Annotated in this window: 45 protein-coding genes and 7 pseudogenes (1 of these 52 running past the window's edge); 8 read left to right on the top strand and 44 right to left on the bottom strand. The window is 55.1% G+C overall.

Translation table 11 applies throughout. The features are described 5' to 3' along the window. From AArcSt11_RS15220 to AArcSt11_RS15180, 9 genes are all read right to left on the bottom strand, one after another. On the bottom strand, window positions 1-623 hold the beginning of the coding sequence (locus AArcSt11_RS15220; protein WP_250598338.1) for a sacsin N-terminal ATP-binding-like domain-containing protein. 3,613 nt of this gene lie to the left of the window's left edge; the window shows 623 of its 4,236 coding nt (coding positions 1-623); its start codon is at window positions 621-623; its stop codon lies beyond the left edge, outside the window. Between the two features lie 196 nt (window positions 624-819). Further along, window positions 820-1,509, bottom strand: a complete 690-nt coding sequence (locus tag AArcSt11_RS15215) for an SOS response-associated peptidase (RefSeq protein ID WP_250598336.1) — start codon at window positions 1,507-1,509, stop codon at window positions 820-822. 26 nt (window positions 1,510-1,535) lie between these two features. After that, a complete protein-coding gene (locus AArcSt11_RS15210) occupies window positions 1,536-1,700 on the bottom strand; it encodes a hypothetical protein (protein ID WP_250598335.1) in 165 nt (54 codons plus the stop codon). 162 nt (window positions 1,701-1,862) lie between these two features. Continuing rightward, complete coding sequence (locus AArcSt11_RS15205; protein WP_250598334.1) at window positions 1,863-2,933, bottom strand: phenylacetate--CoA ligase family protein; 1,071 nt, start codon at window positions 2,931-2,933, stop codon at window positions 1,863-1,865. Window positions 2,934-3,029: 96 nt separating this feature from the next. Next, window positions 3,030-3,650, bottom strand: a complete 621-nt coding sequence (gene leuD / locus AArcSt11_RS15200; protein WP_250598333.1) for a 3-isopropylmalate dehydratase small subunit — start codon at window positions 3,648-3,650, stop codon at window positions 3,030-3,032. Then, a complete protein-coding gene (gene leuC / locus AArcSt11_RS15195) occupies window positions 3,647-5,068 on the bottom strand; it encodes a 3-isopropylmalate dehydratase large subunit (protein WP_250598332.1) in 1,422 nt (473 codons plus the stop codon). Before leuC ends, leuD begins: the two co-directional genes overlap by 4 nt. 129 nt (window positions 5,069-5,197) lie before the next feature. Beyond that, complete coding sequence (locus AArcSt11_RS15190) at window positions 5,198-5,557, bottom strand: Rieske (2Fe-2S) protein (RefSeq protein ID WP_250598331.1); 360 nt, start codon at window positions 5,555-5,557, stop codon at window positions 5,198-5,200. Between the two features lies 1 nt (window position 5,558). Further along, on the bottom strand, window positions 5,559-6,692 hold the full coding sequence (locus AArcSt11_RS15185; protein WP_250598327.1) for an amidohydrolase family protein: 1,134 nt from the start codon (window positions 6,690-6,692) through the stop codon (window positions 5,559-5,561). A 158-nt stretch (window positions 6,693-6,850) separates the two neighbouring features. Then, entirely contained in the window at window positions 6,851-7,498 is a 648-nt protein-coding gene (locus AArcSt11_RS15180) for an L-threonylcarbamoyladenylate synthase (RefSeq protein ID WP_250598325.1), read from the bottom strand. A 27-nt stretch (window positions 7,499-7,525) separates the two neighbouring features. On the opposite strand from AArcSt11_RS15180, the gene AArcSt11_RS15175 reads away from it, so the two are divergent. Together AArcSt11_RS15175 and AArcSt11_RS15170 are read left to right on the top strand one after the other, a co-directional pair. Further along, entirely contained in the window at window positions 7,526-7,999 is a 474-nt protein-coding gene (locus AArcSt11_RS15175) for a ribonuclease H-like domain-containing protein (RefSeq protein WP_353617814.1), read from the top strand. A gap of 234 nt (window positions 8,000-8,233) precedes the next feature. Further along, a pseudogene (locus tag AArcSt11_RS15170) lies at window positions 8,234-8,512 on the top strand (hypothetical protein); the annotation flags it as partial. 658 nt (window positions 8,513-9,170) lie between these two features. Here the strand turns inward: AArcSt11_RS15170 and AArcSt11_RS15165 are convergent. Together AArcSt11_RS15165 and AArcSt11_RS15160 are read right to left on the bottom strand one after the other, a co-directional pair. Further along, window positions 9,171-10,460: an orc1/cdc6 family replication initiation protein gene (locus AArcSt11_RS15165; protein ID WP_353617813.1), complete on the bottom strand. Its 1,290-nt coding sequence runs from the start codon at window positions 10,458-10,460 to the stop codon at window positions 9,171-9,173. A 618-nt stretch (window positions 10,461-11,078) separates the two neighbouring features. Next, on the bottom strand, window positions 11,079-11,402 hold the full coding sequence (locus AArcSt11_RS15160) for a DUF6788 family protein (RefSeq protein ID WP_250598319.1): 324 nt from the start codon (window positions 11,400-11,402) through the stop codon (window positions 11,079-11,081). A gap of 138 nt (window positions 11,403-11,540) precedes the next feature. On the opposite strand from AArcSt11_RS15160, the gene AArcSt11_RS15155 reads away from it, so the two are divergent. Next, entirely contained in the window at window positions 11,541-12,467 is a 927-nt protein-coding gene (locus AArcSt11_RS15155) for a helix-turn-helix transcriptional regulator (protein WP_250598318.1), read from the top strand. 8 nt (window positions 12,468-12,475) lie between these two features. Here the strand turns inward: AArcSt11_RS15155 and AArcSt11_RS15150 are convergent, their stop codons facing one another. From AArcSt11_RS15150 to AArcSt11_RS15115, 8 genes are all read right to left on the bottom strand, one after another. Next, window positions 12,476-14,245 (bottom strand): hypothetical protein, encoded by a 1,770-nt coding sequence (locus tag AArcSt11_RS15150; protein WP_250598317.1) that lies wholly within the window; start codon window positions 14,243-14,245, stop codon window positions 12,476-12,478. A 783-nt stretch (window positions 14,246-15,028) separates the two neighbouring features. Continuing rightward, on the bottom strand, window positions 15,029-16,708 hold the full coding sequence (locus tag AArcSt11_RS15145; protein WP_250598316.1) for an ATP-binding protein: 1,680 nt from the start codon (window positions 16,706-16,708) through the stop codon (window positions 15,029-15,031). Continuing rightward, window positions 16,705-17,364 (bottom strand): DUF8166 family protein, encoded by a 660-nt coding sequence (locus tag AArcSt11_RS15140; protein WP_250598315.1) that lies wholly within the window; start codon window positions 17,362-17,364, stop codon window positions 16,705-16,707. Before AArcSt11_RS15140 ends, AArcSt11_RS15145 begins: the two co-directional genes overlap by 4 nt. Window positions 17,365-17,422: 58 nt before the next feature. Further along, window positions 17,423-18,670, bottom strand: a complete 1,248-nt coding sequence (locus AArcSt11_RS15135) for a DNA double-strand break repair nuclease NurA (RefSeq protein ID WP_250598314.1) — start codon at window positions 18,668-18,670, stop codon at window positions 17,423-17,425. A gap of 1 nt (window position 18,671) precedes the next feature. Then, window positions 18,672-21,446 carry an AAA family ATPase gene (locus AArcSt11_RS15130; RefSeq protein ID WP_250598312.1) on the bottom strand — a complete coding sequence of 925 codons (2,775 nt, stop codon included), beginning with the start codon at window positions 21,444-21,446 and terminating at the stop codon, window positions 18,672-18,674. Next, window positions 21,446-23,077 (bottom strand): metallophosphoesterase family protein, encoded by a 1,632-nt coding sequence (locus tag AArcSt11_RS15125; protein ID WP_250598310.1) that lies wholly within the window; start codon window positions 23,075-23,077, stop codon window positions 21,446-21,448. The genes AArcSt11_RS15130 and AArcSt11_RS15125 overlap by 1 nt, the downstream gene beginning before the upstream one ends. Window positions 23,078-23,300: 223 nt before the next feature. Then, complete coding sequence (locus AArcSt11_RS15120; RefSeq protein ID WP_250598309.1) at window positions 23,301-25,400, bottom strand: phospholipase D-like domain-containing protein; 2,100 nt, start codon at window positions 25,398-25,400, stop codon at window positions 23,301-23,303. Window positions 25,401-25,514: 114 nt separating this feature from the next. Further along, window positions 25,515-28,031, bottom strand: coding sequence for a Piwi domain-containing protein (locus AArcSt11_RS15115; protein WP_250598308.1), 2,517 nt, complete (start codon window positions 28,029-28,031; stop codon window positions 25,515-25,517). Window positions 28,032-28,363: 332 nt separating this feature from the next. On the opposite strand from AArcSt11_RS15115, the gene AArcSt11_RS15110 reads away from it, so the two are divergent. Beyond that, the gene (locus AArcSt11_RS15110) at window positions 28,364-30,049 is read left to right on the top strand and encodes a DUF8612 domain-containing protein (RefSeq protein ID WP_250598307.1); all 1,686 of its coding nucleotides are present in this window, start codon (window positions 28,364-28,366) and stop codon (window positions 30,047-30,049) included. 388 nt (window positions 30,050-30,437) lie between these two features. Here the strand turns inward: AArcSt11_RS15110 and AArcSt11_RS15105 are convergent, their stop codons facing one another. From AArcSt11_RS15105 to AArcSt11_RS15030, 16 genes and pseudogenes are all read right to left on the bottom strand, one after another. Next, entirely contained in the window at window positions 30,438-31,241 is an 804-nt protein-coding gene (locus AArcSt11_RS15105; RefSeq protein WP_250598306.1) for a nucleotidyl transferase AbiEii/AbiGii toxin family protein, read from the bottom strand. Window positions 31,242-31,246: 5 nt separating this feature from the next. Further along, window positions 31,247-32,077 carry a type IV toxin-antitoxin system AbiEi family antitoxin domain-containing protein gene (locus tag AArcSt11_RS15100; RefSeq protein WP_250598305.1) on the bottom strand — a complete coding sequence of 277 codons (831 nt, stop codon included), beginning with the start codon at window positions 32,075-32,077 and terminating at the stop codon, window positions 31,247-31,249. A gap of 125 nt (window positions 32,078-32,202) precedes the next feature. After that, window positions 32,203-33,135 carry an ImmA/IrrE family metallo-endopeptidase gene (locus AArcSt11_RS15095; RefSeq protein WP_250598303.1) on the bottom strand — a complete coding sequence of 311 codons (933 nt, stop codon included), beginning with the start codon at window positions 33,133-33,135 and terminating at the stop codon, window positions 32,203-32,205. A 303-nt stretch (window positions 33,136-33,438) separates the two neighbouring features. Next, window positions 33,439-33,660: pseudogene (locus tag AArcSt11_RS17145) on the bottom strand (DUF8013 domain-containing protein); the annotation flags it as partial. A gap of 208 nt (window positions 33,661-33,868) precedes the next feature. Further along, a complete protein-coding gene (locus tag AArcSt11_RS15090) occupies window positions 33,869-35,047 on the bottom strand; it encodes an AAA family ATPase (RefSeq protein WP_250598301.1) in 1,179 nt (392 codons plus the stop codon). 449 nt (window positions 35,048-35,496) lie between these two features. Next, on the bottom strand, window positions 35,497-37,368 hold the full coding sequence (locus tag AArcSt11_RS15085) for a hypothetical protein (protein WP_250598299.1): 1,872 nt from the start codon (window positions 37,366-37,368) through the stop codon (window positions 35,497-35,499). Continuing rightward, window positions 37,307-38,407, bottom strand: a complete 1,101-nt coding sequence (locus AArcSt11_RS15080) for a hypothetical protein (protein WP_250598298.1) — start codon at window positions 38,405-38,407, stop codon at window positions 37,307-37,309. Before AArcSt11_RS15080 ends, AArcSt11_RS15085 begins: the two co-directional genes overlap by 62 nt. A gap of 125 nt (window positions 38,408-38,532) precedes the next feature. Continuing rightward, a pseudogene (locus tag AArcSt11_RS17140) lies at window positions 38,533-39,173 on the bottom strand (DUF234 domain-containing protein); the annotation flags it as partial. Between the two features lie 111 nt (window positions 39,174-39,284). Then, complete coding sequence (locus AArcSt11_RS15065) at window positions 39,285-39,632, bottom strand: DUF8013 domain-containing protein (RefSeq protein ID WP_250598293.1); 348 nt, start codon at window positions 39,630-39,632, stop codon at window positions 39,285-39,287. A 127-nt stretch (window positions 39,633-39,759) separates the two neighbouring features. Beyond that, on the bottom strand, window positions 39,760-39,981 hold the full coding sequence (locus tag AArcSt11_RS15060) for a DUF8129 domain-containing protein (RefSeq protein ID WP_250598291.1): 222 nt from the start codon (window positions 39,979-39,981) through the stop codon (window positions 39,760-39,762). Between the two features lie 177 nt (window positions 39,982-40,158). Continuing rightward, the gene (locus AArcSt11_RS15055) at window positions 40,159-41,028 is read right to left on the bottom strand and encodes a hypothetical protein (RefSeq protein ID WP_250598289.1); all 870 of its coding nucleotides are present in this window, start codon (window positions 41,026-41,028) and stop codon (window positions 40,159-40,161) included. Further along, window positions 41,025-41,975, bottom strand: coding sequence for an ArsR family transcriptional regulator (locus tag AArcSt11_RS15050; protein WP_250598288.1), 951 nt, complete (start codon window positions 41,973-41,975; stop codon window positions 41,025-41,027). Before AArcSt11_RS15050 ends, AArcSt11_RS15055 begins: the two co-directional genes overlap by 4 nt. A gap of 61 nt (window positions 41,976-42,036) precedes the next feature. Further along, entirely contained in the window at window positions 42,037-42,177 is a 141-nt protein-coding gene (locus AArcSt11_RS15045) for a hypothetical protein (protein WP_250598287.1), read from the bottom strand. A 71-nt stretch (window positions 42,178-42,248) separates the two neighbouring features. Continuing rightward, window positions 42,249-43,643, bottom strand: coding sequence for a GIY-YIG nuclease family protein (locus AArcSt11_RS15040; RefSeq protein WP_250598285.1), 1,395 nt, complete (start codon window positions 43,641-43,643; stop codon window positions 42,249-42,251). 95 nt (window positions 43,644-43,738) lie between these two features. Then, window positions 43,739-44,134, bottom strand: a pseudogene (locus AArcSt11_RS15035) (DUF7567 family protein). A 76-nt stretch (window positions 44,135-44,210) separates the two neighbouring features. Then, window positions 44,211-44,483, bottom strand: a pseudogene (locus tag AArcSt11_RS15030) (DUF7568 family protein); the annotation flags it as partial. A 245-nt stretch (window positions 44,484-44,728) separates the two neighbouring features. On the opposite strand from AArcSt11_RS15030, the gene AArcSt11_RS15025 reads away from it, so the two are divergent. After that, on the top strand, window positions 44,729-47,245 hold the full coding sequence (locus AArcSt11_RS15025; protein WP_250598283.1) for a DEAD/DEAH box helicase: 2,517 nt from the start codon (window positions 44,729-44,731) through the stop codon (window positions 47,243-47,245). 247 nt (window positions 47,246-47,492) lie between these two features. Further along, the gene (locus AArcSt11_RS15020; protein ID WP_250598281.1) at window positions 47,493-48,335 is read left to right on the top strand and encodes a hypothetical protein; all 843 of its coding nucleotides are present in this window, start codon (window positions 47,493-47,495) and stop codon (window positions 48,333-48,335) included. 187 nt (window positions 48,336-48,522) lie between these two features. Here AArcSt11_RS15020 and AArcSt11_RS15015 read toward each other — a convergent pair whose 3' ends face one another. Together AArcSt11_RS15015 and AArcSt11_RS15010 are read right to left on the bottom strand one after the other, a co-directional pair. After that, the gene (locus tag AArcSt11_RS15015; RefSeq protein WP_250598360.1) at window positions 48,523-48,711 is read right to left on the bottom strand and encodes a DUF8012 family protein; all 189 of its coding nucleotides are present in this window, start codon (window positions 48,709-48,711) and stop codon (window positions 48,523-48,525) included. A 138-nt stretch (window positions 48,712-48,849) separates the two neighbouring features. Further along, window positions 48,850-49,731 carry a biosurfactant protein 1 gene (locus tag AArcSt11_RS15010; RefSeq protein WP_353617812.1) on the bottom strand — a complete coding sequence of 294 codons (882 nt, stop codon included), beginning with the start codon at window positions 49,729-49,731 and terminating at the stop codon, window positions 48,850-48,852. Between the two features lie 136 nt (window positions 49,732-49,867). Here AArcSt11_RS15010 and AArcSt11_RS15005 point away from each other — a divergent pair, with 136 nt between their 5' ends. Further along, window positions 49,868-50,419, top strand: a complete 552-nt coding sequence (locus AArcSt11_RS15005) for a DUF7342 family protein (protein WP_250598279.1) — start codon at window positions 49,868-49,870, stop codon at window positions 50,417-50,419. 7 nt (window positions 50,420-50,426) lie between these two features. On the opposite strand, the gene AArcSt11_RS15000 is transcribed toward AArcSt11_RS15005, so the two are convergent. The 3 genes and pseudogenes from AArcSt11_RS15000 to AArcSt11_RS17135 form a co-directional block, all read right to left on the bottom strand. Beyond that, on the bottom strand, window positions 50,427-50,879 hold the full coding sequence (locus tag AArcSt11_RS15000) for a toxin-antitoxin system TumE family protein (RefSeq protein WP_250598278.1): 453 nt from the start codon (window positions 50,877-50,879) through the stop codon (window positions 50,427-50,429). Beyond that, window positions 50,876-51,388 (bottom strand): winged helix-turn-helix domain-containing protein, encoded by a 513-nt coding sequence (locus AArcSt11_RS14995; protein WP_250598277.1) that lies wholly within the window; start codon window positions 51,386-51,388, stop codon window positions 50,876-50,878. Before AArcSt11_RS14995 ends, AArcSt11_RS15000 begins: the two co-directional genes overlap by 4 nt. Window positions 51,389-51,484: 96 nt before the next feature. Then, window positions 51,485-52,024 (bottom strand): annotated as a pseudogene (locus AArcSt11_RS17135) (TFIIB-type zinc ribbon-containing protein); the annotation flags it as partial. Window positions 52,025-52,279: 255 nt separating this feature from the next. On the opposite strand from AArcSt11_RS17135, the gene AArcSt11_RS14990 reads away from it, so the two are divergent. Further along, a complete protein-coding gene (locus AArcSt11_RS14990; protein ID WP_250598276.1) occupies window positions 52,280-53,965 on the top strand; it encodes a DUF262 domain-containing protein in 1,686 nt (561 codons plus the stop codon). Between the two features lie 14 nt (window positions 53,966-53,979). Here the strand turns inward: AArcSt11_RS14990 and AArcSt11_RS17130 are convergent. From AArcSt11_RS17130 to AArcSt11_RS14975, 4 genes and pseudogenes are all read right to left on the bottom strand, one after another. Then, window positions 53,980-54,201, bottom strand: a pseudogene (locus AArcSt11_RS17130) (transcription initiation factor IIB family protein); the annotation flags it as partial. A 55-nt stretch (window positions 54,202-54,256) separates the two neighbouring features. Then, complete coding sequence (locus AArcSt11_RS14985) at window positions 54,257-54,943, bottom strand: hypothetical protein (RefSeq protein ID WP_250598275.1); 687 nt, start codon at window positions 54,941-54,943, stop codon at window positions 54,257-54,259. Next, complete coding sequence (locus AArcSt11_RS14980; protein WP_250598359.1) at window positions 54,940-55,572, bottom strand: DUF429 domain-containing protein; 633 nt, start codon at window positions 55,570-55,572, stop codon at window positions 54,940-54,942. The genes AArcSt11_RS14985 and AArcSt11_RS14980 overlap by 4 nt, the downstream gene beginning before the upstream one ends. Window positions 55,573-56,064: 492 nt before the next feature. Beyond that, entirely contained in the window at window positions 56,065-56,961 is an 897-nt protein-coding gene (locus tag AArcSt11_RS14975; RefSeq protein ID WP_250598272.1) for an SOSS complex subunit B family protein, read from the bottom strand. Between the last annotated feature and the right edge of the window lie 710 nt (window positions 56,962-57,671).

Genomic DNA, 57,671 nt, shown 5'->3' with positions numbered 1-57,671 from the left:
TAGCCTCGAGCCTTGATCTGCTGGCCTTGTTTGTGGACTTCCTCGAAACGTGTATCTACAACGTCGCTCTCTGAGAGAAGTCGTGGCGTGCTCAGCGTTGCGATTGGATTTGAGGTTCCCCGCTGCTCGTATCGCTTAGCTTTCCTATCAATTTCGTCGTTTTCAGCACGGAGTTTGTTTAAAAACTCAGCTGCGAACTGTTCCGAGAATCCGATCGATACGTCTCCGCTGTGTATGAGCACGTCCGAACTCCAATTCAAAATAGACCGGAATCCAAGTCCCTTGTAGCCGATACATTCCTCCCGGAATTGTTTCGGGCTATTGTCGCTGAGCATTAACGAACTGATTCCCTCACGGGAGAAGGGCTCCCCACTATTAGCAACGAATAGGCCTTCCTCTGTCAGTTCTATTAGGACGTCAACCGAACCGGACGATTCCCAGCCGGCGTCGTCAGCGTTCTGAATGAGCTCCAGTAATCCACGACCAGAATATCCGTCAATATGCTTTGTCTCTCGATTATAGTCTGAAAAGAGTCGATCTTCGTCCCGATGGTACACGTCTTCCATCTTCTGGAGTTGGTCTTCCACCCAACTCCCCCACTCTTCAGGCGAAGTATTTGGCATACATTCAGTCAATCGGGCGAGGGGTTTATTCGTGTTGACCAAGTTCCCTATTGATCGGCTTTCGAGGGTGAGAGCACGGATGGTCGCAACGATATAGAAGAACAACTAGACCGAAGGATCATCTTGCAGGGTCGCTGAACTTATCAACCTCAGCGTTTACCCTGCTCTTTGGTGTGCTAATTGTTCTAATACGGCCTCATTCCGACCTGAACTCGCCGAGGCCCGATTGCTCGTGGTCCAGCGGCTCGATGACCTGGGGATCGTCGTTTCCGGGGTTGTTGACCCGCGTCGAAATCTCGTAGGCGGACAGGTGGTCCTTTGGGTACAGTTGGCACAGTTCCTTGCGAGTGTCCGGGCCTGCGGTGAGCCAGTCAGATTCCGCGTCCTTTGGGAGGACGACCGGCATCCGGTCGTGGATTGAGTTCATTAGGTCGTTCGGCTCCGTCGTGAGAATCGTGAGGCACGAGATCGTCTCGTCGTCGCCCTCCCAGACGTCCCAGAGTCCGGCCATCGCGAAGGCAGGTTCGTCTTCGCGGTAAATCCGATAGGGCTTCTTCGACCCGCCGTTCGGCGATTTCCATTCGTAGAACCCAGACGAGGGGACGAGGCAGGGACGTGATTCCCACGCCCGCTCGAAGACGCGTTTCTCGTCGACAGTCTCGGAGCGAGCGTTGATGATGCCCTCCTCGGGTTCGTCCGCCCAGAACGGAATCAGCCCCCAGTGGTAGGCGTCGATCTCGTCGGAAGCCTTGTTCGTGATGATGTGGAGGTCCTCGCCAGGCGCGATGTTGTATCGAGGTGTGTACCCGCCGTCCGCGACGACCTCGGCGTCGAAGCGAGCCTCGAGGTCGGCCTGGTCGATGAAAAGCGAGTTCCGGCCACACATACGGAGGACTACGGGGAAAAGCATCTTCAACGTGGTCGCACAGGAATCTCGTGGGTCAGGAAGATGGCAAGAGACCAATCACAGCCGACTGGCTTGATGACAAAGTCGACCTGTTCGTCGGAACCCCCTGCACCGGGTTCGAGGTCGAGAAAATCCTTCACCGAGCGCCTGCCAGACGCGTTCCGCACCATCGGCGTCGGGAGCGAGATATACCTCTAGAATTCGCTGCAACGAACGGAAGATCGGTGAGTTCGAACGTGGCGGCGGGTCGAAACACTCGAGGGCAGCGGGAGGACAGCCACTGCACCGCCGTAGTTCGCGTTGAGGAACACCACCCCAGTGAGGACGATGGTTTAGTCGTCGACGGCCCTCACCGTCGTCGGGGCTACCGGCTGGGTCGCTTCGAGCGCGCCAAGGATGTCTTCGCCGTGGTCTGCGCCCTCGTACACCACACTGTAGGAGCTGTCACCGTGGGTCTCTACCTCGAAGTCGCCAGACGGCCCCTCGAATCGGAGGAGCTCGTTTCTGAGTCCTGCCTTGTACACCGTCCGGTCGCTGACCCGCACCGACTCGTCCCGTGACCCCACAATGCTGTCCGGCAGACAGGGATTGCCGTCTCGCCTCGTCAGACGAGCGACATCGCCCGTTCGACACCGGAACAGCGGTGTGCCGGTCTTGTGAAGGTGCGTGATGACGACTTCCCCGTACGTCCCTGCCGGGAGTGTCTGGCCGATATTGTGGTCGACGATCTCCACGAGCACGTAGTCGTCACAGACCATAAGACCATCTTCGGCGGCCGACTCGACGGCGATGGGCTGGGCGTGGCGCGTCCCGAAGTAATCCACGGCCGTCTCAGCGCCCAACCGCTCTTTGACTTTGCTACGCCGGCCCGGTATGCCGGTGAACGGCTCCCCAGCCCCGAGGAAGATGTCGACACCGCTGCTGACGTCTTCTTCCATCGCGAGGACCGTGCTGGGTGGTCCACACAGCCCGTCGAGGTGGTCAGATAACAGTGTCTGGAGGGTCGACGCCGTCGCGTCACTCGCCGGAACGACTTCGGCGCCCAGTGCCCGCAACCCTTTCTCGAATACCTCCCCACCGCCGGTTGCCGTATACGGGAAGCAGTTCAACACGCGGTCACCCGGGCGGAATCCAGCCTGCTGAAAGTATTTGGCGTTGATGGCAGCCATGTATTGCTCGTCAGCCAACGTATCGTGGACCGGGAGTTCCGTCCCGTCTAGTGCAGTGTATGAGATCGTCGCGAGGTCGGATGGCACCGGAGCGGCCGCGACAGCACGGTTGACGTCGGTCGCGGTCGTCAGCGGGAGTTCACGGAACTCATCCCACGAGGACACCGCGTCTACGTCGGGTGCGAGCGAATCACCGTATGGCCCGTCCCGGAGACGGTGTATCTGTGCGTTCACGATATTCAGCCCATAACCATTATACATAATACCAAATTATCTGTAGTTGTAAAAATGCTTGTGGAATCGTGGGACCGACGGTATCGTGGTGGACGGCTACCGTTGTGGGACGTACGGTAGCTGGGCGACAGTCCGCTCTATCGCGTCACTATCCGACCGTAGTAGCGCGGTCATATCCCACGTGCCATCGACCAGCGCCTCATGCTGGACGTCGTCGACGGTGACCGTCGCAGTGTGCTCGCCGTAGCTGACAGTCCTGTCCGCCACATCGACCGTGATCTCCTCTCGCGGATGCCCCTTGACCCACTCCTGCAGGTGGTCGATCGTTTTAGCGTCCGCGGTGACCGTGGGGATGCCCAGTGCCAAGCAGTTCCCGGAGAATATTTCGGCGAACGACTCCCCGATTATCGCATCGATGCCCCAGCGCAACAGCGCTTGGGGAGCGTGCTCCCGGGAGGAGCCACAGCCGAAGTTCCCGTTGACTACCATCACGCTGGCGTCCCGGAACCGGTCCTCGTTCATAGGGTGGTCTTTCGGATTGTCATCGCGGTCAAACCGCTTGTCAAAGAACGAGAACTCACCGAGCCCCTCGAAGGTGACGACCTTCATGAAGCGGGACGGGAGTATCTGGTCGGTGTCGATGTCGTCACCCCGTATCGGGATGCCCGTCCCCGTGACTGACTCTACAGAGGGAATCGGCTCGACAGCGTCAGTCATACGGCAACCTCCTCTTTCAGCTCACGGACATCTATCACAGTACCGGTGACCGCCGCTGCGACGACCATCTGCGGGTTGGCCAGAATCGTACTGGCATCTTTCGACCCCTGTCGGCCGACGAAGTTCCGATTCGAGGAGGAGATAGAGACATCGTCGTCTTCGAGCTTGTCAGCATTCATCCCGGTACACATCGAACACCCCGGATTACGCCACTCGAATCCCGCATTGGTGAACAACTCATCGAAGCCCCGTTCCTCGGCGGCGGCCTTGACCCGGTGGCTACCAGGGACGACGAGCCCGCGGACGTCATCGTGGACCTGCCGCCCCTCGACGATGTCCGCCGCCCGCTGGAGGTCCCGGAGGCGAGCGTTGGTACAGGAGCCCAGGAAGGCCACGTCTATCTCGCGCCCCTCCATCGTCTCACCGGGCGTAACGCCCGTGTGCGCCTGGGCCTCTACAGCGGTCTCTCGCCTGCCCGCCGGAAGATCCTCTGGCGCTGGAATCGGTTCCGTGACACCGACACACTGGCTGGGCGTCGTTCCCCAAGTGACCATCGGTTCCAGTTCGCCGGCATCGACTTCAACCACGTCGTCGTACGTGGCGTCCGGGTCGCTTCGGATAGATTCCCAATACTCCCGTAGCTCGTCGAATCGGTCGGAATCGGTTTCGAATCGGTCCGTCGCCGCGAGCCACTCGAAAGTCGTCTCGTCTGGGTTGACGTAGCCGGCACGGGCGCCACCCTCGATGGACATATTACAGATACTCATCCGCCCTTCCATGTCGAGGTTTTCTATCGTTTCACCGGCGTACTCGTAAACGTACCCGACGCCGCCATCGGTTCCCAGTCGCCGGATAATCGATAGAATGACGTCCTTTGCTTCGACGCCGTCGTCGAGTTCGCCGCTGACCGCAATCTTTCTGACTCGTTGTTTCTCCATCGCGATCGTCTGGCTGGCGAATACGTCCCGCACCTGCGACGTACCGATACCGAACGCCAGCGCACCAAACGCACCGTGTGTCGACGTGTGGCTGTCGCCACACACGATGGTCATCCCGGGTTGGGTCAGCCCCTGTTCCGGTCCGACAACGTGGACGATACCCTGGTCACCGCTTTCCGGGTCAGAGAACTCGATGTTCGCTTGTTGGGTGTTGGTCTCCAACTCTGCCATCATCGATTCCGCAGCCTCGTCCTCAAAAGGTCGTGACTGTTCGTCGGTCGGGACGATATGGTCGACAGTTGCATGGGTCAGATCCGGCCGTTCGACCTCTAACTCCGCTTCGCGGAGCATCTCGAATGCCTGTGGACTCGTCGCTTCGTGAATCAGGTGGAGCCCCACGAAGAGCTGGTCCTGTCCGTTCGGTAGCGTCTTTACTTTGTGTCTCTCCCAAATCTTGTCGTACAGTGTTTGCGTACTCATTATAGGCCTCAGTCTGTTACTACGAGAACTCCTTCGTGAGAGTGTTCGTAACATAATACTATCTCGTCGTGGAACCCGCTACAGCAGGCTGTGTGTCGTGAGACACACGGCCCTTCTCGGTGTCGGGTCTCAGAGGGCTACGTATATCTCACCGTTTTCTTCCCACGTATCGAAGGTCGGTATCTGAAAACATGACGCGTCGGCGTTCTCGCCGGTGGTTACGTCGAACCGTCTCGTGTGCCATGGACACTCGATGACCTCCTCCGTGTCGTCGTAGCCGATCTCACCACACTCATCTATCGTCGCCTGCCCGGCCAGCGCCCCCTCGCCGAGCGGTCCGCCGACGTGTGGGCAGACGGTCGGAATAGTGTGGTACTCACCGTTCACGTTGAGGACGGCTACCGAGACACCATCAATTTCTATAATGATTCGCGAACCGTGCTCGTCGAGCCGGTCGGCGTCCTCTATCTGGTGGGTTCTGTCGGACATATCAGACTTCGAACTCGAATACATCGATCGCGTTCTGCCCCATGACGGCGTCTATCTGGTCCTGATCGAGTTTCGACTGGACACGGTCTTCGAGTTCGTTCGGAACATCAAAATCCGGGTGTGGGAGGTCAGTCGCGAACATGAGATTCTCCGCCCCGACCATCTCGATGATGTTGGCGAGGTGGTCCTGAGCACCGCTACCGGTCGGTTTGCGCGTCTGTCCGATAGGCTGGGTCGTGAAGTACCAGTTGTCCTCGATGTAGTCGCTGGGGAGCTGGTTCAGGTGTGGGAGTTCGTCGCCACGGTCCAGGTAGTGGTCGTCGAGGCGCCACATAAAGTAGGGGATGTACCCGATTCCGGCCTCCTGGAACACGATATCCAGGTCCGGAAACCGCTCAGGGACACCTCGGAAAATCATCGTGGTGAGGTTCCACATATGAGAGAACGGGTGGTTGACGGCGTGTTCCTCGACGTAGTAGTTCGCCGTCCGCGAGATAACTGGGAACCCGTCGGCGGTGTTGAGTCCCGAGTGGAACAGCACGGGAAGGTCGTTCTCCTCAGCAGCGCGATATATCGGGTCGTACTTCCGTGCCCCCGGCGGCGGGACAAGTCCAGTCGCCGACATCTGGACGCCGACGACGTCTTCCTTGTCTGCATGTTTCTCGATCTCAGTGGCGGCACGCTCCGGATCGTGAGGGGCCACAGTGACCGTGACCTTTAGACGGTCGTTGCCCACCGCGAACCGGTCGAAGATGTACCGATTGTACGCTTCCGCAAGCGCCACGGCGTACCTCGGACGGTTGACGGTCGGGAGAAGTATCGACAGCGTGGGGGTGATAATCCCACAGTCGATACCGAACTCGTCCATGTTTTCGAGCTTCTTCTCCACCGACATCTCGTTCGTGAGCACGTCGGAACCGGAGCGGCCTTCGTCGTTGAACGGCTGTGACGGCGTCGCTCGCTTCAGGTGCATAATGTCGTTGAGCGGGAGTTCTGCCGTCTCACAGATTCTCTTGACGTCACCGAACTCGCCCTCGTCAATGTACTTCGCTATCTCACTGAATGTCTCAGTGATGTGTGCATCCGCGTCTGCGACAACTGTGGTCTGTGTCGAATCGTTGGTCTTGCTGGCCACGAGGTTCCATACCTATTGGAACCTTTTAAAATTTTCCTTATTAGTGTAAATATAATCTATATATAGATGATTAGAATTGATACTGGGATGTGCGTCCCTGGAAAATCGGGGTGAAACGACGGTCTGAAACGAACTGGCGCCGTGAGAGTTACCGATTGTCAGAAGCAGTCGCGGACGTCGTTAAGCTGACTCACGCTGATATCACCCTGCCGGAGGACCGAGGGGTCCGACGTGTCGCTGAGATCGATGATCGTCGTAGACTGCGTCGTCTCGTGAGGTCCGCCGTCGATGATGTACTCGACGGCCTCGCCGACGTGTTCCTCAGCCATCCCTCGGTCGACAAGCTGCCCGTCGGCTTCCCCCGAGATGTTTGCGGAGGTCATGGCGATGGGTTCCGCATGTTCGACAAATGCCCGCCACGTCGGGTTCTCGTAACACGCCAGTGAAATCGTCTCCATCCCACCGACCAGTTCGTCCGGGAACACGTCCTGTCTGTTCACAACAATATTGAGCGGCCCAGGCCAGAACGCCTCAACGAACCCGTTCATCACGTCCGCGTCCGGGACAGAACCGTACTCTGTCCAGTCCGAAGGGTCGTGGAACATCAGCGTCAGCGGTTTCGACCGATCGCGTTGCTTCACTTTATAGACCCTATCGATGGCATCGATGTCATGAGGGTCAACGGCGAGACCCATATTGGCGTCCGATGGTGCTACCACGAGTCTGCCCTCTTGCAGACAGTCTGCCGCTCGTTCAATGTTTTCCGGTTTGGGTTCCAAAACTTCGTATGAGTCTCCTTCTGCCATAGTTTTTGTATTTTGTTGTCGGTATAAATAATATTTGTATTAGTCATAACGGACGACGAGTCAGCACTACTTCAGGAGGTGTCTGAGTACCTTAATCACCATAGCACCGAGCCAATCATCTACTACGGAGGGAACTACTTCGACGAACAGTGTCTCAGTCGAAGATTCGACGAACACGCCATCACTGAGGGGATCGACCATCTGGAGCGGGCACACGACCCCGGGATAACTGCACATCAGGAGCTCTTCGGGCCCTTCAATCGGCATAAATTGGACGTCGTAGCGAGCGCACTCGGCTTTGAATACCAAGACCCGACTGTCGATGGATTTGTGGTCGGGAGCAAGTACACGCGATATCACCTCGACGGCGAAGAACCAGACTGGGATCGACTCAAACAGTACAACAACGACGATGTAACCTCACTGAGAACAATCGTCGATCAGATCAGATCAGATCGTAGGCTCGGGGGATATGCGGGGGCCGTCAGCAGAATTACGTGAGCGCGATATCACCATGGGTTCAGAAGTTCTTAACCAACGATTGAGCTGTGACCCCCGAACTGTTGGTTAATCCGACGATGCTATCCGCCTTCCTCTCTGGAAACGTTCTCGAAAACGATCGAACGATAGCAGAAATCCGTTGCCTGAGTCCGGTTCTACATACCTTCTAGCCCTTCCCTGAAGCGCGGAAGCGCCACGCCGCGGCTTATCGGGAACGTAGACAACTAGTCGAGTGTGGGAGAACACTCAACGTCGAACCGATTGGCGGTGGACCAGCCAACTCGGGGCGCAGACCGCAATCGGTCCCTTGCTGACCAAGGCGATCCGGCTACGGACGAGATGCTGCTGCCACAGCTCGACGACGGCATCACGCTGCTCGACGTGAATGTAGGCCGCGGCGTCCCTATCCTGCAATCGCTCGTGCTCGACCACCTCCTGCACGATGGGCCAGCCTTCTGGGTCGACGCATACGGCCATGCGACGACGACACTCGCCCAGATCGCGTCCAGCCAATGATTGCTCAATCGAATCCAGGAGAGCAGACAATCCATAACTCCCTCCCCCCGTCATCGATGTGTAAAACCACGAGAGCAGGGTGGGGGATGGGTGGGTGAAACAGCGTGATAAACGGTATCGGTGGTTAAGATAGCCGATGACCTCTCAGCCGGTAGTATACAACACAATCTAAAAAGGAACTATTGTCTGACGAAGCTTTATGTAGAAAGCCTTTGAACAATAACCGTAATAGATCTAGTTACAGGTGAATAGAGAGATACTCTCGAGATGAGCGTGTAACTGTGTTGGCAGTACATCACTCGACGTATTATTTCTCACACGGTGGTTTCCCACTCAAGATACCCTTGAGCAGTCTGTTCTCGACAATTGAACCGCTAGCTTCCAGTTCAACTCCCGCCGCTTCTTTGCTGTTTACACATCGATGACGGGGGGAGGGGGTCGTCGATAGTTGCTTCCTGTTGTAGCACTGATAACTTCACTGTAGCATCGGAGCTGTTTACACTTCGATGACGGGGGGTGTGTGGGTACGAATGATTCGATCTCAGTTTCGTTTACACATCGATGACGGAGGGGTGTCCCCACGACATCATCTGAATTGTGTCCATAAACTATACCTAAGCCTCGGGTCTCGACCCCGAGGCGGTTCCCTCTCGAATTACTGCTCGTGGAAATCCCGCAGCTGGGTGTTGACCACTGTGTGAAGGAGTTCTTCCTTTTCGGCGATCGCCTCTAGTCGGGTATCGTCGACAATGCGCTTCATCATGCTCTCGGGATCACCGGTGAACGTGAATTCCATAAACATGCCACCGCCCCGGCCGCGGCTCTTTCGAGAAGTCGAGATCAGTCCGTACGTCGAGAGCTCTTTGACGTACTTGACGTAGGTCTCGCGGGTCATCTGGTCAGCATCGAGTTCGTCGGTAACCCACTGGTAGATTTTGAAGCCGACCGGACTCGGGACAGAGCTTCGTGGTTGGTTCGAGTAGGATGCAACGGCGGCAGTGGCGTACAGCGAGACTTTCTTTTGCATCGTCAGTCCCTCGACGAGTTTGAGAGAGCGGTCTTTGTCGATTTCCTCTTGTGATTCTCGGACGTGATCTTCGGTCACCTCGCCGTCACCACGTTCGTCGGCAAGGTCGCCAGCACCGCGGAAGAGGTCGATCGCCTTTCGAGCATCACCGTGGCTTTGTGCGGCAAACGCGGCGACAAGTGGGATCACTCCGTCCTCGAGGGCGTCCTCGCGAAACGCGTCCCGCCGGTTATCGAGGATTTCGCGGAGTTGTGTCGCATCGTAATCGGGGAAATAGACGTCACGGGGGTTGAACGAACTCTCGGCACGACCGTCGATATCCTGCATGAACTTCGGATCGTTTGTTAGTGCTGCGACTGAGACGCGGCCTTCGATCTCGTTCGTGTTGCTGGCACGCGATAGCTGATACAATAACTTCGAATGGGCGGGTTCGTCGTTGGCACGGCGGCCGACCAGGAGGTCGATTTCGTCGAGGATGAATATGACAGAGTCGTAATGATTATTGATGAGTTCGTACAGGCGGCGGTATTTCCGTTTCGTCGACACACCGGTCTCGGGGACACCGACTGGCGCACCGACATCGCTCGCGACGCTCTGGACGAGTTCATAGACGGCCTGATCGAGTGTGTTGATCGGCTGGCAGTTGATATCGACGACACCGAAGCGTTCACCCTTCGATTCACAGAGATCGATAATCTGTTGGGTCACTGCTCCGATGATGAGCGATTTGCCGGTGCCAGCGGGTCCGTATAGCAGCATATTCGGGGGACGGTTCCCCTGTAAGGTTGGTTTCAAGAACGAGACTACGGATTCGAGTTGATCGTCTCGACCGACGATCCGCTCCTCGTCGATGATCGTATCGGGTTCGACGAGGTCGCGATTGACGAAGACAGACTCCGTCCCCTCGTCATCGAGCATCTCTCTGATCGATCGCTGGTTTCCCTCCTCAGTAGCCACCTCCTCCGTTTCGGGATCGATATCTTCGCTGGGTGTCTCCTTGATGTCCTCTGAATTCGTCTCAGAAACGTCTACATCCTCATTCAGATCGGAACGTATCTGGTTATCAGGAGGTGGGTGAGCAGCCTCATCCTGATTGTTGCCGGCCATACACTTTCTGTACGTTGGAGGGTTAAAAAGATTGACCTCCGTCGATGTTTATACGGCCGGTAAACTCGGTTTATCATCCGTATTCGAAGGTTCCGGATCGAACTCGTTCAAACCGACACCGAAGTATATCCGGAGGGAGACCCCCCGTTATCGATGTGTAAATTCGGACGATCTTTAGCTTTCGAAAGTAAACCATACTCTATCTGTAGGTTTGATCACTCTCCTCGTCGTCGTGGTGCATGCTGTGCGTCAGACCCCCCGTCATCGATGTGTAACTAACGGCCCCCCTCCGTCATCGATGTGAAAACGGCACTCTCTTCAGTACAGTGTTATACCGCTTGATCTGGCGGCAGTTGCATTCGACCTTGACGGGTATGACTGGGCCTTTCACCGACCGTCAGTAACCGCTATGACAATGCATATCCGGGGCTAGTCATCCGGATTGACGGGACCTTTGTACTTCGATTTCACCTGATCGCCGTCTCGCCATTGCCAGTATTCGTAACGATTGTCGTTGATCTCCTTGATTGTAATCGTTGCCTTCACTGGAACGTTGTCCGGGAGATCGTCTGGTCGCTTTTCGACCTCTTCTTGGTCTGCCGACTCCTCGAGACGGGCCTCTCGTTCCTTGTGCTCTGCGAGCGCTTCAGCGTACGAAGCAACGTCTCGGAGCTGCTCCGGGTCCGTCTCGTTGAGCGTGTTGACGATCTCCGTCGGGAGGTTCGCCGGTGGGGTCGGGGGTTCGTAGGACATCGGCTACTCTCGTATTAACCAACACGGCCCACGAATCCATAGTTTTGTTGGTTAATACGGTGGAGACGGCTCTCGTGCCTGTTGACTGTAACACTACTCGAAACTCCTTTATATATAAGTTTCGTACTATGTTACACCGTGCTCCGACGCATCGAACTCGAGGTCCTCGCCACGGTCGACCGCGGCGACACGATCTCCGAACTCGCGACGAAGCTCGACCACAGCGAGAGTTACCTCTCTCGTGCCGTCGGCGACCTCGTCGAGAAGGGGCTCGTCTACACGGAACGCGATGGCCGACGAAAACGAGTCGTCCCGTCGGATGCTCGCGCCGTCGAACTCTATCGGGACCTCGTCCGCCAACACTCCCACATCGACTTCCCCGAGCTACTGACCGGCAAGGCACTCGAGGTGCTGTACTACCTCGACCAGCCGCGAACCGTTTCCGAGATCGCCGACCGGAGCGACAACTACCGCAACACGGTCAACCGTATCCTCAAGCAGTTTCGCGACCGGGGTCTCGTCGGGACGACCGACGGCGACTACCAGTTCAACGCCGACTTCGACCGCCTCCACGAGTTCGCCCGTGAACTCGCACACCATCTGCATCGTCAACGCCTCGAAGCCGTCGCCCCGAAGGGGACGATTCTCTGGGAGGACTACGACGAATTTCTCGCCCAGGCCGAGACGGAGATCGACGCGGAGGCGTTCCACGAAACAGGCCTCGGTCGGTTCGCGACCTTCGACCTCCAGTTCTTGCTCACCGGCCATCGCTACTACGTCTATTCCGAGAACCTCGACGCAGTCTCGCCGGCGGAGCTCTGCTGTCACACACTGTTAATCGACGACGGCAGCCGCCACCGCTCGTACTGTCTCCTTCTACTCAGCCACGTCGACGTCGACGGGGCGGACCTCCGAGAGCAGTCGGCGAAGTATGGCCTCGAAGACGAAATCGACGCCTTGCTCCGCTACCTCGAGACGCACGGCGAGGTCGACAACGACTGGCTCCCGGAGTGGGGCGAGTTCCAGGAGCTGGCGGCTGACTACGAGATTCAATTTCCACAATGAGATCAGACTTAGAATACGGAGAGATCGGATTGATGACGTTCTTCAATCGACCGTCGCTTATCCCATGTATCATCTCCTTCAGGCCCTACTCTTTCATATCCATTGTCTCCTGGTATTTCAGATGGACGGCCAAACCGGGCAACCCGAATTGTCCGGAGGAAATCTAACCGTTGAACTTCAGTCATTACCAAATCAACTCCGCACTTCGAGTCCTCGCACAGCTGCAATCGGACTCCAATTCCATCATCCGTCTCCACAGATCGTAGTTGAAGCGGTAACAGTTGCTCTGGACGGGCTTGCTCACCACTTAGCTTGTACTCGTAGTTCTGCCCATACCCAAACTGGAATTCGCCCAAATCAATCACGCGGCCCTGTCCAGTGACGGTAGCCTCTTCGATATTGTCAATAGAAGCCAACACTGTCACTAAATCATCAACTTGCTCACCTACCAGACACACATATCCGCCTTCCCAAGAGCCACTCCCAAAGTGCAAATCCAAACCGTATTCGCCGTCATCAGTTTCAAACTCAGTCAATGTCAGTCGAGTGTAGCCTTTCTTTGGCGCGCGATCATCTGGTTTCCCTTTCGCATACGGCGCTGCGGATAATCCACGAAGCAGGTACGCCCGGACACGGTTTTGGTCGCAGTATTGCTTCAATTCCTCACGCACCTCATTCGGATTGGATAAGTCTAATTCATCTCTCCCATTGACTGTTCGAATGAAATCTCGTGGATCATCTTCCCAGACAACTGGTTGATCTTCGTCATCAAAGAGCGGATCACGCCACTCTGAAAGATCAAACGGAGACTGGACATCTTTTCCGTTCGGAATCGTCAGTTCTCCATACCCCGTTTTATACGTATCTCCTTTCTGCTTGTACCCATCGTACTGTAACTCAAGGTCAGCAGCCTCACGGATGATCTCCACCATACCACCCTCATCAACAGCGAGTAATCCGACTGACGCGTCCAGCACGGAATCATTCTCAAGCACACCAATCGCAGGTTCTCGTTCCGAATGTGGGACAGCTAAATATAGCTGTGAGAGTACGCCTGTCTCCAAGAACTCCCGAAGTTGTGTTTGCGTCCGGTTTGATGTAACTCCGCTCACACCTTTCGCTTCGATTCCGATGACCTCACCTTTCTCGTCACCAGCAACAATCTTTGAGGGGTCCCATTCACCATCATACGCAAGGATATCAATTGGCCGGTCGGTTGTCTCCGATTCCATCACGTTAGGGATGTGACCTTCCGGTATCCCGCCGAACTCACGCCATGCACAATGGCGAATCCATGGCTCACCAGTCCTATCAAATTCAGGGGTCCCTGACCGTTCTACTGTATCTGGTTCAACAATGACCTCAGGATCATGCGTCTCACCTGGAGTCAGCGCCATTCGTGGACTCCTCAAATACCCGCCTTGAATCGGCAGTGGGACCTCAATGACGCCAATCGCCTCAGGAACAACCGCGTTATTGATTTGCCTTACACCTTCTTCGATGGTGATCGGCGAACTTCCCTTCGTTGTATCGTAGTCCATTCGGCGTTCAATATAGTCCCAAACATCCCGATCATCGTGTGCATACTGATATGTCAGGATTTCATCTGAGACATTCTCGCTAATCCGGTTCAGGACCTCCTGTTTTTCATACTTCCCAGCAGCAACCCCCGCATTGAGGCACTTGCATGCTTCACGGACAACCGGGATTGACGGGTTATTCTCCTTTCCACTAAGTGCCTCTTCGACCCCTTCTACAGATGGCCCGGCAAAATACACCTCATCAAACTGCCCGCTATCGATATAGCGTTGAATTTGCTCGGAGAGGGTTGACTCGAACTATAGATTGGCGGCAGCTTTCAATTCGATTCCGATATATTCGCCGTCGGGTGTACGTGCTGCGAGATCAATTCGTCCGTTAGCTGTTCTTACTTCTCCGTCCACTTCCCACCCTTCCTCAGTTTCTAACCACTCCCAAAGATGTTGTTTTGAGAGTTCTTCGACGAATAAGACCATGTAGTCTGTTTACAAAACGACCTCGTATAACTATTGGCTGGACACTAGTTCGTTGGCAAAAGGTGGAGACTAATAAACAACCTTATCAGCTTGACACCAGATTTTCAGGTATGCGAGCGGCTCGATTTGTAACGTTTTGTTTCATCTACAGTGGCCTGCTCCTTCTCGCACCTTACGTCATAAGGTTCGGTCTTACGATTGAAATACGAGGGCTCGGTCACCTCGGCGTTGGATTATCAATATTAGCCGCAGGGGCGATCAGGCTGCAAAACTCTGAGCAGGAAGCGAAAAATCCAGCAGATTACGGCTTTTTAACATATGGAATGGCAGTACTGTCCGTATCGCTCACCGCCATAGTTCTCGGGCAATTCCTATTCTTGTGAGAAACAGCATAATAGAAGCCTTCGCTGCCGAGACATCTGTGTATCTCCGAAATAAATCAACCTCAGCTGCCGAAAGGCACTCGCGAACGTTTCTGAATCTTTGTTCGCCTGACTCCGTTGATGTTCTTCACGGGCAAGTGCTGTTGTAAAACGTAGAGGCAATCTATATTTCTTCCTCTCCGTCAAACACGCCACTTTCGTCAGAGCGTGCCGGTTTACTAGTCGACGGTGCTCCCTTCGCGTCATCGTATGCCTCGCGCCACAGCTGGTCCGCACTCAAACTGTCGGCCTTGTGGTCTGTGTGCCGGTTTCGGATTTTCGAAAGTACCGGAGTATTCACTGCGTCGCCTGAGATGATGGCTTGACCTTTTGTCAATCCAGGTAATTCCTCTAAAACCGCCTCTCCGGCGTTTTCGATAGAGTCGCGTATCGCTTGCTGGTCGTTCGGGTTGGTGATGTTCATCGTAATCTGCGTTCCACACTGTGAGAGGACTGTTTCATCGATTTTCGATGGTCGTTGGCTGATTAGGCCAGTGCCGAGGCCAAACTTCCGGCCTTCGCTATTCACTTGCCGGATGATCGGTAACGCCTGTGAGTCTCCATCGGGTGCGAACCGGTGAGCCTCCTCAAAGAGCGTAAAAACGGGATGTTTAATCTCTGATCGGACGTCTTCCGGGTTCCCCACAACCGCTGCTTCCCTTGACGCGTACAGTTTGCGGAGCAAGACAGCGGCCATCACTTGCTGGTCACGACGGGTGAGACCTCCCATCTGGAAGACTGTCACCTGGCCCGGATTCACGAGGTCGTCAAGATCGAGCCGATCGTACCCATCGAAAAAGTCTGATTGTACAATGTGGCGATTAATTCGCCATTTCAGACCGTTCGCCTGACCGTCTGGATGGTTCGAGTGGCACGCTTTCAGGAGTTGAGATGCGGTAAACGACTCTTCGTCCTGGAGGTCGTCGAGGGCATCATTCAGCACTGACGACATTCGTTGGGTCGGTTCGAGAATTGAGTAGAAATCATCGAACGTCAGATCGGCCAGCTTCACCGATAACTGGTCAGAACGGCGGAGTTCGACGGCGGGGCTGTAGCCATCCGCCCCTTGGAAGGCTTCGTGATCGCACATCTGATCGAGGCTTTCATACTCGCCGTGTGGATCGAATACCAGCACCGAAGCTCGTGTGTCGGGCTTGAGCATCTCCTCAAGCAAAACGCTAGCAGTGTAGGACTTCCCGCTTCCTGTGGAGGCTAGGATAGCGAGGTGAGTCGCTGCTATTTCGTTGACTGGTAACTCGACAGATACTCTTTCATCAGTCCGATTCAGCAATCGGCCCATTTGGGCCATCCCAGGATCGGGTTCGTCGTTGTCCCGATGTGAGGGCGGCTTAATCTTCGGAATAACTACTTCGAGCATCTCGCCCGGGGCACGATAGAGACGGGTTCCCGAACTCGGGAGTTGTCGTGGATTTCTAAACGACTCGAATTCTGGATCGTAGTATCCGATTACGCTAGCCGTGATCCGATACAGCTCACATCCGTCTGCTTCTGCGCCGAGGGTCGTTGCGATTTGATCTGCATCGACGGTCGGATCAGCCATGAAGGATGTAGGGAGTCCCGATTCCCGTTCCCGGTTATTCACTCGAGCAAGGATGATCTCGTCGTCTTCACTACCAACTACGCACTGGCTGTAGGCAACAAACTCTCCGGTCGAGACTGCTTGTTCGTCACGAGTTGCGAACACAAATCCGCCTACATCATCATCTGGTTCGACGACTGTACCCACGACTGGTTCGTCGGACAGGCGATCCGCAGCGAGGATAGCCGCATCATCGCTTCTCACTGCAGAACACCCCGTTCAACGTTAGCCTCATGAGCTACTTTCCGCTCGATCACGTCCAAAAGGTCGCTATACTCGTCGGTGGACTCGCGTAGTTGACTCGTGATCTCACCGACCAGCTCTGCTCCGAATGCCCCGGCCACTTCCGTCAAGCGCGGATAGTACGCCAGCGAAAGATTATCATCGACTAGATGGAATCTTCGGAATGTCTGGTTTGGACACTTGTAGACGGTCGTCCCGTGGCTGATAGCGTATGCTGGGATCGAATGATCCGGATTTTCGATTCGTTTGTCCGTCTTCGAGTCGCCAGTACAACTTGCACTGCCGAGCAGCGCGATACCAACGAGCGTTGTTGGCTCGTCAACCAGGCTCGGTCGAAACTGGTTAGTCGCTTCGTCTGTCCCAAGTGTCGGTCCGACACCACCCATCCCAGGATCGATTACTTGGGTTCCATGAATTACCCCGACCGCTACCTCTTCGGTCTCGTTCCGACTCATCGGGAGCACCACCGGCTGACCGAATCCATAGTCGGTGACATCGGGCGGGTTGTCTGCGTCGCGTTCCGTGAGGATTGTGGCAGTATAGTCGATAGTTGATTTCGATTGCGCGATGCTTCCGAGCGGCTTGGCGTCGGCGAAGGTGTCTCGAGCGTTCATCATGGCTTTCTTTGGATGTCAGTGTTTACGATATTGGTGAGTTTCAGTTGTGTTGTGCTGATCATCGGCGGCGGCGCTTGCTACGATCTTTTGGGTTCCATTCGACTGGGAATTCAGCCTCTTCTCCTAATCGAAGCAACATCCGGAGGAGCCTATCCCGGTCACTCCCTGTGAGAACCGCTTCTCGATCGGCGACTTGGATGGCTTCGGGATAGCCCTGCCCGACAGCGGCTTCAGCCTGGGTTGCGCGGAAGGCATACTCGAACATCGTTTCACCAGGCCAATCAGCTGGTGCATCCTCTTCGATCATCCACTGGGGCACTTCGAGCCGATCTAGACTGGAGCCTTCACCGAAATCGGCGTACGTGAACCGGAGCCTGTCTCCAAATTTGTATTCTTCACCCTGGTAGGTCGTCCGTAGCTGCTCCAGGGAGCGGTCGCGCTGACTCTGGAAGAGTGCGGTCCGACTACCCCACGTTTCGAGGAGGGGGGAGAAGATGGCGGCGTCACGTGCAAGCCCCGTCTTACCCAGAGCCCCTGGCTGGAGTTTCCGGATTAGGTCCGCCACGTCTGACGATTGCGAGCCAGCAATATATCCCACGACTGGGACACCGTGTGCTCGACTTGCAGCAAGTAAGTCCGCCATCGCCTCAACGTAGCGTTGGGTAGTATTGTCGTCGAACAGGTTAGCATACGAGACGGAGAGAGACCCATCAAAGAGAATCACAGGCGGGGGTTGGTGGCTCCCATACTCCTTGATCAGGTTTTTCACCGTCTCTGTTTCCCGCTCAAACCGAGCGTGTTGCGCCTGAGTCTCATCGACGTACGAGTATGAGTTATCGTCTGACCCGACGACGATCTCGTCAGGCGGAACGACAGTCGTCTCAGATTCGAGGCTATACTCCCCGTCTGCCGTGTGATGGTTGACGTATGAGACCACCTGCACCAGTGCTACGGGGACATTCAGCTCAGTAGTAGGGTCAAGTTCTGAGCCATCGACTGCGACTGTTGGAAGCCCATCGAGTACATCACTGGCCCATCGCCCAGCACTTTCATGAGAGGTCCACTCTGTTGCGGTCTCAAATGGAATGGTCAGACCGTCCATGCTGTCGAATTCGGTCGTTGGTAGAGCATCAGCGTACGTCCCCGAAACGACTTCACGTACTTCCTTGGCACTCGACGTTTCTTGTTCCTCCAGTAGTGTGTCACGGTAGATGTCGGCCAGGGACCGATCGCCAGTAGCGAACTCCGCGAGGTCGTCGTGGAGCCCCTCAAGTTGATTACTCACTGCGCCCGGATCTTGCAGCATATCAATCGGCCCCCGTCGGTCGTGCCTCAGACTCTGCGTCCGAGACCACGTGCGTCTCGCGATCCGGTTTCTCGAGAGATATCGTGTACTCGGTCATCGACTCGAACGTGTCGTCGTGAGAGATCACACAGAGCTGCTCGAACGCATCGAGGTTCTCGAGTTGCCGGACCAGATTGTTCTTCTTTTCATCGTCGAGGTTCGACGTGGGTTCGTCAAGTACCGCAATGTCGAGCGGGCTGATTTGTTCCATGATTGCCAGACGAACCGCCAGCGCGGCTGCCATCTTTTCCCCGCCCGAGAGATTGCTAAAGGATTTGTGTTGGCTGCCGTCTTGAACGGTGATTTGGTATGTTTCGTCCCACGTCAGACTCTCTCGACCGGTTCCTCGGAGCGCTTGGTAGATCTGGTTTGCACGCTCGCCGATTCGATTAGCGATTAGTTCCCGCATCTTCGGACCGGCGTCTCGGACACCATCTCGAACAGTGTCAGCGAATTTGATGTCCCGCTCGAGTTGTACGTGGGTCTCCTTCCACCGTTCGAGCTGTGAGTCAATGGTCTCGAGTCGTTCTACCTCGGACTGAATCTCTTCTAACTTGTCCTGTGCTTTGCTAAGTTCCGTATCGAGTCTTGTCTCCTGACTATCCAGGTCATCAATCTGCTCGTTGAGTTCGGCATGGCGGTCGGCATCGAAGTCTGCTTCCACCTGATTTAGTTCTTGCTTCGCTTCTCGGCGGTCGCGCTCGAGATTTTCAATCTCCTCGTACAGACTATATACTCGGTCGCGACGTTCGTCAAGCCGTTCAGCATCGGCTTCGTTCCGAACATACCGGTTGTGGGCATCTTCGGCCGCCTCCTTGATTTTCTCCTGGTCAGCAATTTGCTCGTCCAGATCATCAAATTCTGTCTCCAGCCGACGTTCCAAATGGGCGACCACGTGGGCGGCTTCAAACATCTCCTCGCGAGCCTTGTCGACTTTCTCGATCGCATCGCACTTCTGCTGGTATTCGAACTCCGCCTCTTCGTAGGCTCTATGGTCATCTTCCAGATCTGATTGCTCCTGCTTGAGATCAGCCAGTTGTTCGGCAACTGGCTTGAGCTCTTCACACTCATTTACGAGGCGCTCGCGCCGATTTTCTATCTCTTTGACTTCCTCTTCGAACTCATTTAGCCGATCTCGCTCGGCGTCGAGACTGGCGACTGCCTCTTGCGCATTCCTTGCAAGTGCCAGACCGGTATTGACAGCGGGAAGGCGCGCTTCCGCATCCTCGATCGCAGCTTGGCAGGCCTCGATCTGGTCCTCGATGTTGTTGACGACTTTGTCACGGAGGTCGGCGTCCATAGAGCGATCACAGGTTGGACAGGTTGCTTCCTCCGAGTGCTCGTGGTCACGGCTATCGATGTCGACGGCAAGCAACCTCTCACGCTGTTCATCGAGATCTTGAAGTTTCTCTGATTGCCGCTCAATCTCCGCTTTGAGATCGGCGCGCATTTCGTCGAGTTCGTCAGCTGCCTCAGCGAGCGGCTTCTTAGACTCTAGTTTCGCGATTTTCTCTTTCTGGTTTGTAACCCTTTCTTCTGCTGCTGGAAGTTCGATCTCGTCAACTTCCTGAACCAGTGATTCATTCTCATCGATTTGCTGGGTGGCTTCTTGCGCCTCCTCTATTTTCTGGTTCAACTGCTTGTAACGCTCGTAGGCGTCCTCGAGTCTGGCCATCCGCTCTTCGGCGGCTCGGGCCTCTTTGGCTCGGTCCTGTACAGTCTCGAAATCGCGTTTTGCATCCCGGTACGCCGTGGTAGCTTCGTTCACCCTGCTCTCAAGCTTGTCTCGTTCGCGCTTCTGCTCGCGCAAGTCATCGAGAAGCTCGTCTGCTTTACAATACTGGTTATGCTCTTCTGCCGTCTCGTCGACAGCCTTTGCAGCGCTCCGGGCCTCCTCAAGATCAGACCGTGCTGTCTCGAGCTGTTCGACCTTGCCTTCGATCTGACTCTTGACGTTGTCGACTACTCGTTTCAGTTCATCTTGCCGTTCCTTTAGTTCGTCTAGGTCGCCGAACTCTTCTCTCGCATTGGCGAGGTCCGATTGTATCTCGTTAAGTCTTTTTGACAGCCTTTCGACCTCACTTTGTTGTCCCTCAAGGGTTTTCTGCTGCTCGGGGAGGCCCTCGACCATCCCCTGGAGTTTGTTGATCCGCTCGCTGGCAGTCTGCCTGCGTTTTTTCAGTTCGTCGACTGGTTGTTTCAGGTTGTGGGTGCTCTGTGAACTCCACGCCTGTTCGTAGATATCAAGTCCCAGCAACGGATCGAACTGTTCCTCTCGAGTCCGTTGCGAGCCACGGAAGTCGGAGAGGAATTTCGTCTGCTCTACACCGAGACATTTCTCCCATAGGGTGGACAAGTCGACGTCGCTCTCCTTGTCGAGACTGAACTTGCGACGGATCCAATCTTTCACCTCGTCGTGGGTATCGAACTCCAATTCAGCATCTTCGGTCTCGTGATTAACGTTGTAGGTGCCGTTGGTACTGCGTTCAACGGTGAATTCCTCTCCGCCGATCTCGAAGCTCACCCAAACTGTTCCTGAGGATTCCCCTTCCCGGACGAATTCATCCTGGTTATTGTACGGTAGAGTGTTGAACAGCGCAAATCCGATCGCTTCGGCGATTGTTGACTTCCCAGAACCGTTTTCACCGAGGATTGCTGTCACTCCTTCTCCGAGGGAGATCGTCGTCTTTTCCTCGTAGCTTTTGACGTTCTCTAAACTAACTTCTGTCACGCGCATCAGTTCTCACCTCCCTTCGTTGCTACTGATGCGTCGTCATCGACATCCTTAGGTACTTCTTCGATAGCCGGAGTTTCTTCAGATTTGGCTTCTACTGTCTGTGCAGCAGCTTCTACTGGATCGACCTCTTCACCGGCGTGTACTGCGTTGAAAACTTCGTCATCAATCCCTCCGTCGTCAGCATGATCGGCAACCTCATCGTACGTCGGATCGACTGAACCGACGCCTCCCTGAAACGTTTCTCGCCGGCGTTCTTGCAGGTAGTCTGCGACGGACTCTCCGCTAGCCTGCTCTTCGATTACTAGTTCTTTTGCGTGGGTAAGCGCCTCTGCAGTCGCTTCAGGATCCTCGCTGAACGGTGTCTGCTTCGCTACCGTCGTGAACACTTCATCCTCGAGAATTTCGGTCCGAAGCGTACCGGTGTCGGTGAAGACCGCCTCTTCATCCATATCCTCAACGAGGTCGATGATCTCTGCTGTGGTGACACTCGTTTTAGTCTGGACGTGGACAGCGTTGGTCACCTCTGTAATCATCGATTCTAGGGCTTCGACATCGAGGTCACGACGGTCGAACTCAAGATGGCCTCGGATCTGGAGGTCGATGACGGGACTTCGAGGATTGCCGTCTTTCGTGGTGTATTCGTCACGGCTACACCAGGTTTCGATGTCTGCCCGCTTGTTATCGACCGCTTCGCCGAACTCGTTGACGAGATCGCTCCATGTATCGTATCCGTCGACATCCCACTCGAAGGTGTAGAATGGTCTACGTTTGCTCGTCTGGTGATTGGCAGCGAAGTCTTCTGCACCTAGCTCGGTTACGTAATAGCCTAGCTCCCAGCGGGCCTCGTCTGTGCTATGGGCTTCGAGCGAGCCGGGATTGAAAAACCACGGGTCGTCACCCGGGCCCTCGTACGGCTTGTGGATGTGCCCAAGTGCGAGATAATCGACTACGTCTTCGAGCTGCTGGAGCGTTGAGTACCGGGCTGCGGCCCCGAGATCGGGAACTTCGTCTGCCACACCGAAATGGCCCATTAACACGGTGTGGCTGGGTTCACCAGCACGATCGTTGACTGATTTGATAGCAGTCTTCGTTTGTTCGAGTGCCGTATCGATGTATCCCCCTCGATATTCCAGACCAAATACACGCAGAGGGGCATCGAATCCAGACACTTCGAGATCGAAGTAACCGGGGACCGTTCCATCGACACCTGTTCCCTCTCCCTCACTTGCGGCCTGTGGTGAGGGGAAGAGTTTCTCGGCGGATCGCTCATTCTGACTAATGCCGGCAAAGTCCGGTTGAAGCAGCGTGATAGCGTCACGCTGGTGGAGATATTCCAGCCAGGTCATCTCACGTCGATCGAGGTTCTGATCGTGGTTCCCTGGTGTGACCAGCACAGGAACGTCCTCCGGAACGACATCGAGAGCTCGCTCGGCTGTCTCGAGAACACTTGGCCGTAGATCCCGGGAATGGAAGAGGTCGCCTGGGATGAAGACGGCGTCAATACCGTGATCATTGACGGCATCCTCGAGCGTTTTCTTGAACGTGGCGTACATATCGCGTTCACGTTGAGTGCGGTTATACTGGCGGTGACCGAGGTGGATGTCGGCTGCGTGAAGGAATTGGTAGGTCATTGCTGAATGTCACCGAACTGGTTGTGTGGGGCGGTTGAGCACGCGATGCTGAGGTCGTATCTGGGAGTGTTTCCAGCACATAGCTGTAAATTAACCCTCGTGGTCAGCTGAAGGAGCCCAGCAGGCTCTAGAGCTATCTGAAAGGGGGATAGCCGCCTGCAGTGGAGAGCTGACGATATGCTCTCCCGGCTGTTCTCCCACAGGCCATACAGATTGGTTGTGCTCATCCGAAAATCGCCCTCCTGAGCCGAGAGGTAACGCCGTTGGTGTCGGGGGTCTCTTCCTCTGTGTTGGCTTCTTCCTCTGGCCGGAGTCCGACTGGATCCTCCCCGAACCATTCAATGAAGTTGTCGACGTGTTTGATCTCGATCTCACGACCGCTAGGCTCGGGCCGCATCCGTGTCGGGAGCGACCGACAGTACGACCGCACGTCGAACGACATTTCTTCGTTGAACGTTGCGACGAGATTCCCGTTGTACTCGCTGAATTCTAGCTGTCCCCGGTCATGTGCTCGGTGCCATTTCCCCTTCGCGGTATCGTGGTGTTCGTCTGCAGGCTTCCGCGGGAAGTACTCTGGAACTTCCCGATTTGCTGCCTCGTAGAGTGTGAGAAACGCTTGCCGAGCGTCGTATAGTGTGTCGTTCGATTCGCGAAGTTCGATGTCACGCTCCCCGAGTACGTAGGTGAACCACTCGAACACGGGGTTGTCCTGGTCGATGACTTCCCCGACCTCGTGACGTGATTTGAACGTACCTTCGAAAAACACGTCGAAGTGGAGGATCTTCGCTCGATTCCGGAACCACTTCTTTGGCCGCTTGTTGTTCGAGATGAAGGCGATTCCGGGGTACTGGATGTCGCCTGGCCAGTTCTTCCAGTAATTGCGAAGCGGCCCGTCGATCCGGTTGTCAATCTTGTTCTTCGTCACGTCGTCGACGACCAGCGGAAACGCAGAGTCGACCTTTCGTAGGCCACGGACCTGGCGAGTACCGATCTCGTCAGCATCGGCGGGTTCATCGACAACACTGTGGGAGATGAGTGAGAGTGCGAACTGGGCGAACGTCCCCTTGCCTGCGTTCGATTCGCCGTAGATGTATAGGAAAGGCAGTGCGTCGTCAAGTGTGAGATTCGCATCCCGGAACCGAGATGCGTACTTGTTAATGAACGGTGCCCAGAAGAACCAAAGGAGCGCCTCAAACATGTGTGCCTTAACAGCATTGTAGTCATTGGAGTCTCCATGCCGCTCGACCGTCTCGAAGTAAGCCTCGAGGTCAGCGAGTGCCGCGTCAATCCGGGACGGATCATCGGGGAGACCGTCAGCCATCAGTCCATGTCGCCTGGAAGGCCCTTCCATTAGCAGTCTGCCGTCGTCTTCCGCGAACCACATCTTCGGAATTCCGTACTCCTCTTGGAGGTACTCTGTGTAGGCCTGGGGAGTCGTCCTGATGACGTCGTCCTTGATCGTGGTGTTGTCGAAGTCTCGAAGCCCCTCAAACGCATTTGATCCGTTGTCGAATCCCCGTCGAGAGAGTGATATCCGCTCCTCAATGACTTCGTCTGCCTCCTCGTCATCGCTGACAAACGAGACTGTGCTGTCGGCCTCTTCCGGATCGTCCGTGAGCTTGTGGATATCGACGTCGACGTCGTCGAGCTCCTGAGTCACCTTCTTGTTGAGTTCAGTCACCTCCTCATGATCGCCCACGCGCCCATCGACCCATGCCGAGATGCGCTCTCGCTCGTCGTCCTTGGTCTCGATTTCCTCCAAATCCTCGATGAGGCCCGACATGAACTCGGTCGTGTAGTCCTCTTTCTGGGTCTCGTACGCCTCCCTGAATGCCTCGTCAAGGCCGGATGTCCCGTCAGTATGAAAGAGAACGACTGTGTTGGTTTGTTTCGTGTTCTCCCAGGCCTGTTTTGAGAGGTTTGCCGATCCCAGAATGAGCGTGTGACTGCCATCGTGCTTGGTGATCCGGTACAGCTTGGTGTGAAGGATTGACCGCGATGAATCGAGATTGTATATCCTGAGTCGATCATCCTCGATGAGTTTCTTCATCCGATACGCCTCATCGACGTGATTAGTGAGTTTATCGCGGTATTGCTCCGGTGTCCGGTCACCTACGACAACCTCGAGAGAGTCTATCTCGATGTTCTCGTCTCTTTCCAGAAGACGAAGGATGAGTTGGGGGGAGTCGCAGTACGTTATCGTCTGAACCTCTGCAGCGTCTTCGAACACGTCAGTAAACGACCCCCACGATCGGAGGACTCGAATCTCCGTCTCGACATCATCGTCGTCGAAAGCTGTCTGGAAGGTCCACGTATCAGTCATTTCTACCACCTCCGACAGACTGCGTGCTGTCACAGTCAGGCCGGGGTCGGTTGCACAGTGCAGTTTTGGGAAGGGTTTCGGGAATCATGGATTGGTGAGTGATTCTATTATCGGTCATACGTACGGAACTCCACGGATGAGCTCTCCGTTCAGGAGGAACCCCCTCCGTGCGTGGTCGGCACACCGGTCGGCGTAGTAGGTCGTCACTGGAAGTCGAGTACTCCGTTGCGCACTTCCAATGTGACTCTCACTCAGCCAGTACACCTGCTTCAGTAGCGTCGCCATTGGTGTGTCCCCAGATCGGCGAACGACACGAAGTGCCCGGGGAGTCCCCAGTCCGTCGCTCTCGTCGAACTCTGGGCGCCCGGTCGTCGTGAGGAATCCATAATCGCCGTGTTTAGCGACGAAAAGACGTCCCTTGTTGTCGATCTTGAAATCCCCGTCCTCGCGGACTGCGGCACGTGGAGCGCCACTCTTCCGGATGTCGAGGATGTCGATATCAATCTCAGTCTCCGCGAATGGTTCGAGTATTTTACCGACGTCTTCGAATAGCCTCCCGTCTCGGTGGATAACGATACTCTCCGGGGACCTCCCTTCCGCTCGAACGAACTCTCGGTGAATATCTTTGAGTACGTCGACGATAGCGTCCTCGTCGAATGTCTCGCCGGACTGTAGCGACTGCGTCTTTGACACGAATACCGTCCCGTCGGCGAGCACGACGTTCGCACTGGCACCCAGGAACTGTCCTGATGCTGGGTCCCGAGTTGCGTCCAATCCAACAAAGCAATCAACGTCCCCAGGCATCTCGCCGACGCGCCACGGGACACCACCAGCACCTGCGACGAGCCCGAGTGCCGTATTGTCTGTAACCCACTTGTTATCGAGGTTGGTCATCCGAACCATCTGCGTCGGAATACGCTGTTTTCCGAACGCTTTCTTGAACTCTGGATATGGATCGTCTATCGTACCTTCAGTGATCGAGTCGGCGTCAGGGGATGGAACGACGACCAACGCCACGTCCACATCGTCAATCGCAGCGGATGCTTCGTTGTACTCGATTGCCTTCCCCAGTTCGTATTCGCTGTAGGTTTTCTTGTCTGGAGGGCATTTGATGTCTCGCAATTTCCTTTCGAGTCGGCCACGGAGTGTCTCAAATTCGTCCGCAACGCATTCCGGAACGAGGTAATGAATATGGAAATTGGACGGAGGTTCGTAGACACCGTGGCGCTGGAGGCCTCTCCTTGGTACACCAGCTGTCCGCCCGTCCCCAAACTGGAGATTGTTGGATCGGCTGACTTCTGCCGACATGAACGAAAGGCTTGGGCCGGCTGGACTCGGATCTACCTGAGCGTCAACTTTTGGAAGTTCGCCGAGTTCCTGAACGAACGCGGTTGTCTTCTGGAATCGCTCATTGGGTAGCATCTTTGCTGACTGGTCCCATTCTCGGTGGAATTTTGGTGCGACGGCTTTGACTACCTCCTTCCGTGGGGCGACCCGGAGTAGGTGAGGAACGTGGACATCTGTCTCGTCATCATCTGGATCATAGTTTATCTCGACGAGCTGTGGATCCACGTCGCGAAGTTCGTCAGCAAGATTCTCTGAGATACGGCCCTTCTGTTCGTACCAGTCGGCGAGCGATTGGTTGCCGAGCTCTGGAAGCGGATCGGTGAAGTGTGCGTCGGCGAATCCCTTCAGTGTTCCACTCCCCGGGGTATCATAGGTGTCTGGATCGTGTTCGACAGGTGTATCGACGAAATCTTCGATGTCGGCATCCACCTGATCCACGTACTCGTTAACAGTTATCTGGCTCCGAGTGTGGTACCGCACTTCGACTCCGACGAACGCATCGCCCGACGGGAACAGTTCGATGCGCGCCTCATACGCGAGACATGCTTCGAAGAGAGAATCTGAACCGACAATAACGGGATCTCGTTCCAGAATTCGGTTGATCTTCTGTGCTTCGTAGGTGTCTTCGTCAACAGCTCTCTTGAGTGCGTGCTTGAGCAACCGTTCGATCTGATTGTTCTCCCTTCGCTCAGCGGCTCGAAGCGCCGTCTGCTGTTCCTCAGCGAGTACGAAGGGGTCTGGTAATTCAACACTCATACGACCTGTTGAGACGATGTTTAAAGCTCCCGCATGGGTTACGAGCGAGTCAGTACACTTTCGAAGGTACGCCGCTAAGTCGTACGTGGCGTCCATCGGCGAGTCGTCGAAGGTTCCCTCCGCTTGTATCTGGTACTCGTAGACTGACAACTCAGCGAAATCGCTGTCTATGGGATATAGCGATAGATATGGGAGACCGTCCTCAACGGCTTCGAACAACTGTTTGTTTTGAGCTATCTCTTTGGGGGGATCGATTGGGGTGGCCCGCAGTCTCGAGGAGCCATTCAAGCTTTTCTCTCCTTGGAACACGTTCCCCCCCGCGTTTTCGAGTTTGTACCACTGCTCCAACTCCCAGTCGAAATCACTCAGTGCGTTATTTTTCCAAATCGTGAGCGGGAATTTGTTTCCAGCAGTGTCAACGACCTCGAATCGCTGTGCCATCTTTTTAGATGGACGATCCAATTCCGCCATAACCTGCACCCGCATGTCGATTCGCTCCTTGTCCTCAATGTCGGGCTGGGTTACCATCTACCTCAACAGTCAACACCCAGTGGCAAAAGTTTAACGACTAGACGCATTACAAACACAGTAATGTTGACAAAGGCGTATTTGGAGAGTAAGATATTCTCGACAAGGGATACTCGAAACTTGGTTCACTCTGCTTATGCGGTTCTTCAAGTTCGACTCCAGAACCGTCTGCCGCTGCTGACCTCTCGTTTCATACTGTTTTGTCCGTAGTGTCGATCGGCACGAGCACCGATACACTATGTAGAGACCCAACCTCCACACAAACTATTTTAATAGATAGGGACATCGAAATGTGGGAAGACTTTTGCCCGGCGGGTATAAATACGGCGTATATGCCGAATGTGGAGTCAGGGAAAGATTACATCGCTGACATAGAGCAACATAACGAATGGTGGAACGAGGGCCCTTCTATCGAACTTGAGGAGGTTATTAAGCGGTCACCTCGGTCGGATTTTCATAGGATTCTACGCGACATTAATGAGTATGATAAAGAAGGGGTGGAGTCGCTCATCTACCCGATATTCGGACAGACAGGTATTGGAAAGACGACGATGCTTAAACAGTTCGTTGCGGCACTAATCGACACGGTCGATTTCCCAGAGAGCGGTCGAGAATATGATCTCCTCTCTTCGGCCAATCCCCGACAGGTGCTCTATCTTCCTCTTGAAGACTCGCTGTACCATCTGGAATCCCCAGAGGATCAAGCACAAGAACTGACCCAAGTAGTGGAATACTTCCGTTCGCACGTTGCGCCTCGTCGCGGTCGAAAGTACATTTTCCTCGATGACGTGAACGTACTTGATCTCGGAGACCGCAGACCCAGCGTGCTCCGGGACTTAGTCGACGAAGAGACCTACTTAATTCTCTCCGGAGTTGTAGAGGATCAGGTTGATCTCACTAGGGAGGATAATGGAGACCAAATCGACGAGATTCATTATAATCTTCCCGTCCTTCCTATGAAGTTCGCTGACACTATTGGCTATCCTGAAGACGAGGGCGGGCTTCAGGTAGAATTTGAGGCAGATTTCCCCGAGCAGCTCCGCTCTTACCGTTCTAAAGGACTCTCTGGATCATCTCCGATCAAGCAAATCCGACTCGATCTTGACCTAACTGGCGCTGATCTCAAGGGTGCAGTACAGACCCTTGAGGAACTCTATTTCGAGTATATCGACCCGGACAAGCGAGACGGTCTACATGACGCTGCTCGCGACTATCTTCGGAAGGGGGGAATTCTCCATCAAGCGAAGAATGCGTCGGTCCGAAACGACCTTGTTCGGTCACAGTTCCTGCTGTTCCTCTACAAGGAACTAGCGAAGTATGGTTCGGTGCAGCATCCTGAGAACCTCCACCGACTTTGTTCGTTTGCGGCCAGTCATGCTGGTGAAGAAGTTCAGTATACCGACATCAGTGACAGGATTGGCGTCGACCGACGGACGGTTGACCAGTATCTCAACCTCCTTGATAAGGAGGGAATTGTCGTAACGGAGTCCCAGGACTTCTCACTTCGTCGGCATCGTCGCACACGCCTCTATCCCCGTAATCCCCGACACGCGGTACTCCTCTCACAACGACAGGAGCACTATGGTTTCGAAAAGTATGAGCAACAGAATATACTCAATCACGAGTTTGAGTACAAACTCGCTCGAATGGTTGCGTTTGACCATGCTAAGAGGCTTGCATTCCAAGTTGGTGCTTACGATGTAGAGTATTGTGAGACAGATTCTGGGCTTGTCGATTACATTCTTCACCACGATGGACTCGTCGTACCATTCGTGCTCTCGTACCAACCCTACAACGACGCGGCAACCCAGATCGCTGCCGAATTTGATCCTAGTGTCGGTCAACACTCAAAATCTGACAGCGAGGAATTACGAGACTTAGACTACGAAGCGCCCTATCGGTTCGTTATCACGGATAACCTCTCGTCGGAGCCAGTTGCTGAGGGCTCTCTCGTTACCGAGCGAAACGGCGTTTCGATCTGCTACCTCCCGTACTGGCTCTTTTTACTCATCTGCTGACGCTCTCTGACGAAGCGATCACGTTGTCCTGTTTTGCCCCGATGGACAGCAGATACAGACGTTTTTACGGAAAGGCTCCGTCAAACTGATCTGAAAATGGACGCTGCCAGGTAATATGGAATCCCTCAGGTGGTTTGTATGGATATACCGAAACCCCCAACCAGCATGTTGACGACCTCTATAGGGCGGTTCACGTGGAATCGGTAGTTCGTGGAGCCATTGGCTCTCCGTGTTAACCAACGCCAGCCAATCATACGGCCTATCCGCGCTTCTACATAAAAGTACAAAACTTAAGCAACTCACCAGCCAGAAAATCAGAACTGTTGGTTAATCGGCAGATCTCCGGATGTGACACCTATCAATCTTCTACACCGATATCGGCCGTTGCCTACGAAGATCCCTGTCGGGAGATCGCCGTGTCCAACTGTTCCCAGACCATCTCGAACGCCGGCGGATCACCGGTCAGGTCCGGCAGCGTGGTCTCCCACTGGTGGCGGATCGTTTCTTGTTGTTCGTCCGGGAGTCCGTCGTTCAGATCAACAGTGAGCCCATCGTGTTTGCACTTCGCGTCGAAGGCGGGTCTGACGTCGGCAAAGTTGATCGCGACCGAATCGGTTTCGAGCAGCTGATAGAGATCATAGTAGTCACGGGCGGCCCCGCGCTGGTAGATCGCCCGGAGCTTTTCGGCGAAGATCTCCTCGACGCTGTACGCCTGGAGATCGAATTCGGGCACGTCTTCGTACGCGTGCGTGTGCTGAACAGGGTCGAAGGCGACGTGCTCGTCGACCATCACGTCGATGCTGGTCGTGTTGGGGTGGTTAAGGACGGCGCGGTACTGAATGCTGATGTCGACGTAGTGGGTCGGGTAGTGGTCCTGCTGGGATTCGTGGTGCTCGCGAATCTCGAATTCGATGCCAGAGCGGTCGGCAATCGTATCGAGGACCGTTCGGAGCTCTTGTTTGGACCCCTGGTACTCCCCTTCGACGCCAAAATAGAGGTCCTCCGAGAATCGCCACGATTGCGGGAAATACAGCTTGGACAGCGCGGTCCCGCCTTTGAACAGGTGGTTGTCGCCGTAGCTGCTCGTGAAGATGCCCCAGAGGAGCCACGAATTGACGTAGTTCTTTTCGGCGTACCCTTGCCGAACGCCCAGTTCGCGAGCGAGAATCCGGAGCCGGTCCTGACTGATCATCGCGATCAGGACTCCGTCGGCTCCAGCATGGCTGGCTCCACGTTGATTCGGAGGCGATACGTACTGTCGGTCGATCCGGTGTCGGGTCGCGTCGGGTCCAGCAACGAGTAGCCACTCGTGAACGACGCGACGAGTTCCTCGCGGGCGGGGAGGTCGATGCCGAGCTGGTCGGCGAGGTAGACGATCCGCTTGGTCGCCGCGCCGTTGTCGAGGCGCTCGAGGTACTCGCCGACAGTGAGCCAGTCGCAACCCTGTTCGTCGGCAGTACGCATCGCGGTCGCAAGTTCCCGAAGGCCTCCACAGAACTCGGGGTGGTCCGCACAGTCGACCAGTGTCTTCTCAAGGTCGCTGACCTGAACGGTCGTGCCCTCGATGGATGTCGGCTCAAAGCCGAAGAACTTCCGCTCGGTGACTGTCGTGACGCGGTACGGGACACCGTGGATCTCTCGGCTTTGCGCTCGGGTCGGCGTGACGACGTACACCGTCCGGGGAACCTGTTCGGTCAGCCCGTGGTGGCTGAGGGCGCTGTAGTAACCGATGTACATTGGTTCGGCGACGTGGGCGGCGATGAGGTACTCGTGGGTGGTGTACACGGCTTCCTCGCCGGCTGTGAGTGGAACGATGAGATATGTGCCCGGGAAGAGCCGATCGAGCCAGCCCTTCTCGGTGAGCCGGGAGGCGATCTCGCGGGCGGTGTTTGGGGGGACCTCCAGCGTCGTCTCGATGTCGTCGACGGAGATGATCTGGTGACCCGCGCCAGCGAGTCGTGCGAGGAGTCGACTTTCTCGAGTCGAGAGACCCTGGCGTATATTTTGAGATTGTTTTATGGTACTCATACCTGCGTTTCTTACATAGAGTATAAACACGGGCCTGCTTTAGCCTTGCGACTACCGCGGACGGCGGAGACGAGCAGACTTAACCAACGAAATTGGGGGAGTAGAACCGAGTGTTGGTTAAGAATTCAGACGCCGTCTTCGAGCACGTCGATGAGCTCTTCTGCTGTGGAACTGATCCGGTCGAGACGGTCGCGAACGATCTCGGGATCGTCCGACTCCCACGCGGCTAGGTAGAACGCCGACCCACTGGTATCCAGACCCCAGTACCGCCCGACGACGTACGCGACGGCTTCGGCCTCGACTTCGCGTTTCGACCGCTCGGTGTGGTCGTCGACGTCGAAGTGGAGCAGGGCGTGGGCGTACTCGTGGATCAGGGTCCGCGCGAGGTCGGCCTCGTTCGCCCGATCACGCACCTCGACACGCGGTTGCATATCGACGAGACTCAGCTGCTCGCAGATGCCTTTCGCCTCGCCGTGGGTCCAGTCTTCGTCGGGAACGATCCGCACCGTCACGCCGAGTTCATCAGCGGCGGCAGTCAACTGTTCGACGAGGTCGCCGGCGTCCCCGGTTGCTTCCGTGTCGAGATCAGGAAGCGGTTCGCCTTCGGTCTGAGAGACGTCGAACACCGGCGCCGGCTTGAATCCGACCAGCCCCTTCGACCACTCTTCAGGCGGCGTCTCGTCATACTCACAGTCGCTGTTCTTGTGGTAACTCGGCGAGTTCTCACACTCCGGACACTGCTTTGCGATAATCGGCGCCCAGATCCAGATGGCCGACTCGCCCTCCTCAACGTGGCGGTCGAATTCCTCTTGCCATGTCCGGTAGCCCGCTACCTGGGTTGCCTGGGGACACTGGCGCTTGATGAGAAGCGTGTTCCGATACGAATAATCGTGGAACCGACTCTGGACGTCAAGCCACTCCTGGAACTCTGCGCTGGCCTGCGCGTCGTCGACGCCGGCGACGAGGTCGTCGATCCACTGTTCGATAGTGCTGTTCATCTCGTCTGATCGCGTGTCGGTCTGCTCGAAGGAGACCGACGAATTACTGGTCGTAGCCATTGTGTTCACCGAATCAAGATCACGGCGACTGCGTCTGTTCAGACCGCGCCGCACCCCTCGGGGGCGCAGAAAAATACCGCTTCACGAAAATAATTTAAACACGGATAGATGGCAGGGTGTGGTATTAAAAACCGCGCACACGTCAGATAAGCCAAAATGGGTCTCTTGAGTACACTCCGTAGGGCCGTCGAAGAGGAAACCTCGATCCTCTGGGAGTGTCGAAACTGTGGCGAGACACTCTCAGAAGGCGCCGAAGAGTGTCCAGGCTGCGGTGTTGAGGATGTCGCTTACTACGAGTTCTGATCAGCGAAGCGTTTCCTTTTCATCAGTGAAACCGACCCTGACAATGTACTCGAGGGACTCGCCGAACCGCTCGACGTAACTGGGCGCGTCGGTCGCAAGGTGATGCGCCCATTCGATGGCCCACTGGAAAGTGGGATCCGTTCCGCTCTTACCGTGAATGTACCACCAGCGCGCCGCTTTTAGCACGATCAGTGGATTCGACAGCGGCTGCTTACCGCTGAGTCGTCGTCCGCGGTTTCGACTTTGGTCGTGTGAAGTCTCTACTCACCGTTGATCTCGTTAACCGGGGGACGCAGCAGTCCAGAAACATCGGTGACAGTAAATCTACCGAAAAGTCAGGACGAGAGTCTCGGAGTCGTCTGAGAGATCATCTTTCTCTCTTGATGATGAGACGCCTTTGGCGTCCCAGTCTACTTAATTCCGAAACAGTTTATTTGGTATCATAGTCTCGATATTGGCCAGACAGCCGACTGACTGATTCTCCCGGGTTGTTGTGCAGGAGAAGATTATTTTCGTTCCACTGGAGGAGTTGTTCGTGGATTGTTTCTAATGCGGTGTCTGCGAGATTCGTTTGATCCCGCATCTGAAGGAGTCGTGGCAGCCCAGCGATATACACGCAGAGGCCATCGTCGGCATTTCGCTGGAAAACTTCAACGATTCGATCGCGAGTATCTCCAACATCGTGCATTAGAAGCTGAGCAAGTGTGACCTTCCGAAAACATACTGGTTTGCTACCGGAGCTGATGAGTTCTGCTGCCCACGCATCCACGAGATCTCGCACATCTATCTCAACGTCATCGTCCACGATCGCGACCTCACCTGCGCTCTCGAAGGAAATCGCGTTCTTTGACTTTTCTAACCACTGGTCATTGTAGAAATCGGAACGGTAGATCTCCCGATTCCTGATGACATCCCGGACGATATCGACGCTAAGTGATTGCAGCCCCTCTTGACCTGTCTGTGCGTTGACCGCGGCCTCGATGAACACATCCTCGACATCAGCACCAGTGAACCCCTCCGTCTCCTCGGCGAGTTCTGTAAGCAAACTGGATCCTATCGGCTGCTTGGCTAGTCCTTGAAGTGGTGTCGTGAGATGCTCGGGATTCTGTCGCCGAATCTGTTCGATGTAGTGATGGATGATCGCTTTACGTTGAGGTTTGTCTGGACGCGGGAACGAGATCGGTTCGTTACCGAGCCGTCCCGGACGGAGGAGTGCAGGATCCAGTACTTTGGAGAGATTCGTAGAGGCAATAACTTTCGGCGCCTCATTGGTCTTCGCGTCGACCCCATCGAGCAGAACTAAGAGTTGAGCAACGAGTTGTGCACTATGTTCCTGTGAGGCTTCGCTGCGACTGCGTGCGATCGCGTCGATCTCGTCGATATAGAGAACGTTCGTGTCTGCGTTTCGGGCTTCCTCGAATTTCTTCCGTAGTAATCTCTCGGACTCACCGACCCATTTACTGAGGATCTCGGGTCCGGATATCGTGACTGGCATCCCGTTAAACTCCTCTTGGCAGGTCTCGATAACGAGTTCCGTTTTACCAGTCCCAGGTGGTCCCTCCAAAAGTATCCCTGTCCGGTCTGACAGTCCCCATTCAGCATTCGACATCCGGAGGAACTGTCGTAGCTCTCGCTTTTGCGAGTCGAGACCAGCGACCCGTCCAGCAGAGGCTGAGCGAACTCCATTATGGGTCTTAAGCGACTTGATCTCCTCTGCCGTGAGCGTGATTGGTTCCGTCACTCGATTGCGGAACGCCTCGATATCGAGTGGTAGTTCGAGAATAAGACGTGTCCGGAACTCAGCTTCTTCCTCATCAGCCTGAGCGAACTCGTACTGGATCCAGTGTGTTTGTCTCAACTCGTCTGCGTCGTCAGTTATCAGATGATAGTGGTCGGTCGGGTTCCGACTATTGTCTCGGAGCGTGAATGTGTAGGTTGTGTCGTCACCAAGCTGATCTGGTGCCAGCCATCCACGTTCATCCTGTAACGATAGTCGAATCTCTTCGAGGGTATTGTCGAGTTGTGTATGCAGCCAAGCACCGAACGTTTTGTCAGTCATTAGTCGTAGAGTGCATCGATAAGCGGTTCTGCACGTCGCAGTCCGATACATCTCCCGCTCTCCAAAACGGGAATACAGAGCTCGACGGTAGACTCGTCAAACTGTGTTGCTTCAGTCGTCACGAGGTCGAGAACTAGTTGTGCCTGCTTTTTCCCGCGATAGAGAATGCGTGGCGGGATGATCAGATAGATCGAACTAACTGAGTCCATCTGGCCGCGATATTTTTCGATCGATTCGATCATTTTTCGATATTGGAATGCCCCCTCCGAAAATCCGGTCTCAAACTCGAAAGCAGCTGGAAGACCGACCTCGATCGATTCGCCTTCTTCACCGAGCAAGAACTTCCTCAGTGCCTCGTCGGTATGGTCTAATGTCGTGTCGAGATAGATATCTGCAACTGGGGATTCTTGGTCATTCAGTTCATGTTCACTCTTCAGAGCATCTTTTTCGAGGAGTGTTTCCCGGACGAACGTGTTGAACGGGATTTCGGGATCAGTTTTCTGCCACAGTGCCAAAGCTAATCCTTCGATGAGCAATCCTTTCCAATTGTAGTGCTGGTCACTTTCTTCGCCCGCAGCCTGCCGTTCTGTGAGTATAACTTGTGTCCAGCGGCCGCTCCGCAAGAGCCGCTGAAAAGCACTATCTGCCTGTGCGATTGACTCCCAGGATTCCGGTCTCCCATCGAATGCATAATAATGCGAGATTCGGTCATCGAATGCATCCATTTCAGTAACGTATGGTGTCGCAATCGAGACTGGTGCCGATTGTAGTTTCTCAAGAATTCCTGTCGGTACCTCATCGCCGGGGAGTGTTGCAGCGGTGAGATGCTCGACAAGGTTCTGGCTGAAGTCACCGAAGCGGATTGAGTTCTCCCACCGTTGTGGGACGTTGATGAGAAAATATCCGAGCCCGCCGCTATAGAGATCCTTCACTTGGTTAACAAGGTCCGGAACGATGTCGACCCCGGCATACTCGATTGCCGGCCGATCGTTCGTCTGTGACGGCGACCACTCGTCTCCCGAGACGTCTAGTGTGACGATCGACCCTGATACCTCGGGTATCCGGAGTTCGTTCGCGACGAATTCTGCGTGTTTAACAGATGGTTCCCCACCACGTAGCTCCGAATATGCGTCTCGGAGAGATCGCTGCAGAAACTCGAACGAAGGAACGCTTTCTGTTTCGCGATGGACGATACAGACGGGTCGATCATTACTATAGGGCATCCCACCCCCCCAGCGAAAGACCGGATCAGAATCCTCCAGTTCATCCAGTAGTTGTTGATTGCCAGCTACTGGAGTGAGTTGTGAAGACTGCGGCTGTGACTCATGGTCAACTCGCTCGCGCAGCCGCGTTACGGTAATCTCTTGCTCACTAACAGTTTGGCCTCTGTTCGTCTGTTGCGCCTGCTTTTGTGGGGACGACGAGGACTGTTCTGTTGTTGTTTCTGTTCGCCGCCGGACTGAAACCCGGTACGGAACAAGCTTGGAATCCGGCAGTTCGAGGGTGGATTTTGGAGTCCGTGATTTCGAGATCGAGTGTGAAATCCGCTCCAGCGAGATCTTGTCGGTTGATAGGTCATTTGACCTTTCTAGTTCCGAGATAGGGCGTGGACTGGTCGGGATTTGCACCTGTTCATTAGTGTTGCTGATCTCAATTTGTTCGATGGCAAGCGTAATCTCACCGTCAGGGCGGTCCATCTCCGTTTCTCCTTCTCCACCAGAGTCAGACGCAGTATTCGTCCCTGTGACATGAGAGTGTCGCTCGCTGGTGTCTTCGTCTTCAGGGACATTTTGTCGACTGTTTTTCTTGTCAGTCATTATCTGCTGGATGGCCATGTTCTGAGAGCAATTGCAGAATCTGACTTCGGACATATCGGTCACTCCCGTACCTACTTTGGTGGGTGAAGACTGGTTGGTTTTTGTCGAGACGAATCGGCATTCGGAATGCGTAGCTAGCAAACCGAAATTGCTCTCCTTCATCGAGGTCCGACTGATTCTTCACCGCCTGCAGCCATCGTTGTTCCTCAGGCAGTCGTCGCTCAATATTCTCTGCCCAAGACCGATAGAAGAGATACTGAAGTGCCGTCAGATCATCCTTGTCACTCGAAATATCGATTGACAGGTCGAAGGGGGCGTCGGTCTCAAGCAACTGAATGAGATTCTCATAGTACGTTTCATTGAAAATTCGCTCGTCTTCTTCGTCGGACGTGATGAGTTTGAGTGTCTCCAATCGCTGTCGTTCCTCATCGTCTAATTCCTTTTTAGCGTGTCGTTGCTTTACTCCAACGTTTACACGTAATAACGCCGTGAGCGATGGGTCTGCGGGTGGACAAAGACTGATTACCTGCTGAACCCATTCTTCTGCAGAACTCGTCGTTGCGACACTCGCCTCCGGTAGCTCGAAGAACTGATCTGGGATATTGTAGTCACTCGGATCGATATCATAGTCTTTCGCGAGGGCAGCGGGATCAGCCTCCAAGACTTGGTTGAGTTCGCCCTCCAGGCTGACGAGAGCATCGAGTGTCTTTCGAAATGTTGTCGCACCGGTCAGTTCAATCGACTCGACGTAGGTCGATTCACGAGGATATTCTTCAAATTCACCCAACGTACTACTTTCCAGCGTGAGTCGTGATAGCTGTTCACTGTTGACTGTCCACTCGAATTCCGACAACCACCATGGTAGTCGATCCTCGTCGCCTTCTATCGAACCGACGAGCGCCCCATGTGCGTCCTGGAGCTCCTCATAGGTCCGTTCTGTACCCGCAATCCCAAGTTTTTGTTCGAGATCCTCGACTACTTCCCGCTGGAATTGGTCGCCAGATGGGAGTGCATTGAGTTTGACGACGAGTCTCTCGAGATATCCGTCGTCAAGCCACTCGAATATCGGGCGTCCCGGCCCTTCCAATGACATAATCGTGTCAATACAGACGAGATTTTTATAGGTTAACATTGAATCACGATATTCCTCCACGAGTAGATGTTAGCATGACTGCGTTCGTCGAGTTCTCCATCTCGAGAACGACTCGGGTGGGGTGTTTACTGGTCGGTCCCACTCTCGAGAACGGCAACGATATCGGAGAGATCGAAGAGACGGAGGTCCTCACGTTCGTCTGCTGCTTCCTCGACGGAGCGTTTGAACCCAGAGCGGCTGAACAAGGCGAATTCATACGTCGGCTCATCGCCTCCAGGTGGTGTCCAGTCGATATAGGGGACGTCGTCTTCGAGACCCGCGAGCCCGTCATAGCCGAGGGGAGTGTTGGTGAATTTCGCTTCGCCAGCGATCAGCGTTGACTCGTCAGTTGTTGCGACAACATCTACCTCCGGCCCTTGTACCACCACTGCCTTGGCACCTGCGTGAGTTGGTAGTCTGCATAGAGATCTGGCACAACCTGGTGACAGAGCGATTCGAACGTTTCGCTTACGAAGTCAGGCAATTCCGGTTTGATGAGATCCGCGTAGGCGTTCTCGCCGTAGAGTTCGTACTGTCCCTCGCGGCCGTAGAGATAGCGGAAGTAAAACCGGAATACGGGATCACGAATCTGGTACCGGGTCCGCTTGCTGCGCGCCGGGTCGGCGAGTGCTGGATGGTGTTTCTTGATGATCTGGAGCGTTTCCAGCCGGTCGAAGTAGTACGACGTGTTGGTGTTCTCGATGCCGGCTCCTTTGGTGATCTCGTTTATACGCTCCGGAATTAGGAATAGAACTATAATAGTTTGAACTATTATATTCTGGTTCCTAACACGCGGATCAGTGATAAAGAGCAGGCGCACAAAAACCCGGGCTGTCGGTTAGCGGAGTTCGTGAGGTTCGTCAGCGAAGCCGACTGTGACGAGGTACTCAAGGAACTCGTCGGACCGCTCGTATTCACTGGGTTTGTCTATTGCAAGGTGACGCGCCCACTCGATGGCCCACTGGAAGGCGGGATCTGTCCCGCCCTTACCGTGAATGTACCACCAGCGCGCCGCTTTCAGCACGACCAGCGGATTCGTTGGCGGCTGCTCATCGGCGAGACTACGGGTGATGGACTCGATTTCGTCGGGGACGTCGGCGGGATCGATCTCTGCTGATTGTGTGGTGTCGATATCGACCGGGATGTCGTCGATTGAGGCGGTGTCGTCACTCTGTTGTTGACTCATTGGAAGTCACCTCTGAACGAGGACTCTTAATGGAGCCCTCACCCTCTTTGGGGCAAAAAAAACTCCGACTGCATCTAGTTAACCAACAATAGGAAATCGTTCGCTGATTGTTGGTTAAAGGAGCTGCTTACTTCTCTTCCTCGCGCAGCTCTTCAGCTTTCCACTTGAGATGGCGCAGAATCTGTGTTCGGTTCTGGTGGGTGTTCTCGTAGGCAACACACTCCCGAAGTGTCTCCATATCGGAAATCGTCGCGATCCCGGCCTTGATCAGGCGCGTGTTCGGTGCTTCCAGACGCTTCTTGGGCGGGAACTCGTCGTCACTTCTGTCGCTAATCGTAGACTGCTCCATCTCTGTAGCCTCCACCTCTCGAGGGCGAGAAAGACAGAACAGACGACTCATCACCGTCGCCCTCGCTGTTGTGCCCACATGCTGTGAAACGTCTGTATCACGAAAATCGCAAGTGATCGCTGTAGACACCGTTAGAGCTCCGACTGCCGGTGTAGGGGCTTCTCACAGAAGGTTCGCTCAGTGGAGTCGGATTGTGTCCCCGTCGCGTTCGAGGATCTGTTTGCCCACCAGTCGATCAATCGCATCGTCAATGGCGTCTTTTTGATCGCCGGAAAACGCTCGCACATTCGAGAGAACTCGCTCTCGGATCGCTTCGACGTTGTTGATGCCATCGTCGACAGCTCCTAACACAGTATATTCAACTTCAAACACTGTCGCGAACTCCTCGATATGGGACGTAAACGTGGCGGGCAGCCCTGATAGGGAGTTCACCGTAATCTCGATTGCGAACAGCGGGTGTGAGCGGTCACGAATCTGTCGTGCTTCGGTCGTGCCGGTGTTGAACGGTCGCTGTTGGTCGATCTCGGTCAGAATCACCTCATAGTCCAGGCCACGCTGGGCGTACATCCGCATATCCTCAATGTCGCGTCGCCGGCCACTCGCTAGATCACCGCCAGAAACTGCTTTCAGCAGGAACATATCCTCATCCGAGAGGATGAATGCGGTTACGCAACGCCCGGTCCAGAACTCTTCGGCTCGGTCATGCATCCGATCGGTGATCCACACTTTCCCGACAACTTGCCGTTCGAAGAGATCGACCTGGATGCCGCGCTCGTTGTCATGTAACTCGACAGTTCTCCCGACGCCCTCGAACGACTCGGTTGGCTCGTCGACGACCGTGAATCCCTGCGCTGTGAGCGTCTGGTAGACGTGCTCAAATTCAGATACCACACCCAGCGCTAGGTCGATATCCTCGGTCTGATCTTTCAACCCCTGAACCGTCATCGCAGAGCCTCCGAGGAGATACACCGTCACGGACTCCGAGAGCCAACTGTCGAACTCGTCGAGAAACGCTTTGATCGCCTCGCTACCCCTGAAGATCGTCATGAGACTCCGTATTGCTCTTTGAGTGCCGTGAATTCTGCTTCACTCGGGAGCACGACAGGGGAGTCATCCGACGCATTGAAATCCCCTCGGAGTGGCCGGTACAGTGCGCCCACCGTGGATTCCAGATTGTACCACGTTGCCGTCTCTATCAGCGTTTCCTGATCGATATCCAGCTGCTCTATCAAGAGCATCGCATAGCTGACGCGGCGGGAGCCGCTATCGAGGACGAGCGTGTGGCACACCACGTCGGTCGGCGTGAGTTCCTCGTCTGGCGCATACCAGAACGCGGGTTCCCCTGCGAGGAAGAACTGCAGTCCGTACGCTTCAAATCGACCGAGTCCGGTAGGTTGCCAGTCGGGTGCGGTCTGTAATGCGTCCGTATCCTCGGCTGTCTGGACACGGACGAGCGCCCGTTTCGGGTCGCACCACTCGACGGTCGCACTCGGAGCAACCGCTCGGACTCGCGACCGGTGTTCGTGACGCACGACAGCACGGGCGAACGCCAGCAGGGGGGAGAGGCCATCGGTCAACGCGTACTCCGGACCCGAAGGGGACAGCATCGCTCGATGCTTGAGTGGAGATAGCGCCTTGTGAACGCCTTGCCGAGTGACTCCGAGTCGCTCCGCGATCTCGGATACTCGGCGGGGCTCGTCAAGATACCAGCACACTCGGAGGAGGGCCGGCGAAAGGAGATCTGCCCACTCGACGTGGCCGAGTTCTGATCGGAGACTCCGATACGCTTCAACGACCGGATGGTCCGTAACTGAGACGCGGCGCAGGTTATTGGGCCCACGGACTTCGACGAGGAGGCCTGCTTCCAGCAACTCATCGAGGACATCGTAGAGGTGTGCCTGCGAATACTCGGTTTCTGTCGCGAGCTCCGCTGTCGTCGCCTCACGGCCGGTGCTCAATACGTCAATGACGGCGAGTCCGACCTTGGTGAGCATCTGTGTATACTCTAAACCCCGTAGCTATAAATAGGTTTCTGGATTTAGGTTGACAGTGCCGTTATTCGGCAACGAGGTTTGTGAGTGCGTTCTCCAGCGGCCCGTGGAACTGCCAACTCACACGCTCGAAGACCAACAGAATGTCGTTGTCTGGGACCTTCTCTTCGAACCTGCCGTTGTCGCGATCCGTATCTGTGGACATACTCGGGACTACTGGAACCACTACCTTTGTCGTTGCGCACGTGAATTTGCCACAGGATCCGGGGAAGCCGTTCAGTGATCCTCCTCGACAGGTCGAAATTCGAACTCGCGGCTGTTTGCCGGTGCGTCACTCGGGACTTCGTTGTGGTTAAGAAGGTAATCGGGCCACGCCTCGTATGCGAGCCCGACCAGTAGCGGCTCAACTTCTGCAAGATACGCTGGATAGCCGTACGGCCCTGGATACGTTTCCGGGTCCCACGCGCGGATCCATAGGTACGTCTGTTGTTTGAGATGGCGCGTCCCCTCTTTGAAGAGTTCGCTCGCCCAACTGAGTTTCTTCGATTCCTCGCCGAAGACAGTCTCCGAGAGTTCACCTACGTGCCAGTAACTTCCGTCGCCCCAACGAGCGAAACTCCGTGTCCCACTCCGATCTTTCGCTATCTCCTCGAAGTTTGCACTTAGTTCGTTCTTTTTTCCGTAGGCCTCACCTTTTCCGATATATCGTGGTATAACCTCCGTCGGGGACGGGTTCTCAGAAGCGAGTTGGAACAGGACGTAGGGCAATCCACTTTCTCCATCTTTCACGCCGTTCGTGTGGACACATTGTTTTCCCTCCTGCCGGATCCGTTCGTCAATGGCATCACTTCGCTTGAGTACTGTCGAGGAGCCAAGCGTCTTCGTCTCAACAACGAGGTCTTCGTCAGTCTCAAAAAGCGGTATCGGATCTGACTCTTCGCGGTCGGTGATGTCTCGACAAATGGTTTTTTCTACCCACTCGTACCACAGTTCGGTCTTACTCTGTGCGGTCGACTTCTCAACGGGGTGCTCAGCGAGACGCGCTGCTTCCTCGTTCAACGAATTGTGGTCCTTATCAACCCATTCTGGACCCACTTGCGCCATCTCGTGAGAAACGCGATTTGGTACAAAGTCGCGGTTGGCGAAGACGCGGTCGAACCGGGGAAGCGAGTGAACGAGCCCGACCAGCTTCCCCTCGAGTTCGTGTCGGTACGTCGGATATCCGTACGGACCTGCCTCCAGATCGTCGACGTTGACTACCCACGCGTAGAGTTGTGACGCCGATTTTTCATAGACGGTCGCGATGTGGTCGTACTTCCCGTAGCTGCCCCACGACCCATCGTCTTTCCACTCCGAAATGGGGAGGGCGTCTCGGAGCTTTTTGAAGTGGTCCATCAGTCGACTCGCGACATTGCTCGTTTCGCCGATGTACACCGGAATCACGTCGGAGGGTCCGTCTGCGGGTTCATCAAGGAGGTACAACAGATACAGATAGTCACCACGCCCCCGACCCAGCCGATACGCATCGTACTCGTCGGTCATCGATAGTTCCGAACTGCTTGCATCTACTATTGACACTGGATCAGGGGACGCATCCGACTGGATATCTGGGAGAACTGTCCTCCGCACCCACTCATCCCAGATTTCCTCTTTCGATTGTCTATCCGACATTGTCGAGAGGAGACAACAGACGATGATAAAGTTGAGTGTGATTATTCAGAGAAACACTCGATTACCAGTGGTTTCTTGAAGGATTCGACAGCCGACTACGCGAGATGTGACACCTCGTCTGGCTCTTCGACGTCGTCGAACTCGCCGCGCTCGACCGGCTCCCAGTCCTCATCCGGCTTCGGACTCCACCAGTCGACCTCATAGTCTCCCGGCGCGCCGAGGATTTTCGCCCGTGCCGAGCCGTCAGGCAGGTCGCGACGCAGCTTCTCGTCGACGTGAAGGTTCCACGTCACGTCCGTGTCAAAGCAGGCGAGGGCGGCCTCCTCGTAGCCGCGTGTCTCTCGGGACTCTTGGAGGACGACCTGTGTGTTACAGTTCTTGCAGAACACTCCCTCGAAGGGAATGTGGGTGAATACCTCCTGCCCGCAGACGGGGCATCAGAGGAACTCGAACAATTCGTCACTGTATCGATCAAGTACTACGAGACTCATTAGTTGACCACCCCGGCCGTACCGGGTCACCCCTTTGTGCCCGACAAAAAACAACGCTCAGTGCGGATTTACCCGCTCACCGTTCGGAGCCGTCGGCAAGGCGTGAGGGCTTCGTACCCATAGTCAGGGCAGTCGTACCACGCTGAACCGTCGCTCAGTCTGCTGCCTTCTCGCCGAAGCGGACGTCGTCGTTCGGACACTCCGGGCAGTTGAGGTCCGGAGCGGGCCGCTTCCGGAATTCGTCATGGAACGAGGTCCCGTCCTTCGTCTCGTACCCCCGCGAACAGACCGGATAGCCGTTGTCGGCATCAGCTCGTGGTACGAAGCTCTGATAGTTCGATGTGGCGCGGAATGAGAATAGTGTCCAACGGCTGCTTCCTGAAATCCGTGATCAGAGAGGTATACAGGGACTCTCAATAGTGTAATTCTTGAAGACGAGGATTCGATCCTCATTTCTCTCCTCGTATTAAGCAATAATGATTAATTTAGCAAACACATAATATGTATAATAAATTTACAAAAAACCCGAGTCCCCAACTGGACCTAATAGTGTCGTGACAAACATTCAAATACCCCGACAATATTCTTTAAACAATGACCGAGCGTCCCTCCATTCCCGAGACCGTGTCATGGTTGCAAGATCGGGATTATTACAACGGACAGATCACCGATCATCGGACACTATCTGGACAGTCTGCATCGACATCATCGTTGGATATGCTGCCGGCTGTGAATGCAGCTTTAGATCGTCGTGGTATTGATCAGTTGTACGACCACCAGGTACAAGCGATCAAAGCTGTTCGAGACGGAGAGAACACAGTCGTTGCGACGCCCACAGCGTCTGGTAAGTCTCTAACCTATCTAATACCGGCGCTGGAGCGAGCGGTAGAACAAAACGAAAAGACGCTCTATATCGCACCATATCGGGCCCTGATCAACGATCAGGCTAAGACTTTTCAAGACTATGCTGATGACCTCGGGTACGACATCGACGTTGGTGTTCAAACGGGACAAACAAAGGAGGCTGAAAAAGAACAATTAAAACGAGAGAAACAGCCCGACATCGTCCTCACGACCATCGATCAAATCCATCTCTCGGTCGTCCCCTATGGGAACTCGAGTCGAAATTGGGAATGGCTGTTCCGCCAACTTGGCACGATTATCATTGACGAGGTCCATATGAACAGAGGCCACTTCGGGAGTCATATCTCACTTGTCTTTCGGCGCCTGAACCGGCTGTGCGAGCGACTGAACGCGGATCCGTCGTACATCTGTTGCTCAGCGACAATAGGAAACCCGGTCGAACATGCGTCGACGATCACCGACCAACCCTCGGAATCGTTTACGCTCATTGACGAGGATGCGTCACTGACAGGTGATGAACACTGGTTGCTATGGAATCCGCCACTGAAGTCGGAGGATACATCCGATGGAGATCAGTCGAGCGAGATTGAATCTCAGGAATCGAACAGTGCCGACCAAAGAGCTCCGGTTGGGAATAACCCTGGCGCGCCGGTAGCGCCGGACACGGACAATGACAGCTCCCAGCCCCGGGCGATACCACACCGTGATACCGTCCAGGGTGGGGAACGACGGTCACATCATCAAGAATCCGTCCGTCTTTTTGCTGATCTAGTCCAACGTGGATACCAAACAATTGTATTTACTCGTTCCCGGCAAGGAGCCGCACAGTATGCCGAACGATCAGACCGCCTGCTCCGTGGTCGTAATCGCGATGATCTCGCAGAGCGCATTCATGCATACCATGGTGCACTCGACAATGACCCTCGTATCGAACTAGAGGAAGCGCTTCGGAACGGTGATGCTCGCGGAGTGTGGTCTACAGAAGCGATGGAATTAGGCATCGACATTGGCACACTGGATGTCGTTATTCTAGATGGGTATCCGGGAACGCGAATGTCAACGTTTCAACGAGCTGGACGTGCGGGCCGTGGTGATGATGACTCTTTAATTATTCTCGTCGGTGGGGACGATCCTCTCGACCAGTATGTAATGCGTGATCCTGACCAACTGTTTGACGGTGATGTCGAGGCAGCAATAGTAAACCCAGAGAACGAGGCGATTCTCCCCGACCACGTGGTCTCTGCGGCCGATGACTGGTGGCTCGAACCGGATGATAAAAAGCACTTTGGAGAACTATTCCCATCGGTCATTCGTCAACTAAAAGAGAACGGTCGAATTCAATCTGTCGATGAACGCGAACGGATCCTCTGGGGTACTAACGAGGACGATCCCCAACTGAACACGGATATCCGTGGCATCAAAGGCCAACAAATAACTCTTCAGGATCGATTGAACGATGACACCATTGGGGAATTGCAGTACCAGTCGGCGATGCGAGACGCTCATCCTGGTGCGCTTTACACCCACCAGAAACGTACGTACAAGGTAACCGATTTTGATGTGCAAAACGGCGAGGCACGGTTAGAGTCCGAACAGACGCAGGCGTACACTGAGGCGATCACTGACAAAGAGATCCTTATTAAAGATTCAATAAAACGAGGAACGGTCAATTGGAACGGGATTGATGTCAAAAAAACGCTTGCAAAGGTGGCCGTCACCGAGCAAGTTGAGAGCTACCTCTACCACGACAATCTAAAAGATGATAACCCAGTCGAACGACCGATCGACGAGCCTCTCCCACCGGCGGAATATACGACAACTGGACTCGTCTTGGAGTTCCCGAACCGGTTAGAGGCCGCCGTTCGTAAAAAAGCGACTGATGCGGAAGGGTGGGGGAACGCCCTTCACGCAGCCGAACATGCGATGATCTCCTTATTTCCGCGAGAAGTATTGTGCGACCGCGCGGATATTGGGGGTCTCTCGATCGAACGACACTCACAAACGACCGGCGGAACGATCTTCATTCATGATGGGTTCGAAGGGGGCGCTGGGTATTGCCGGGCAGCGTTCGAGAGCTTGCACTCTTTGCTCGAGGAAACGCGATCGCTTGTAACACAATGCAACTGTGAAGAAGGGTGTCCCTCCTGTATTCATTCTCCTCATTGTGGGAACGCGAACCGTCATTTGAATAAACAGCTCGGTGAGGTGTTGCTTACGGCGAGTCGAGCGGAGTTCCAAGCACAATGAAAGTCTGACAGAGTACGAATCTCTGATTGAGGCTCCAGACACATCGAAACAACCGCGATTCCGAACACTTGTTCAGTCTCGCGAGGCTCGACGAACACGACGCACTCCACAAGGGGACCGAAGTCGAGACCGATCCGATCGAGGCGCATTGGATAGTTACGGCAGAAAGTCTCCGAGATCAGTTCTGAATGCTATCGGCGGATGATTCGGCGCAACGTCAAAGGTGCTAGATCTCACAGCTAGAGCTATGATTGAGGATCCTTCGGAACTCGACTTTCTCCTCCCGGAAATCATGGAAGACTACAATGCAGGTGCAGAGTTCTTCTCGACCCACGTACTTCCGGAATACGTGATCCTCGAGGACCTGCAGCTCCAAGGTCGGGATCTCGCGCTCTTTCTGACGTTCACCTGCGTCACGAATCATATCCACGACGGCACCCAAGACAGCAAGAAGACGGACGGTCCGAATGGACTCTGGCGAATCTGTGCGAATCTCTGGAAGCAGCACCGATGGACGTTTCTCCCGGAGAAACTCGTCGACGAGGATCGAAAGGACGAACTCGTGGAGCTGTTCGGCTCCCTTGAGCTCATGGATCACCGCGATCCCGACTGGTGGTATCGCAACGCTCAAACCCTTGGTACGAAGTGGGACGGCGATCCTCGAAATCTACTGGAGGCTCCGATGATCGAGTCTGATACCGTCGATGATCCTAGTTACGATGCACCCGCGATCGAGAAGGCAGTACAATCTAACGATTTTCCTGCACTTGGTGGTGAAAAGATCAGACCGCTCTGGCTCCGGCTGATGCATGAAGAGGTCCACGAACTTCGACGAATCGAGGAGGTCCATATCCCGGTCGACTTCCATATCGTGGGCATGACGAACCGACTGCACTCGAACGGCAAGCAGTTCAGTCAGTACGACGCTGATGACAAGGAGACGCTCCGAACCTTCTGGCAGTTACTCTGTCAGCGAAACGAGCTCGTTCCTGTTCAAGTAGACAAACCACTCTGGCTTCTGAACAAGTACTGGGAGGATGGTGGACGGGTGTATGTCGCGAAGAAGTTGGGAGACCTACGAAAACGGTGAATCACCCACGACAGTGCCCGTCGTGTCCAAACCTGCCGTCTCATACTCGGTCGTGATCACGCCGGTTGATGTCGTCGCAGCTTGCCGTGTCGCCATGTCTGGACTTCGCGGGGTCGCCCCCGTACCCTTGTCGGGGGCGATAAACCGACGCGAGAGGTGACTCCCGAGACGTGGCGGGCGACTCCAGTTAGGAGTCTGCATGGGCGTCCGCCCCGGCTCCGTCGCCCGGCCGCGTGAGAAGGCTCACCTCTTCCAGAAGGTCTCTCGCGGTCTCGACTCGCCCTCGATCCGCGTCGTCTAATCGGTCGACGTCGAGTCGGTTGAGATTGCTGAGTATACGATGCATCCGGTACCCTTGTTTGAACTCTTGCTCCATCGGAAGCGCCTCACCGCTCGCTGGCGGGGAAAGACTCTCCATCAAGACTGGCGTCGGGCTTGCAGGAGCTCGCGGCTTTAACCAACGAACCTGGAACATACTCCCAGACTGTTGGTTAACCGATGCTCAACACTGGCGTTACCCGGGACTGGGTCCGTGACGAAGGGAGCCACACACCCGGCACTCCCACATCGGGTGCCCCGTCCACGCCTCATCCGGGACCGACTCATGGGTTTTGAACCGATGGTCGGTCGCACGTCCACAGTTTTGACAGTCGAGTTCCTGTACCGTCGGTACCGACGACACCTGCCGATCACCCGCAGCCTCACCAGTAGATTCGGTCAGTGCCATCGCTGGAACCAGCCACACCGCGTCGTCGGCATCGTCGAGGACCACGTCGAGACGCGACGCGTTGCGGATGCCGTCCCCACGCTGGTCGTAGAGCCGCGTCGGGGCCTGCTCCTGACGCTCCGACGCTCCCTGCCCGTGCCACCCAGTCCGGTCACGGGCAGCACTGAGAAGCCGCTCTCCCTCCTCTGACGACACCTGTACCGCGTCAGGGAGTGAGGGCCATTGATCGGCCAGCTGGCGCGCTGGCGCCTCGTCGAGATCGTAAATGAGCGTGTAGTCGTCGACGGCCGGCACCGCGTCGTTGGCAGAGAGAAGGGTCGCCGCGGCGCTGCCCTTCGCGACGGCGCCGTAGAATGTGGTCGATTCGACGACCAGGTGGACGATGCCGAGGACCGTCGTCGACGCTGACTCGTTCGTGCTAGTGGCCTCACTACCGAGATGGTTGGTGAGACAGAACCGGCATTTCGTCTGGCCGTCTGGGACTGACGCCCCACAGGACCGGCACTCGCCGTCGGTTACCGTCGGCGCATCGGGGTAGCCATCAGTGCTCGTCGCGACGCGTTGCCGCCGGGGGTCACCCACACCGTCGATGTCCAGCCTTGTGTCCGGAATGTGGGACGCCTCGCCGGTCGGACGCAGTTCCTCGAAGTCAGAATATCGGTTGTGCATCGGTTGGCTCATAGCTTCTGTCGGTTTCGTATTTCAATGTCCGGACGCCCTCGCTCGCAATGGGCTCTTGATTATACGAGAGAGTACAAACATATATGCGAGTAGGGGACCCCCACCGTCACAAGAGGTGCCAAGCATGTCCGAATTCTCGCGAGTTGGGGTCCAGTCGTGGACTGAGTCGATGAGTGCCCGTGACCGTATTCGTGCGGTCGCTGAGACGCTTCGCGAACCGCGGTCGGTCAACTGGATCAGCGAGCAGGCCGACGCCGCCTGGAGTACGACCAACGAGGAACTCCAGGATCTCGTCGACCAGGGGCAGCTGCGTCGCGTCGAGACCGGCGAGACCACGCGCTATCAGCCGGACTATACACGACTGCTCTTTGAGGAAATCCGCACGCTCATCGAGGAGAACACCCGCGAGGAACTGCGCAACGAATTGGTCGCGATCACCGAGGAGATCGAGGAGTGGCAGGCCACCTACGACGTCGAAACGTGGGAGGAGCTCGAACAGTCGCTCGCCGATGGCGACCTCGTAAGTGACGAGCTTCACGAACGGCGCGACGCGAGTACCCGCTGGGAGGAGAATCTGGAAGACCGCCGGCTTATCAAACACGCATTGGCACTCTACTCCGATGTCGAAGCCGCTCGCGACCAGATGATCGACGCGGCTGACCGAACTATGCGCTAATGCCGTCTCACGGCGGGTTTGATGCGCTATTCAGTTGATCGACGTCATCGCTGTCGTACGCTGCTCGCCACATCGCATGGACTGCACGAGTCACAAGTGAGACCTCGGTCACGTCGATACAGGACAGTTCGGCGTCCGTCGTGGCAGCTTCAGGTGGTGGGTGGAAATGAATCTCCGGGGAGTGGGTGTTCGGGTGGCAATCGAAGCGCCAATTGACGTCGTCGCTATCGACGTAATGGAACGAATACATCCCCAGTTCACTCCACTGGATATCGAGCCGAGCGCTCTCGGCGTCGCCGAGCCCATCACTAAGGCTGATCTGTAGTTCCGTGGGGGCGACGGCGTCGTCGTACCCTGTTTCGTCGACGAGCGGCTCGAGTTCGAGCCAGATGTCACGAATCCGCTGAAGTGCCGGAAGATAGATCGGCCCGAACTCGCCGGCACGATCGTCGTCGTTCATACAGCAAGCTGGTGGCTGGCCTCGTCGTAGGCGAGTGCTGCTTGGGCGACGGCGAGATTCTGCCGTGTCGTTCGCCACGCGGTGAGATCGTCCCAGCCCGCCGTCTCGTCGGCGTCGAGTTGCTGGGCGAGTTCCTCGGGTGAGACCACGTCGTAGCGGTCCTCGTAGCGTCGTATCTCGGCCTTCATGTCCTTGATGCTGTCAAGCAACTCCGAGCGGGTGACCTCCTCACGCAGCTCACGCATCCGGGCCATCAAGACCTGGTCACTGTTTCGCTTGTATAGCGTTGTTTGGCCGTCTTGTTCGGTCTCGGCGAAGCCCGTGTTCACGAGCGCCTTGGAGTGGCGACGCGCTGTCGGCTCGCTCACGAGCGCTCGATCGGCGATCTCGGCTGCCGATTGTCCATCGTGGGTTTGCTCGACGATTTCGTACACACGCTCGAACGGTGTGGTGTCGTCTTTCCAGTCCGCTTTGACCTGTTCGTTGACGTCGTCCCATGTCTCGGTCATAGGGGAGGTTACGCATTGTAGAAACAAATAGATTTCTCAGAAAATTATTCCTTCTCCAACTCGTACATCGATTAGACCACTTGTTCCTTTAGTGTCTCGTGATGCGTCCGGACACTCAAGGACCGAGGCGAGGCGCGGCACGAATATATGGGGGAAACGGGCTTGGCAGGGTGCCCTAGCTTTTCGTTCAGCGTTTTATAGGCGTTCGTGACTCCCGACTCCGGGACGGGGCCATCTCGCTGACCTCGCCCAAGCCGTGTGCGAGGTTTCACTCGGCTTTCGGCTGTAACCGACTATGGGTCTACTCACGCCGTATTCGAGCTAACTGCTGGTGCTTTCTCCCGAAGGGCTCGTTCCCGTTTGAATCGGTCCTGCGACCGATTTTTGTGATATACCTCGGTCATGACGTGCGACGGTAAGTGGTGTACCTGCACGATTCGGAGTTTCGTCGTCACTTTTGAACGATCGCCACTCCGGCCCGTGGTTGATCCGCTATTCGTCGATGACGAGCCCACAATCCTCGCAGATCGTCTCAACTGCATTCGTTCTCACGTGTCCGTAACACTCGGGACATGGTGTGTTGTTGTTCGATACGTCTTCGGCGAAGCCAGTTTCGTAGATCTTCTTAGTCGCCATCAGTAGTTCGCGAGGTGCCTTGTCTGCACCCTGCACCCATCCTAGGGGAATAAACAACTGCGAGCAAGCTGGTTTGTCCAATTGAAAAGTTGAAACCTCGACACACCTACGCTGAGTTCCTCAAATGCTGTTCGGGAATGCACCCTCGAGCAGTCACCATCGATATAGGGAATCCTGTGCTTTCGGTAGGTCGGAATATGTATTGAGAGCTCTGTGAAAATCCTTAAAGAACTGTAGTTTGATTCAGTCTGTATAATGCAGCACAGTTTCAATCCGGATCCGGTGAAGTGCCGGGATCTGTTTGATGGTGAGGAGGACCTTTATCAAATTCCTCGGTATCAGCGACCGTATAGCTGGGAGAAATCGCATATTGATCAGTTGATTGATGACCTCTACGAATCGTGGAGTGAGGACCGAGACAGTCCCTACTACCTGGGATCGGTTATTTTGGTGAAAGAGGACGGCGATTCACGTTTTGATATATTGGATGGACAGCAGAGGATGACTTCTCTCATCATTCTCTATGCAATCTTCAACGACCATTTCCACGATTACTTGAGCGATATGAACAAGAGAAGGGTCGAAGGAAGACTCCATGAACAGGCGTTAGAGAGGCCTCGGTTGAGAACAAGTAAGCAAACTGATCTTGAACAATCAGTACTCAAATCGATAGACTTAGACGAGGAAAACAGGTACACTGAGGCTGCTGAAATCCTGATAGATTGTCTGGAGACAAAGTTTGGAGATAGACATGAAGATCTCAACGACTTCTTCGAGTTCATCGATCAGAATATCGAACTGATTAGAATCATCAGCGATGATCTTACACATGCTGTCAGGCTTTTCCAGACCATCAATACTCGTGGGAAGGATTTGACGGTTTCTGATCTCACCAAGAGCTATCTGCTTAGCAATTTGGAGGATGATGAAGACAAGGACGATGTAATCGAGGTCTGGCAGGAAATCACTACGAAGGTTGATGATGACTATGATACCTTGGACAGTATCCTTGGAATGTATCGGCTGTATCTTCAACAGTCCAAGGCACAGGAAACGAGGTATCAGGAGCTGAAGTCCGAGTTTGAAGGACAGAACCCTAAGAAAATTGTCAAAGATATTCGGGACTTCGTGGACAATTACAACCTGATCGAAAACTCAGGTTCGAAAGAAATCTTCATCCTAGAAAATCTGTCACATACTTTGTATTGGAAGACGATTCTTATTGGCGCTAAGAAAGACGGTCTTGATTACTTTGACGAGTTGCGTGATGAGCTCATCGGATTCTACTATTCGTACTGGATTGGAGACTATACCAGTGAGAAAATCAAGATACCCTCAATCAAGATTCTGACTCTGCTGCGTGATGGTGCCAGTTTGGAGGAGATCCAGGAGTATATTGAGAGTAAGAGGAAGCGAGATAATATTCCGGAACGGGTTCGAGATGGCCTGTATTCTGATAATGTATATGGAGACGAAAAGTGGCACAAGAGCCTGCTGATTGCTATTGAATACAGCCTGAGTGATTCGCAGAAGGTTGAGCGGATTAAGAAGAGAGGCGGTGGAATGCATATAGAACACGTGCTTCCCAAGTCATACGCTTCTGCAATGGAAAAATACGATTACTGGGAAGACAATTTCAGCAGAGAGGAGGCAAGTCAGTTGAGAAACACGCTCGGGAATTTGATTCCTCTACAGTACGATCTCAATGCAAAGGCTGCTCAGAAGCCATTTGATGAGAAAGCTGCTATCTATCAGGGGAAGCGGGGTAAACCGCGTTCAAGTTTCGACCTGGCACTGCGAGTAGCTCGCAGAGACTATGGTGATTGGTCTCCAGAAGCGATTGAGGCACACCGCGATTATTTGATTGAGAAGTCTGCTTACTTGTTGAACCTTCCTGCCGATTCAATCCTAATTGAGGACACCTCAGAGGGATCAGAATAAGCACCCACTCAACTTCGATCTCTACTAAAAACGCGAAGACACGAACCGAATTCAAGATTGACCTCATCGTACATCCGCCAATCCGGACCGTGGTCGCTTCGTTGTTTGTCAACAACGAGTCCACAGTCTTCATAGGTGGTTTCGACCGAGTTGGTAGTAATCCTGCCACTGCACTCGAGACATGAGTTCGCACTGGATCCCGTTTGGACGTCTTCGTCGAAGCCAGTTTGGTAAATATAGCTGGACTGTGGCTCAGACTAAGTGGATCATCAAACAACTGGTTTGATTGCCCTATTCCCGTGGGTGGATTTCGGTGAGTTCGACGGCTCGCTTTTCACACTCCTTTTTTACTCTCTCGTAACGCCCCTGTGCCTTCGCTGTACTCCGATTATCGACCTCCCCTTGCTGGAATGGATTTTTGTTCGAAACGACGATGAGGTGTCGTGACTCGGCATTCGAGAGGTCGCCAAGCTTAGCTAAATCTGCGGAGAAATGCGGCCACTTGTCGATATTCTCACGTTTGAACTTTGCGCCGGCGACGTCAACGTTCTTGATGTATTTGAGCTCGATTGCATGTTTGACCGACATGGTCGAGAAGTATTTACTTCCGTCCACAAGACGGACCGTGACCCTCGGGCCATCTACCCCCGGAAGATAGTCGAGGTCGTCATATTCCGAATCGTGACGCGGCTCTAGAACTGCGATATCGAGGCTCCGATTCCCCTCGCCTGACATGCCGAAATTCACCTCTGGTTGAACACTATTGATGGACTGTGGCTTCGCGATTCGATCGAGATACTTTCGCTTGTACCCAGTCGCATCGGCCGTGTTGTAGCCACCGCGTACCTGAATTGTCTCCCCCACGTTGGCCCGTAGGAGTTCGAGGAGCCGGGCTTGGAGTGCGGTCTCGACCGTGAACCTGAGCGGTGTCTTTTGAAACTCCACGTCTAGCCGGTCGATTGCCTCCTGAATCGTCATAGTTCACTCCACGGGCTCTCTGCGAGCGCGGGTGTGGCCGGGTAGTGGATACGCGGGGTCTCTGGCGCTGGGTTTTCTGGAACGCTCTGTAACTTCTCACTCTGCGCGGCGAGTGAGAGGGCCATCGAATCGAGAATATCGTCTCGCCGGATGTTCTTCCGGAGAGTGTCGTCGAGTATCTGCTCGTACTTATCATTCATGCCAGAGTGCTTCTCCTCGAGGAGATGCTGACGGAACACGAGACCTCGCTTCGAAGATTTCGAGTAAGCAACCGGCTGCCCGTTGAGCGCGTAGAAACAGAGCTCTGGATGACTCTCATAGATTGGCACGTCGTAGGTTTCGTCCATGACCGTTTGTACCTCGTTGATTTTGTCGCTGATTGCGTGGGCTTGTTGGGAGAGACCGTGATCCATCTCCTCTCGATGTCTCGTGTTGGCCTCGTCGTAATCTTCAATGGCGGCTGCAGATTCGCACGGCGGAAAGAACACGGAGTTACCACGGCAGCCGAGGAGATTACGCGCCTCGATGTCGCAACGGTGCCTACTCCCTGTCGGGAGCCCGACTGGGATATCCACGAACACTCGAGCCTCTTGATTGTCTGTATGAACTTCGGAGAAGTCCTCGTACAGCTCCGTCTCGATGTTGCCTCCGGTAAGGACAGTTGCGAACCACCCATGGGGCAGGAATCCACACCGACCGCGTTTTCAGCTCTCGGCATAGTACTCGATGAGTGAGCCGATTTGTGGCTCAATGATGTCATGGAGGATGTGGAGTTCTCGCACTGGGTCCTCCCTGCTTCCGCGGTATCAGCTCCTTCTCCGGAACTCAACATTCTTTTTCATAAATGGATAGACCTGAAATGAGTGTTTCGGCGAATATACCGAAGCCACATCTGTGACACTATACGATCGACCCTCCGGACTTCATTACTTCTTTGACTCAGACAATCAGGACTCTACCACCGGTTCGGCGGTCTGATAGATGTATTTGAGTTCCTTGAGATTCATTCCTTCCTTCTGGTTGTGGCTGCGCGCGCAGCATCGCGAGCACGGAGCGGTGGGTGGGGCGGCGGGGTCAGGGTCGGTCTGGCACACAGCAAAAAAGAGAGCTCCGATTACCGGCTATTCCCACCACCGACCGCGTCCTGGGAACATAATGGTGCTCCACCCAGTGACGGCCAGTGAGACGCGCCCCTCGTACCAGTTCCGGGAGGCCCCATGAATACGAACGCGCTCACCTTCTCGAAGCCACTTCGCGTCTGAAGCCTTCCAGATCGTCACCCGGGTCTTCCCACTATCATCTGCAATCAGCCCGACTTGGGCTATCTTTGGATGCGATGGTTTCCAGAGAGTCTCTACACGCCCCTCAACGGTCACCTCGTTACGAGCGACGTCCTCGAGTTCCCCGATCGGGACCGCATGCCCACGCGCCGTCTTGCACGCTTCGAGCACGCTGACAACCGCGTCGGTGATACTCTTGCCATCGACGATCGCCTCGGCCAGCCAGCGACTGATCGCTGCCCGGGACCACCCATCGAGTTCGGCTGCCAACCGTCGGGCGTGTTTGTTCACAGCCGCCAGGTCCTCCCGTGCGAGTTTCGTTCGGGGATCGGCCCGCTCAGGATTGGCTTTCGGATTCACGCTTGCCGCGCGCTTCTGGAACATGGTTCGGCGCTTTTTGCTCCGCCTCGCAGCGATCTCTCGCGTGCGTTGCTCCCGACCATCCTGTGGTCCCATCTCGGCTTGGGCACTGATGCGCTCCAGTTCGGCTTCCCGCGCCTGAATGCGCTCTTCCTGTTCGAGGGTGACACCGTGAATCCGGTCCTTGCTCGTGTCAGCGATCCCATCCGGGTGGTTTGCATCCACCTTCGCCTGCGTCTCCTGCTCGACCGCCGCCTCGAACTCCGGCGTCTCGTCGACGACCGGGAAGCCATCCTCGTCGACCGCCTGCTCGTCCGCGTTCTCGAATGCCTGTTCATCCACCGAAACGACCTTGCTACTAGAGTTGTTACTTGACATTGGAGTTACTTGCTCCGAAGGCGCTCACGCGCCACCACCGCGATGCCTATACATCGCGGTTTTCCGACGACACCGACCGACAGAATCATCTACGCGCTCTCGCTCGCGCCTTCGCGAGCGCCCCTATGGGCGCGAGCGAGAGCGCGCCATAGGGAGACCACCCAACCAGCACCGCGCGCCGTCCTGCCGAGTGTAGCGAGGCAGGGCTTGGAAGACGAGCGGAGTGAGTCTTCCAGCGACCCGCCCGGAGCGAGCGGCCAGCGCATTCCCCGTTCGCCGCGACGCAACCACGTCCGTCGGGGTCGGCTTCGCCGAGGTCCGCAGGACCCGAACGGGTGAAGCGCTGGCGTCGAGGGCACATGCACTTTAGCCCGGCAGGAACCGCACCTACCGGAGCGGAAGCCCGCCCGGAATGGTCGGTCGCGAGCGACGCGGAGGGCGGAATGCGACGCGCGGGGCGGGCCGTCACGTAACCAAAAAACATCCCTCGGTGTGCCTCCTTATGAGAGCCGCTATTTTGTACTGAAGTCCACGAAAGCTGATAGAAACCGCGTGCTGAATACACAGCGCATATGCAGCATTAATACACTAAATCCGACTTGATCGACTCCTTCGATATCGGTCTTCTACTGGAGTGAGAAATCTTGGTATGAGTATGAGCGTGTCATAGAAACGTTCTCAATGAAGGAAGCAGGGTGTTGGAACTGTGT

The organism is Natranaeroarchaeum aerophilus (assembly GCF_023638055.1).
Lineage (GTDB): Archaea > Halobacteriota > Halobacteria > Halobacteriales > Natronoarchaeaceae > Natranaeroarchaeum > Natranaeroarchaeum aerophilum.
The sequence above is the reverse complement of the archived record's forward strand: the minus strand, read 5'-3'. Positions and strand labels throughout refer to the sequence as shown.

Coding starts and splice junctions, on each gene's coding strand:
- AArcSt11_RS15215 (WP_250598336.1), bottom strand. CDS start 1,509: ATGTGTGGCCGGAACTCGCTTTTCATCGACCAGGCCGACCTCGAGGCT.
- AArcSt11_RS15210 (WP_250598335.1), bottom strand. CDS start 1,700: ATGGTGCGGAACGCGTCTGGCAGGCGCTCGGTGAAGGATTTTCTCGAC.
- leuD (WP_250598333.1), bottom strand. CDS start 3,650: ATGACTGACGCTGTCGAGCCGATTCCCTCTGTAGAGTCAGTCACGGGG.
- leuC (WP_250598332.1), bottom strand. CDS start 5,068: ATGAGTACGCAAACACTGTACGACAAGATTTGGGAGAGACACAAAGTA.
- AArcSt11_RS15190 (WP_250598331.1), bottom strand. CDS start 5,557: ATGTCCGACAGAACCCACCAGATAGAGGACGCCGACCGGCTCGACGAG.
- AArcSt11_RS15180 (WP_250598325.1), bottom strand. CDS start 7,498: ATGGCAGAAGGAGACTCATACGAAGTTTTGGAACCCAAACCGGAAAAC.
- AArcSt11_RS15165 (WP_353617813.1), bottom strand. CDS start 10,460: ATGCTCGATGACGAGGGGACGGAGTCTGTCTTCGTCAATCGCGACCTC.
- AArcSt11_RS15160 (WP_250598319.1), bottom strand. CDS start 11,402: ATGTCCTACGAACCCCCGACCCCACCGGCGAACCTCCCGACGGAGATC.
- AArcSt11_RS15140 (WP_250598315.1), bottom strand. CDS start 17,364: ATGATGAACGCTCGAGACACCTTCGCCGACGCCAAGCCGCTCGGAAGC.
- AArcSt11_RS15135 (WP_250598314.1), bottom strand. CDS start 18,670: ATGCTGCAAGATCCGGGCGCAGTGAGTAATCAACTTGAGGGGCTCCAC.
- AArcSt11_RS15130 (WP_250598312.1), bottom strand. CDS start 21,446: ATGCGCGTGACAGAAGTTAGTTTAGAGAACGTCAAAAGCTACGAGGAA.
- AArcSt11_RS15125 (WP_250598310.1), bottom strand. CDS start 23,077: ATGACCTACCAATTCCTTCACGCAGCCGACATCCACCTCGGTCACCGC.
- AArcSt11_RS15120 (WP_250598309.1), bottom strand. CDS start 25,400: ATGACTGATACGTGGACCTTCCAGACAGCTTTCGACGACGATGATGTC.
- AArcSt11_RS15115 (WP_250598308.1), bottom strand. CDS start 28,031: ATGGTAACCCAGCCCGACATTGAGGACAAGGAGCGAATCGACATGCGG.
- AArcSt11_RS15110 (WP_250598307.1), top strand. CDS start 28,364: ATGCCGAATGTGGAGTCAGGGAAAGATTACATCGCTGACATAGAGCAA.
- AArcSt11_RS15105 (WP_250598306.1), bottom strand. CDS start 31,241: ATGATCAGTCAGGACCGGCTCCGGATTCTCGCTCGCGAACTGGGCGTT.
- AArcSt11_RS15100 (WP_250598305.1), bottom strand. CDS start 32,077: ATGAGTACCATAAAACAATCTCAAAATATACGCCAGGGTCTCTCGACT.
- AArcSt11_RS15095 (WP_250598303.1), bottom strand. CDS start 33,135: ATGGCTACGACCAGTAATTCGTCGGTCTCCTTCGAGCAGACCGACACG.
- AArcSt11_RS15090 (WP_250598301.1), bottom strand. CDS start 35,047: ATGTCGAATGCTGAATGGGGACTGTCAGACCGGACAGGGATACTTTTG.
- AArcSt11_RS15085 (WP_250598299.1), bottom strand. CDS start 37,368: ATGTCCGAAGTCAGATTCTGCAATTGCTCTCAGAACATGGCCATCCAG.
- AArcSt11_RS15080 (WP_250598298.1), bottom strand. CDS start 38,407: ATGTCATTGGAAGGGCCGGGACGCCCGATATTCGAGTGGCTTGACGAC.
- AArcSt11_RS15065 (WP_250598293.1), bottom strand. CDS start 39,632: ATGAGTCAACAACAGAGTGACGACACCGCCTCAATCGACGACATCCCG.
- AArcSt11_RS15060 (WP_250598291.1), bottom strand. CDS start 39,981: ATGGAGCAGTCTACGATTAGCGACAGAAGTGACGACGAGTTCCCGCCC.
- AArcSt11_RS15055 (WP_250598289.1), bottom strand. CDS start 41,028: ATGACGATCTTCAGGGGTAGCGAGGCGATCAAAGCGTTTCTCGACGAG.
- AArcSt11_RS15050 (WP_250598288.1), bottom strand. CDS start 41,975: ATGCTCACCAAGGTCGGACTCGCCGTCATTGACGTATTGAGCACCGGC.
- AArcSt11_RS15045 (WP_250598287.1), bottom strand. CDS start 42,177: ATGTCCACAGATACGGATCGCGACAACGGCAGGTTCGAAGAGAAGGTC.
- AArcSt11_RS15040 (WP_250598285.1), bottom strand. CDS start 43,643: ATGTCGGATAGACAATCGAAAGAGGAAATCTGGGATGAGTGGGTGCGG.
- AArcSt11_RS15025 (WP_250598283.1), top strand. CDS start 44,729: ATGACCGAGCGTCCCTCCATTCCCGAGACCGTGTCATGGTTGCAAGAT.
- AArcSt11_RS15020 (WP_250598281.1), top strand. CDS start 47,493: ATGATTGAGGATCCTTCGGAACTCGACTTTCTCCTCCCGGAAATCATG.
- AArcSt11_RS15015 (WP_250598360.1), bottom strand. CDS start 48,711: ATGGAGCAAGAGTTCAAACAAGGGTACCGGATGCATCGTATACTCAGC.
- AArcSt11_RS15010 (WP_353617812.1), bottom strand. CDS start 49,731: ATGCACAACCGATATTCTGACTTCGAGGAACTGCGTCCGACCGGCGAG.
- AArcSt11_RS15005 (WP_250598279.1), top strand. CDS start 49,868: ATGTCCGAATTCTCGCGAGTTGGGGTCCAGTCGTGGACTGAGTCGATG.
- AArcSt11_RS15000 (WP_250598278.1), bottom strand. CDS start 50,879: ATGAACGACGACGATCGTGCCGGCGAGTTCGGGCCGATCTATCTTCCG.
- AArcSt11_RS14995 (WP_250598277.1), bottom strand. CDS start 51,388: ATGACCGAGACATGGGACGACGTCAACGAACAGGTCAAAGCGGACTGG.
- AArcSt11_RS14990 (WP_250598276.1), top strand. CDS start 52,280: ATGCAGCACAGTTTCAATCCGGATCCGGTGAAGTGCCGGGATCTGTTT.
- AArcSt11_RS14985 (WP_250598275.1), bottom strand. CDS start 54,943: ATGACGATTCAGGAGGCAATCGACCGGCTAGACGTGGAGTTTCAAAAG.
- AArcSt11_RS14975 (WP_250598272.1), bottom strand. CDS start 56,961: ATGTCAAGTAACAACTCTAGTAGCAAGGTCGTTTCGGTGGATGAACAG.